Here is a 57252-nt window from a genome sequence, read left to right as displayed (position 1 = left end):
GCCCCGGCCGACCTGCGCCTGCGTGACCCCGCCGGTGCCGACGCCCACCTCGCCACCGCCCGTGGCGGAGACGCCGGACCCGCCGGTGAGCAGCACTCCACCGGCCCCGACGGGCTCCGCATCGCCCGACCCCACACCCGGACCGAGTGACCCGCCGCCCGCAGGTGGATAGGCTCCTGCCACCGGGCCTGAGGAAGACATAGACTGCCTGCCGATGGAGATACAGGTCGCCGACACTTTGCTGGGCACGCTGGTCGACGGGCGCTACCGCATCCGCGGTCGGGTCGCCCGTGGCGGCATGGCGACCGTCTACATGGGTGTCGACGAGCGGCTCGAGCGCACGGTCGCCCTCAAGATAATCAACCCGGCCCAGGTCCGCGAGGCGCGCTTCGTCGAGCGGTTCACCGACGAGGCCAAGACGATCGCGCTGCTCACCCACCCCAACGTGGTGGCCGTCTACGACCAGGGCACCCACGGCGGCCTGCCCTACCTCGTGATGGAGTACGTGCGCGGGCGCACCCTCCGCGACGTGCTGGCCGAGCGCGGCCGGCTCAACCCAGGCGAGGCGCTGGCGATCCTGGAGCAGATGCTCTCGGCGATCGCGGCCGCCCACCGGGCCGGGCTCGTCCACCGCGACGTCAAGCCGGAAAACGTGCTGGTGGCCGAGGCGCCGAGCGGCGGTTCGGGAAACCTCGTCGACAGCGTGGTCAAGGTCGCCGACTTCGGTCTCGCCCGCGCGGTCGAGGCCAGCGCCGAGGACGAGGCCGGCGGCCAGCTGATGGCCACGGTGGCATACGTGGCGCCCGAGCTCGTCACCAACGGTCACGCCGACGCGCGCACCGACGTGTACTCGGCGGGCATCGTGCTCTTCGAGATGCTCACCGGCCGCGTGCCGTACGACGGCGACAAGCCGGTCGAGGTCGCTTGGCAGCACGTCGACCGCGACGTGCCGCCGCCCTCCTCGATCGTGCACAACCTGCCCGAGGCGCTCGACGACCTCGTCGCCCGCGCCACCCGGCGCGACCCGGGCGCCCGGCCGACCGACGCCGGCGCGCTGCTCGCCGAGGTGCAGCAGGTCCGCGACGACCTGGGAAACTCGGCCAACGCGAGCACCGCCGTGCTGCGGCAGGTGGCCCAGCCCACCCAGATCGTCGCTCCGATCTCACCGGTCGACCGGCCCTCGTGGGCCCGGCTGCCGGAGCAGAAGCCGCAGCCGACGCGCCGCGGCCGCCGCGCCGCACCGCCGCCCCCGGAGGGCATCGGCGAGCGGCTGGGCAGCATCCGCCTGCGGCTGCTCGGCGACCCGCGCGCCCGCCTGGCGGTCGTGGCCGCCGCCGCGGTCCTGCTGCTGCTCGCGGTGATCGGCATCTGGTGGGCCGGCTTCGGCCGCTACACGGTCGCCCCGCAGCTGGTCAGCATGAGCAAGGCCGAGGCGGAAGCACGGGCCGCGAGCGGTGGCTTCGAGATCCAGTACGCCGACGGTCGATACGACGAACAGGTCGCCAAAGACGTCGTGCTCGCGCAGGATCCGCCGTCGACGTCGCGGATCGTCAAGGGCGGCACGCTCACGCTCACCCTCTCGCTCGGCCCGGAGCGCTACGACGTCCCCGACGTGGTAGGCAAGGACCTCGCCCAGGCCAAGGCCGACATCGAGGGCGCCAAGCTGGTGCTCAAGGAGGGCCCGGCCAAGTTCGACGACAAGCTCCCCAAGGGCGTCGTCCTGGCCGTCAACCCGGAGGCCGGCACCCAGGTCAAGCCCGGCACGACGGTGACCGTGACGGTCAGCAAGGGCCGCGCGCCGATCACCGTGCCCGAGGTCGTCGGCAAGAACATCAACGACGCCCGCGCGCAGCTGCAAGCGCTCGGCCTGGTGGTCGTCGAGCAGTACAAGGACGACAACAGGGCCAAGGACGAGGTGATCGCGCAGACCCCGACCAGCGGCTCGGGCGTCGAGCAGGGCGCGGAGATCAAGCTCGAGGTCAGCAAGGGCCCGCCGCTGGTCACCGTCTCGCGGGTCATCGACCTGCCCTGCCAGCAGGGCAAGCAGGTGCTGGAGGGCCAGGGCCTGCGGGTGCGGATCGACTTCAACCCCAACGGTGTCGTCCGCATCCAGAACCCGACGGAAAACACCCAGGTCGCGCCCGGCAGCGAGGTCGTCATTGGGTGCTTCTAAGCCCGCCGCCCGCACCCGGCCGAGGAGACGGCCCGCGGCGCGGGCCGGCGAGCCGGCAAAACCGCGGCCCGTCGGCTCCCACACCCCCACGGCGGGCGGGCTGGCCAAGGCCGCCTTGCCCTACGTCGACGGCGCCGGGTCCGAGGTCGCCCAGGTCTACGTCTCCAACTCCCGGGGCTGGGCGCTGCCGCCCGGCGACCCGGCGCAGGACGAGGCGTTTCAGGCCGGGTGCGCCGAGCGCGGGCTGGCCGCGTACATCCACGCCTCCCTGCTGGTCAACCTCGGCTCGCCGACGGCCGCCACGGTCGAGCGGTCGGCGGAGACCCTCGCCCACGCGCTGGCCCGGGGCGCGGCGATCGGCGCCGCCGGGGTGGTCTTCCATGCCGGCAGCGCGGTCGACGAGGGCCACGCGAGCGTGGCGCTGAAGCAGATGGGCGAGGCGCTGCTCCCCCTGCTCGACCGGGCCGCGGCGACCGGTGAGCCCAAGCTGCTCGTCGAGCCGACCGCTGGTGGCGGCCGCTCGCTGGCCTCGAAGATGGAGCACCTGGGGCCGTACCTCGACGCGGTCGACCGCCACCCCTGGCTGGGCGTCTGCTTCGACACCTGCCACGCCTGGGCGGCCGGCCACGACCTTGGCACGCCGGGCGGCATGGCCGCGACTCTCGACGCGCTCGTCGCGGCGGCGGGCCCCGATCGGCTGTGGCTCGTACACGCCAACGACTCCCGCGACCCGTGCGGCTCCACCCGCGATCGGCACGAGACGATCGGCAAGGGCATGATCGGCGAGGCCGCCTTCGGCGAGTTGATGCGCCACCCGGCGACCGCCGGCGTACCCGTGGTGGTGGAAACACCCACCGAGGGATTTGTGGGCCATGCCTCGGACATTGCGCACCTAAAGAGTCTCCGCGCCCTTGCGTGACCTGGCACTTTAGGGCACCCTTACTGAGGCCAGGCTAACCACAGTAAGGGCTGTCTATGTACGTCTGCATCTGCGCCCGTGTCCGCGAGGGCGAGGTCCGCACCGCCATCCGGCTGGGGGCGCGCTCCGAGGAGTCCGTGGGCGACGCGTGCGGCGCCGGCACCGGCTGTGGCACCTGCCTGGACCGCATCTGTGACTTGATCGACGAGGAGAACTCCGCCGACACGCTGCTGCCACTGGCTGCCTGACCTGCGATAGGGCGTAGGCTCACCCCCACACGTTCACCTGTGGGGGTCTTCGGCATGCAAGGCGACGCTCGCGTCATCGAGTTTCTCAACGAACAGTTGACCGCGGAGCTGACCGCGATCAACCAGTACTTCCTGCACGCCAAGATGCAGGAAAACTGGGGCTACACCAAGCTCGCCAAGCACACGAAGCACGAGTCGATCGACGAGATGCGCCACGCCGAGGTGCTGACCGATCGCATCCTCTTCCTCGAGGGCCTGCCCAACTACCAGAAACTCTTCGCGCTCCGGATCGGCGAGACGGTCAAGGAGCAGTTCGAGTGCGACATGAAGATCGAGGTGGAGGCGGTCGACCGGCTGCGCCGCGGCATCGAGTACATGCGCTCGATCGGCGACGTGACCTCGGCCAAGATCTTCGAGGACATCCTCGAAGACGAGGAGCACCACGTCGACTACCTGGAGACCCAGCTCGGCCTCATCGAAAAGCTGGGCGAGGCGCTCTACCTGCAAAACGTGACCGAGCACCCCGACCCGTCGTAGCGGCTCAGCTCAGGTCGAGCCGCTCGGCGTAGCCGTCGCGCAGCTCCTCCCACCCGAAGTCCTTCGCCTCGTCGGCCACGATGGGCCCGATCGGCCGGCCGTCGAGCAGCAGGTCGGCCACGTCGAGGCAGATGTGCCAGCCAGCCGCGACCATCGGCACCCAGGTGCGGTCGCGCACCGTGTGCCGCAGTGTCAGCCGGGTCCCCTCCCCGGTCGGCTCCAGCTCCCAGCGCATCAGGTCGCCGCCCCAGTCGTAGACCAGCAACGCCGGCGGCAAGGCCTCCAGCACCTCACCGGGCGTGGTCTCGGGCTCCCCTTCGCCACCGAGCATCGTGAACGCCGCCGGCCCCACCCCGCCGAGGTCGCGGTCCGGCACGAACGGCGCCCACTCGCGCAGCTGCCCCGGCTCGACAAGCGCACCCCACACCTTCTCCCGGGGGTGGCGGAAGTCGCGGATGAACACCAGCGTCCACTCGTCACCCTTACCTCGCTCGGCGGCGACATCGGCCAAGGCTCCGGGCTTGTAGTCGGATCTCTCCATAAGCCCTATATTCCTCGCGAGGCATATAGCTGTCAAGGTAAGCTGGCGGCCGTGATCGAGGTACACCCGGCCGCCGCCGACCGGTGGGATGACCTGGTCGAGCTCTTCGGGCCGAGCGGGGCCTACTCGGGCTGCTGGTGCATGTGGTTTCGGGTGCCGGGCAGCGAGTTCAGCCGCAACGGCAACGCCGGCAACCGCGCCGCCCTCCAGTCGCTTGTGGACGGTGGCGAGGCGGTCGGCCTGCTCGGATACTCCGCAGGGCAGCCGGTCGGCTGGTGCACGGTCGCGCCCCGCACCGTGTACACCCGGATCCTGCGCTCCCCCGCGCTCAAGCCCGAGGAGCCGGCGGAGGCCGGCGTGTGGTCGGTGCCGTGCTTCTTCACCCGCCGCGACAGCCGCGGCGGCGGCGTGTCGGCGGCCATGCTCGACGCGGCCGTGGCGCACGCCCGAGCCGCGGGCGCGGCGGCACTTGAGGGCTACCCGGTCGACACCAGCAGCGGCCGCACGCCCCCGCCGGCCGAGCTCTACACCGGCACGGTCGCGCTCTTCACCAAGGCCGGCTTCGACATCCGCCGCCGCCCCGCGACCGGCCGCCGGGTCGTGATGCGCCGGACCCTTTAGCGAGCTACCGCGACGTCCGCCGTGGTCCAGACCGTCGCTCCCGCGGCCTCACCCGTCCGCTGTTGGTCACGGCTACCCACAAACACTCCGACCAACAGGACGCGAGAGATCACCGAGGGCTTTTGTTGCGTCACATCTGTGCTCGCGAAGGCGGCGGAGGGCTTGGCCCGCGGACCTGGCAGTGGAGGTCGGGGGTTTCGGCGAGCCTTGGCGAGCCGCCGACCGGAACGGTGCCCGCGGGAGCATACGGTCCGCAGCTGACACGGACGGGGGCAAATATGCCTCTGTAAGGCGCTACGACCACGCCGGACCCGCCAGCGCTAGGCCTTGAGGATGCGGGTCAGTGTCTCGATGGCCCGGTCGGTGCCGGCGTCGTCGATGTCGAGGTGGGTGACCAGACGCACCAGGCGGGCCCCCAGCACGCTGACAAGCACGCCGTCGGCGCGGGCCGCGGCGGCGAGGGCGGGGGCGTCGAGGGCGGCGGCGCTGAGGTCGAGGACGACGATGTTGGTGCGGACGGTGCCGCTCACCACGCCGAACGGTGCCAGCGCGTCCGCGAGCCGCGCCGCCCGCGCGTGGTCGTCGGCGAGGCGCTCGATGTGGTTGGCGAGGGCGTAGCGGCCGGCCGCGGCCAGCACGCCCGCCTGGCGCATGCCGCCGCCCAGGCGCTTGCGGATCAGCCGGCCTTCGGCGATCCGCTCGGCGCCGCCGACCACCAGCGAGCCCACCGGTGCGCCGAGGCCTTTGGAGAGGCAGACCGAGAGCGTGTCGAAGAGCCGGCCGTAGGTGGCGAGCGGCACTCCCTCGGCGACGTGGGCGTTCCAGATGCGGGCGCCGTCGCAGTGCAGCGCCACCGCGGCCTGGTCGGCGACCTGGCGGAGGCGCTCGAGCGTGGCCAGCGGGATGACCTCGCCGCCGGCGCGGTTGTGGGTCTGCTCGACGGCGATCGCCTCGGTGGCGACCACGTAGGGCGCGCGGGTGCGGATCATCGCGGCGACCACGTCCGGGTCGAGGGCGCCGCCCGCCGCCGGCCAGGTGCGGGTGGAGATGCCGCCGAGCGCGGCGGCGGCGCCCACCTCGTACGTCACCACGTGGGCATCGGCGTCGCACAGCAGCTCGCTGGCGCGCGGGGTGACGAGCTGGAGCGCGATCTGGTTGGCCATCGAGCCGGTCGGCGTGAAGAGCGCCGCCTCGTGGCCGAAGAGCGCGGCGACCTCGGCCTCCAGCGCGTTGACCGTCGGGTCTTCGCCGTAGACGTCGTCGCCCAGGTCGGCCTCGCCGATCGCCCGCCACATGCCGGGGGTGGGCTTGGTGACGGTGTCCGAGCGCAGGTCGACGGTCTCAGCCACGAAGCATCTCCGCCACGAGGAAGGCCAGCTCCAGCGACTGCTGGGTGTTGAGGCGGGGGTCGCAGGCCGTCTCGTACCGGTCGGGCAGGTGCACGTCTTCGATCGCCTGCGCGCCGCCGAGGCACTCGGTGACGTCTTCGCCGGTCAGCTCGATGTGCAGGCCGCCCGGGTGGGTGTTGAGGTTGCGGTGCACTTCGAAGTAGCCCAGCACCTCGTCGACGATCCGGTCGAAGTGGCGGGTCTTGTATCCGTTGGACGACTCGATCGTGTTGCCGTGCATCGGGTCGCACTGCCAGACCACCTTGGCGCCGCTCGCGGTGACCTTCTCCACGATCGGCGGGAGGGCGTCGCGCACCTTGTGGTTGCCCATCCGGGAGACGAGCGTGAGGCGGCCCGGCACGTTGTCCGGGTTGAGCTTTTCGCACAGCTCGATCGCCTGCTCCGGCGTGGTGGTCGGGCCGAGCTTGACGCCGATCGGGTTGGCCAGGCGCGACACGAAGTCGATGTGCGCGCCGTCGATCTGCCGCGTGCGCTCGCCCACCCACAGGAAATGGCCGGACAGCCCGTACGCCCGGCCGCCGGCGACCCGGGTGAGCGCCCGGTCGTACTCCAGCGCCAGCGCCTCGTGCGAGCAGTAGAGCGTGACGGTGCGCAGCGCGTCGTCGTCGGTCATGCCGCACGCCTGGATGAACGCGAGGGCCCGGTCGATCTCCCGCGCGATCGCCTCGTAGCGCTCGCCGGCGGGCGAGTCGCGCACGAAGCCTTTGTTCCAGTCGTGGACGGCGTGCAGGTCGGCGAGCCCGCCGCCGAGGTAGGCGCGGAGCATGTTCATCGCGGCGGCCGAGTTGGCGTACGCCCGGATCATCCGCTGCGGATCGGCCACCCGCGCCTCGGGCGTGGCGTCCAGCGAGTTGATCAGGTCGCCCCGGTAGGCCGGCAGGCCCAGTGCGTCGGTCAGCGCCGATCGCGGCTTGGTGTACTGGCCGGCGACCCGGGCCACCTTCACCACGGGGAGCGACGCCCCGTATGTGAGTACGACCGCCATCTGGAGCAGCGTGCGCGCGTTGGCGGAGAGGTGGCTGTCGGTGTTGTCGGCGAACGTCTCGGCACAGTCGCCGCCCTGAAGCAGAAACGCCTCGCCCGCCGCCACGAGCGCGAGCCGATCGCGCAGCTGGTCGACCTCGTATGGCGCGACGATGGGCGGCACGTTGTCGAGCACGGCGCACACCTCGTCGACCACGGCTACGTCCGGCCACGGCGGCGTCTGTGCCCTCGGCAGGGTCCTCCAGCGGTCAAGGCCCAACGCCCTGACCTCGGGAGAGTCGTCGGTCGGGCGTCCGATCTCGAGCCCGGGATTACGAACCTGGTGCCACTCCTGGCGCATGCATGAGAGCCTACGGCGCCCTTCCGCCGGGCCGGCACCCAACCCGTCCGTCGCCCGTCATTGAATGGTTTCACGCTCCAGGGCGCCGTCCGCCACGAGCACGCTGTACCGCCGGCTGAGCGTGCCGCCGGCCGGTATGGTCAGCGGGCGCTCCCAGGCCAGAGCCGCGCACACGCCCGGATAGTCGGCCGCCCGCACGAACCAGCGGTCGTCGCCCTCGATCCCGGTGAAGACGAGCGTGTAGCCGGCGCCCCGTACGGCCAGCCACGGATCGGCGCTGCCGTTGCACTTCTCCTCGCCATCCACAGTGGACGTGAAGACTTCCGGCACGCCCGGCGCCAGGCGCCAGAAGAAGCCGCCGTAGCCGGCGCCGCCGGGGCGGCCGTTGGTCGCCGGGCTGCCCAGTGTCACCGCCGCGCCGGGCGGGGCGGCGAGCGTGAAGGCGAAGTCGAGGGTCCAGCCCAGCGGGGCGGGCGAGGCGGTGACGACCCGTTCTTCGACGAGCAGGGTCTCCCCGGCGCGGTCCAGCCACCGCAGCCGCGCGGCCAGCCGCTCGTCCGACTGATCCAGCCACTCGTCGTGCGCGATGCGGCCGTGGTCGTCGAGCCAGGTGTAGCCGGTGCCCCGGACATACGTGCGGCCGCCCCACAGGTTGGTGCCGTCGACGTCCTGCATGGCGACGCTCACGCCCAGGTGCCAGCGGTGGTCCTCGGGGAGCACGTCGGTCACGGTCACGCCGCCCAGCGTGCGCACCGGGTGCAGGTACGGCCGGGGACCGTGCTCTGGGTCGACCTCGGGCGCCACGACGTAGTCCGCGACCGGCCGTCCGGCTACCTGCAACTCCACCATGTCGTCCTCTCGGAAAGCGCTTGCCTATACTCATGGCACACTACGGTGTGGAAAAGCGGGACGGCAGACGGGAGCCACGGGTGGCGGGACCAGCGGTGAGCATCCGCGACGTGGCCAACCACGCTGGAGTCTCCGTTGGCACTGTCTCCAACGTCCTCAACCGGCCGGACATCGTCGCGCCCACGACGCGTTCGCGCGTGCTGGCCGCGATCACCGAGCTGGGCTTCGTGCCCAACGACGCCGCCCGCCAACTGCGCCGCGGCCGCGGCCGCACCCTCGGCCTGGTCGTCCTCGACGTCGCCAACCCCTTCTTCACCGACGTCGCCAAAGGCGTCGAAGACACCACCGGCGCCGCCGGCATGGCCGTCATCTTCTGCAACAGCGACGGCGACCTCACCAAAGAAAACGCCTACCTCGACCTCCTCGAAGAACAACGCGTCCAAGGCGTCCTCATCACCCCCATCGACGACGCCAGCCAACGCCTCCACCGCCTCCGCGACCGCGGCGTGCTCGTGGTCCTGCTCGACCGGCGGTCACCGCAGGCCGACCTCTGCTCGGTCTCCGTCGACGACCGGCTCGGTGGCGAGCTGGCGATGCGACACCTGGTGGAGAGCGGCCACCGGCGGATCGCCTTCGTCGGCGGACCGCACCGCCTGGAGCAGGTCCGCGACCGCTACGACGGGGCGCTCCAAGCGCTCGAGGACGCGGGGTTGAGCGAAGACGAGCACCTGCGCCGGTACGACACACCCGCCCTCACCGTTGTCGCCGGACGCGACGCCGCGGCCCGCATCCTCGGCCAGCCGAAAAACTCCCGGGCCACCGCCGTCTTCTGCGCCAACGACCTGCTCGCCCTCGGCGTGCTCCAGGGCCTGACCCGCCAGCAGGTGCGGGTGCCCGACGACATCGCCCTGGTCGGCTACGACGACATCGAGTTCGCCGCCGCCGCGGCCGTGCCCCTCTCCTCCGTCCGCCAACCACGCCAACGCCTCGGACAGACCGCCGCCGGACTCCTGCTCGACGAGGCCAACCAGCCCGAAACCCACCAGCACCAACAGGTCGTCTTCGAGCCCGAGCTCGTTGTGCGGGAGTCCAGCCAGTTCATCCGTCCTTGACATGCGCGCGACGGCGCTCGTATGTTTGTGGACAACCACTTGAAACGGTTCATTCAGCGCCTGGGAGCTAGCCGAGTGCGACGTGTCTGCTTCATCCTTCGGGTCAAGCCGGACCGGCTTGCCGAGTACCGGGAGCGCCACGCCGCCGTGTGGCCCGACATGCTCCGTGCCCTCCGCGACGCCGGCTGGCACGACTACTCGCTCTTCCTGCACGACGACGGCCTGCTCGTCGGCCACTTCCGCACCGACGACCTCGCGGCCTCGCTCGCCGCGATGGAGCGCACCGACGTCAACGCGCGCTGGCAGGCCGAGATGGCGCCGTTCTTCGAAGACCTCGGGGGCCGCCGGCCGGACGAGGGCTTCACGGTGCTCCCCGAGATCTTCAACCTAGAAACCCAGCTGGAGGCCCTCGATGACTGAAGCGGTACGCGCGGCGCTCCGAGCCCAGCGGATCGAGTTGCCGTCGTGGGCGTTCGGCAACTCGGGCACACGGTTCAAGGTGTTCGCGCAGCAGGGTGTGCCGCGCACGCCGTACGAGAAGATCGAGGACGCGGCCCAGGTGCACCGGTACACCGGTGTCGCGCCCACCGTGGCGTTGCACATCCCGTGGGACAAGGTCGACGACTACACCCACCTGGCCGCGTTCGCCAAGGAGCATGGTGTCGGGCTGGGCACGATCAACGCGAACGTGTTCCAGGACAACGACTACATGCTCGGCTCGGTGACCAACCCCGACCCGGCGATCCGGCGCAAGGCCACCGACCACCTGCTGGAGTGTGTGGACATCGCCGCCCAGATCGGTGTGCGGGACGTGAAGCTGTGGTTTTCCGACGGCACCAACTACCCCGGCCAGGACAGCATCCGCGCCCGCCAGGACCGCTTGGCCGAGGCGCTCCAGGAGACCTACGACGCGTTGGGCGACGACCAGCGGCTGCTGCTGGAGTACAAGCTGTTCGAACCCGCCTTCTACACCACCGACGTCCCGGACTGGGGCACCGCCTACGCCCACTGCCTACGGCTGGGCCCGAAGGCGGAGGTGGTGATCGACACCGGCCACCACGCCCCGGGCACCAACATCGAGTTCATCGTCGCGTTCCTGCTCCGCGAGGCAAAGCTCGGCGCCTTCGACTTCAACTCGCGCTTCTACGCCGACGACGACCTGATGGTGGGGTCGGCGGACCCGTTCCAGCTGTTCCGGATCATGCACGAGATCGTCCTGGCGGACGCGCTCAAGCCGGAGGCGGGGATCGCGTTCATGCTCGACCAGTGCCACAACATCGAGCCCAAGATCCCGGCGCAAATCCGCTCGGTCATGAACGTCCAGGAAGCCACGGCCAAAGCCCTGCTGGTCGACCACGACGCCCTCGCCGCCGCCCAAAACAGCGGTGACGTGCTCGGCGCGAACGCGGTCTTCATGGACGCCTACAACACCGACGTGCGCCCCCTGCTGGCCGAGGTCCGGCAGGAGATGGGTCTGGAGGCCGACCCGATCGCCGCCTACAAGGGGTCGGGTTACGCAGACAAGATCGTCGCCGAACGGGTCGGCGGCCAGCAAGCCGGATGGGGAGCCTGAACTCGTGTCCACGGTTGACGACCTGATCGCCCGATCCAACCGGCTCGGCGCCGACCGGCGCAACACCAACTACGCCGGCGGCAACACCTCCGCCAAGGGCACCGACACCGACCCGGTCACCGGCCAGCCGGTCGACCTGGTGTGGGTCAAGGGCTCCGGCGGCGACCTCGGCACGCTGACACCGGCCGGCCTGGCGGTGCTGCGGCTCGACCGGCTGCGCGCGCTCGTCGACGTCTACCCCGGCGTCGAACGCGAAGACGAGATGGTGGCCGCGTTCGACTACTGCCTGCACGGGCGGGGTGGCGCCGCGCCCTCGATCGACACCGCGATGCACGGTCTGGTGGAGGCCGCGCACGTCGACCACCTGCACCCGGACGCCGGCATCGCGTTCGCGACCGCGGCCGACGGCGAGGCGCTGACCAAGGAGTGCTTCGGTGACCGGGTGGTGTGGCTGCCCTGGCGGCGGCCCGGCTTCCAGCTCGGCCTCGACATCGCCGCCGTCAAGCAGGCCAACGCCCGCGCGATCGGCGTGATCCTCGGCGGCCACGGCATCACCGCGTGGGGTGCCACCAGCGAGGAGTGCGAGGCCAACTCGCTGGAGATCATCCGCACCGCGCAGGCCTTCGTCGACGAGCGCGGCCGCCCCGAGCCGTTCGGTCCGATCGTCGACGGGTACACCGCGCTGCCCGAAGCCGAGCGGCACGCCCGCGCCGCCGCGCTCGCCCCGATCGTCCGCGGCCTGGCCAGCACCGACCGGCGGCAGGTCGGCCACTACACCGACACCGACCAGGTGCTCGACTTCCTGGCCCGCGCCGAGCACCAGCGCCTCGCCGCGCTCGGCACCTCGTGCCCGGACCACTTCCTGCGTACCAAGGTGCGCCCGCTCGTGCTCGACCTGCCGCCGACCGCGCCCCTCGACGAGGTGACGACCCGGCTCAAGCAGCTGCACGCGCAGTACCGCGCCGAGTACGCCGCCTACTACGCGCAGCACGCCGCGCCCGACAGCCCGCCGATGCGCGGCGCCGACCCGGCGATCGTGCTGGTCCCCGGCGTCGGCATGTTCTCGTACGGCGCCAACAAGCAGACCGCCCGCGTCGCCGGCGAGTTCTACCTCAACGCGATCAACGTGATGCGCGGCGCCGAGGCCATCTCCACGTACCAGCCGATCAGCGAGGCGGAGAAGTTCCGCATCGAGTACTGGGCCCTCGAAGAGGCCAAGCTCCAGCGCATGCCCAAGCCCAAGCCGCTCGCCACGAGGATCGCGCTGGTGACCGGCGGCGGCTCGGGCATCGGCCGGGCGATCGCGCTCCGGCTCGCCGCCGAGGGCGCCTGCGTGGTCGTCGCGGACCGCAACGCGGAGGGCGCGGCCACCGTCGCCGCCGAGATCGGTGGTACCGACGCCGCCGTGCCCGTGACCGTCGACGTCACCGACACCGCCGCGGTACAGGAGGCGATCCGGCAGGCGTTGCTCGCGTTCGGCGGGCTCGACCTGGTGGTCAACAACGCCGGCCTCTCCATCTCCAAGTCGCTGCTGGAGACCACCGACGCCGACTGGGACATCCAGCACGGCGTGATGGCGCGCGGGTCGTTCCTCGTCTCGCGGGAGGCCGCGCGGGCGCTCGTCGACCAGGGCATGGGCGGCGACATCGTCTACATCTCCAGCAAGAACAGCGTCTTCGCCGGCCCCAACAACGTCGCCTACGGCGCCGCCAAAGCAGACCAGGCCCATCAGGTACGCCTGCTCGCCGCCGAGCTCGGCGCGCACGGCATCCGGGTCAACGGCGTCAACCCCGACGGCGTCGTCCGCGGCTCCGGCATCTTCGCGAGCGGGTGGGGCGCCCAGCGGGCGGCCACCTACGGCATCCCGGAGGAGGAGCTCGGCGCTTTCTACGCCCAGCGCACACTCCTCAAGCGGGAGGTCCTGCCCGAGCACGTGGCCAACGCGGTCTTCGCGCTCACGGCCGGCGACCTGACCCACACCACCGGCCTGCACGTGCCGGTCGACGCCGGCGTCGCGGCCGCGTTCCTGCGATGAACACGGCGACCGTCGCGGCCGTCGACCTCGGCGCGGCCAGCGGCCGGGTGATGGTCGCCTCGGTCGCGGCCGACAGGTTGGCGCTGGCCGAGGCGCACCGCTTCGACAACGGCCCCGTGCGGCTGCTCGACACGCTGCACTGGGACGCGCTGCGCCTGTACACGGAGGTGCTCACCGGGCTGCGCATGGCCGCGGCCCGGCACCCCGACCTGGCGAGCGTCGGCATCGACTCGTGGGCGGTCGACTACGGCCTGCTCGACCGCGACGGCGCGCTGCTCGGCAACCCGGTGCACTACCGCGACGCGCGCACCGACGGCGTGATGGACACGGTCGTCGCCAAGCTCGGCGCCGAGTGGCTGTACGGCACGACCGGCCTCCAGCTGCTGCCCTTCAACACCCTCTTCCAGCTCTCGGCCGCCGCGGACACCGCCGGGCTGGCGGCCGCCGAGCGGATGCTGCTCATGCCGGACCTCCTCTCCTACTGGCTCACCGGCGTCGCCGGCACCGAGGTCACGAACGCCTCCACGACCCAGCTGCTCGATGTGCGTACCCGGGAATGGTCGTCGGATCTGATCGCCCGCGCGGGCCTGCCGGCGCGGCTCTTCGGCGAGCTGAGACGGCCGGGCGATCCCGCCGGCGTGGTCCGGGAGATGGACCTGCCCGTGACCGCCGTCGGCTCGCACGACACGGCCTCCGCGGTGGTCGCGGTGCCGGCCGAGGGTGAGCGGTTCGCCTACATCTCCTGCGGCACCTGGTCGCTGGTCGGCGTCGAGCTGCCTGAGCCGGTGCTCAGCGAGGCGAGCCGCGCGGCCAACTTCACCAACGAGGCCGGCGTCGACGGCACGGTCCGCTACCTGCGCAACGTGATGGGGCTGTGGGTGCTCCAGGAGTCGATGCGCGCGTGGGGGGCGGCGGAGGTGGCCGACCTCCTGGCGGCCGCCGCCCGGGAGCCCGCGCTCGGCACGCTCGTCGACGTCGACGACCCCGTCTTCCTGCCGCCGGGCGACATGCCGGCCCGCATCGCCGCCGCGTGCCAGGCCAGCGGGCAGCCGGTACCCTCGTCGCCCGCCGCGTTCACACGGTGCATTGTGGACAGTCTGGCGCTCGCCCACCGCCGTGCCGTGCGGGAGGCGTGCGCGCTCTCCGGCCGCGACGTCGACGCGGTGCACATCGTGGGCGGCGGCGCGCGAAACGAGTTGCTCTGCCAGCTCACCGCCGACGCCTGCGGGCTGCCCGTGGTCGCCGGCCCGGTCGAGGCGACCGCGCTCGGTAACGCGCTGGTGCAGGCGCGCGCACTCGGTGTCGTAGAAGGCGGTCTGGACGACCTGCGTGCCCTGCTGCGGCGCACCCAGGAGCTGCGGTCCTACCAGCCCACACCGGGTGCGGAGGCGGCGTGGCGGGCGGCCGAGGCACGGGTGCACCCCTCCTCCTGAGTCGCCAGACAGTTCGCGTACCCTCACTCCGGCGGCGCCGGGCGCCCTCGATCATTCCATAATGGACAGAGGGGGCGGCGGTGTCCGAAGCGGGCAGCGAGGAGACGGCGGAGTTCCGCACCCTCGACGCCCCGACCCAGCAGCTGCCCGCGGTGATCCCGGCGATGGCGCACGTTTCCCCGGATGTGACCACGCACAGACCGGGCCTGGCTCGGCGGTGGCTGTGGCCGCTGCTGGTGCTGGCCGCCGCGGCGCTGGCGAGCATCCCGATCGCGCTGTTCGGCACATCCGACGGTCCCTCTTCGCCGCGCGGCCAGGCACCGCCCCTCCAGTGGCCGCCCGACGTCTCGGCCGTCTCCGAGTCGCCGGCGCCGTCGCCGTCCACGCCGGAAGCGCCGGTGGCACCACCCCCTGCTCCCCCACCCGCCGAGGAGGAAGCCGCCCCGCCCCGGGGCACGACCTCGCCCAGCCCGCCGCCGACGCCGGCCACGCCGACCTCGTACGAGGCGGAGGCGCGGGGCAACCGCCTGGGTGGCCGCGCCGCGCCACGCGAACTGGACGGCGCGTCCGGCGGCAGCGTGGTGGGCTGGGTCGGCGAAGGCCGCGACAACACGCTCACGTTCACCGGCGTGACGACGGTGGCGGCCGGGCCGCACCGGGTGACGATCTACTACGTCAGCCGGGAGCGCCGGGCCGCCGCCGTCGAGGTGAACGGCGCCTTCGCCACCGTGGTCGACTTCCCGCCCACGGGCGGCTGGGACACGGTGGGTTCGACCACGATCACACTCACCCTGCGCGCGGGTCCGAACGAGATCCAGTTCGGCAACCGATGGTCCTGGGCGCCGGACTTCGACCGCCTCGTCACGGGCGGGTTAGCGCGGTAGCTCGGCCGCTCGCTCGTTCGCCATCGCCAGCGCGGCGGCCCGGGGGGAGCCGCCGGCGCGGGCAGCGCGGTCGAGCATCTCGTTGAGCAGCCCGCGCAGCGTGGTCGAGATCTTCGCGAACGAGGCCTCCGCCGTCGGCGCGATGTCGCCGAACAGCGTCCACCACCACCAGGCGTTCGTCGCCAGGTTGGCGACGAAATCCGGGATCACCGGTACGCCCCGGGCGGTGAGCGCCGCCTCGCCACCGGCCGTGGTCGGCACGTTCGCCGCCTCCACCACCAGCCGCGCGTTGACCGCGCCGACGTTGGCCTCGGTGAGCACGTACGAGAGCGCCGCCGGCACCAGGATCTCCGCCTCGACCGCCAGCCACTCCTCCCGGGGCAGCTCGCGGTCGCCGGGTCGCAGCACGCGCCGGTCCACGCGCCCGTAGCGGTCGCGGGTGCGCAGCAGCGCCTCCACGTCGAGGCCGTCCGGATGCCACACGACCCCGAGCGCGTCGCAGATGCCCACGACGGGAACGCCGGCCCGGGCCAGGTAGCGGGCCGTGGCCCCACCCATCGAGCCGAAGCCCTGTACCACCGCCCTCGCTCTTTCCTCGATCCCGAGTCGCGCCGCCGCGGCGAGCGTCACCTCCGCGACGCCGTAGCCCCCGACCTGGTCGGCCAGGCTCACACCGTCCACGTCGACCGCGAAGCCGGCCCGCACCCGGTCGAGCGCCTCCGCCGGGTCCGGTACCAGCCGCAACGCCGCGTCGATGGTCGAGCGCAGCCCCGCCTCGAGGGCCACCTCCTCCAGCACGTCCTGCCGCACGCCGAGGTCCTCGCCCGCCGACCAGTACGACTGGAGCAGCGGCTTCATCGCGGCCACGTACCGCGCCATGACACCGCGCGCACCCGGGTCGTGGGGTGCGCAGTCGATGCCGCCCTTCCCCCCGCCGAATGGAACGTAGGCGTCGTCCGGGGAGTAGACGACAGCCTCTTTGAGGGTCATCCCGCGGGCGAGATCGCGCACCTCGTCGAGCGTGCACCCCTCGCGCATCCGCAGGCCCCCGCTGGCCGCACCGCGCACCAGCCGGTCGATGACGAGGTAGCCGTGTTTGCCGGTGACCTCGTCGGTCCACGTCACTTCCAGAAAGCTATCCTGACTCGCCACTCAGCCATCATGCTCATATTCATCGATGGATGGAGTCGGACACCGGTCAGCAAAACGGTCAATATTAGGATTCGACGGGTGACCGACTCCCTCGGCTTCGTCCAGGCGCACACCCGCCTCTCCCCGGTCCCGCTGGTGCCCGAAATCCTCCTCCACCAGGCGGAGGAGGCCATCGCCCTGTGGGAGCGGACCGAGACCTCCTCGTCCGGCCAGCAACCCCCGCCGTTCTGGGGTTTCGCCTGGGCGGGCGGCCAGGCCCTGGCCCGCTACGTCCTGGACAACCCGTCGCTGGTCACCGCCCGGCGGGTGCTGGACCTGGCGGCCGGCTCCGGCCTTGTCGCGATCGCCGCGGCGAAGGCCGGCGCCGCCTCGGTGACGGCGGTGGACATCGACCCGCTCTCGACGGCCGCCGTAGCCGCGAACGCCTCCGCCAACACGGTCACGGTGACCGCCGTCGAGCGCGACGTCCTCGACGAACGACCCGACGCCGAGGTGATCCTGGCCGGGGACGTCTTCTACAGCCGCGAGATGGCGACCCGGATGATGGCGTACTTCCAACGCGCGGTGCGGGCCGGCACGGCGGTGCTGGTCGGCGACCCCGGACGTGCATACCTACCTCCAGCCGGGCTACGAAAGCTGGCCTCCTACGAGGTCCCGGTGGTAGCGACGCTGGAGGACGCCGCGATCAAGCACACCACGGTCTGGGAGATCCTTGCCAAATAGGCTGAGCGTGAAGCGATGGACCTCGACGAGGAAACCCTGCTGCGACGCGAAAGGGTCACCGGCTCGGCGCAGGCCCTGACCCTGGGAGTCGGGATTCGGTACGGGCCGCGACCTGCGGGACGTCGGCGATTTGGAACGGTCTCAGGAGCGGCTGGCCAAGACTCTGGCCGTGGCCCGCGAGGCCCTCCCCACCGACCATCCGCTCACGCTCGCCGCCGCTCCGCCCGAGGCGACCACGACGAGGCCTGCCAGCTCGCCGAGGACGTGCTGGCCCGCTATCGCGAGGTCCGCGGCGCCGACCACCCGTTCACCCTGGCCGCGGCCAACGACCTTGCGATCTTCCGAATGCGCGTTGGCGACAGCGCGGTCGCGCGGAAGCTGATCGAGGACACGGCGGCGCGGTTCGTCCACGCCCTGGGCGCCGACCACCCGTACACGCTGATCTGCCAGATGAACCTGGCCAACGCGTGCTTCGCGGCGAACGAGATCACCGAGGCGTACCGCATCGCCGCCCAGGAGGGCAGCCGCATCGACAGCGACATCGAACCCGCCGAGACATAGGCGGAGCACACACGCTCGGGCGTCGCTCGAGGTCGGCCGGGTAGCGTGGCCGGCGTGCTGTTCCGGACCTGGGAGGTGGGGGCGCGGGAGTTTCCCGACGTCGCGACCGTCGCGGACCACGTCGGGGTCGAGCACCTCGTCGTGACGCGCCACGCCCTCGTCCGGGAGGTGCTCGCCGACCAGGAGACGTTCCGCCCCGACAACGCGCTCGACGCGATGACCCCGATCCCCGTCACGGCGCTGCGGATACTCACCCACCACCGGTTCCGGCTGCCGCCGACCCTGGCCAACAACGGGCACCCGAGCCACCCCGCGATCCGGGCGATCGTCGCCGACGCGCTGCATCCGAAGCGGGTGGAGGAGCAGCGGGCCTGGCTGACCGGCGTCGTGCGGGGGCGGGTCACGCGGCTGGCGGCCGATCTCGACGCCGGGCTGCCCGTCGACCTGTACGCGGACCTCGCCGCCGACCTGCCCCTGCTGGTGCTCGCCCGCCTCGTCGCGCTGCCCGACGCCGAGGCGGCGGTGGTCAAGGAGTTCACCCGGGCGGCGTTGGAGCTCTTCTGGGCACCGGTGGCGCTCGACCGCCAGCTCGCCCTGGCCGAGATCGTGGGGCGGTTTCACGCGGTGCTGCGCGAGTTCGCCAAGGAGGGGCCGGGGCTGGCGGCCGACCTGCGGGCGCACACCGACAGCCTCGACGTCGTGGTTGGCGCGCTCTTCTTCCTGCTGGTCGCGGGGCAGGAGACGACCTCGCAGTTTCTCACCCTGCTGCTGCACCGGCTGGCCGGCGAGCCGGCGGTGCTCGACGGGCTGCGGGCCGGCAGCGTCTCGGTGGACGACGTGGTCGAAGAGGGCCTGCGCCTGGTGCCGCCGATCGTCACGTGGCGGCGGGTGGCCTCCCGCGACACGGTCCTTGGCGGCACGCCGCTGGCCCGCGGCACGAGCGTGGTGCTGTGGCTCGCGCGCGCCGGACGAGACGGGGCGGTCGTCCCCAATCCGGACGACTTCCGTCCGGGTCAGCGGGGATCGCGGCGGCATCTTGCCTTCGGCGCGGGCGCCCACCGCTGCGTCGGCGCCCAGCTCACCCGCATGGAGGCGTCCGTCGTGGTGGCCGAGACCGCCGCGCTACTCCACAAGGCCGACGTGGTGAGACCCCCGTGGTGCCCCGACAACCTTTCCTTCCGGATGCCGGACGCCTTCGTGATCCGACGCCGCTAGGAGGCGTCCTCCGCCCACACCCGCCAGTCGTCCAGGACGCCGTACAGGAGTGGGGTCAGCCAGCCCGGCGCGCTGCGCTGGAAGACGCCCGGATCGAGGCCGCCGGCGCCGTCCGGTAGGGCACCGACCAGGTTGGGGAGCAGCTCGGCGAGGTTTTCCCAGTGCACGAGCTCCGGCTCGGCGGGCCACGCACCGAGCACCACGCCGGCCGAGACGCCGCGGCGGTCGAGCGCCTCCAGCGTGAGTGCGGTGTGGTTGAGCGTGCCGAGGCCGGCGCGGTTGACCACCACGGCCCGCGCGTCGAGCGAGACCGCCAGGTCGGCGACGGTCCACGGCTCGCCGGACGGGCGCAGGCCCATCGGCACCAGCAGCCCGCCGGCGCCCTCGACCAGCACCAGGTCGTGCTTTTCGACCTCGGCGCGGACGTCGTCGACCACCGAGTACAGCTCCAGCGGGGGCAGCTCCGCCACCCGCGCGGCGGCGAGCGGGGCCAGCGGGTCCGGGTACGACGCGAGCGTGCGGGCGGTCGCCGGGCTCGCCAGCCGGTTGACCACGTCTACATCGGAGGGTGCACCCGTGGAGGTGCCCGTCTGGCCCGGCTTGACCACCGCGACCCGCAGCCCGGCGGCCTGCGCGGCCGCCGTGACCGCAGCGGTGACGACGGTCTTGCCGACATCCGTATCGGTCCCGGTCACCACGACCGGACCGCGCCATTCGTCCGTCACGGTGCGCACTCCACGATCACGTCGAGGGCCCGGTCGAAGTCGGCCCGCGGCACGCCGACGTTGACCGTCAACCGCAGCCGGGCCCGACTGTCCGGAGTGGAAGGTGGACGGAAGCAGCCTACGGCCACACCGCGGTCGCGGCAGTCTGCGGCCCACGCCACCGCGGTCTCCGGGCCGGGTGCGGTCACCGACACCACCGCCCCGGCCGGCTCGGTGACGTCGAGGCCGGCGGCACGTAGGCGGTGTACAAGTGTGGCGGCACGGTCGGTGAGCTCCGCGCGGCGGCCGTCGGAGGCGCGGGCCACCTCCAGTGCGGCGAGCGCGCCGGCGGCGACGGCCGGCGGTGGCGCGGTGTCGAAGATGAAGGTGCGCCCGGTGTCCACCAGGTGCCGCGTCAGCGGCGCCGGGCCGGCGATGATGCCGCCGGCGGCGCCGAGCGACTTGGAGAGCGTGGCGGTGACCACCACGTCGGGCTCGCCGGCAAGGCCGGCGGCCGCGACGCCGCCCGCGCCGGACGGGCCGATCACGCCGAGCGCGTGCGCGTCGTCGACCAGCAGCAGCGCGCCGTGGCGGCGGGCCACCGCGTGCAGGTCGGCGAGGGGGGCGAGGTCGCCGTCGACCGAGAAGATCGACTCGGTCACCACTACCGCCGGCCGCCCGGGCGCGGCGGCCAGGGCCGCGTCGACCGCCGCCACGTCCGCGTGCGGGGTGACGACCACCTCCGCGCCGGAGATGCGGCACCCGTCGATCAGCGAGGCGTGGTTGTGCGCGTCGGAGACGAGGAGCGTACGCGGCCGGGTCAGCGCCCGCACCGCGCCGAGGTTGGCCAGGTAGCCGGAGGAGTACACGAGCGCGGCCTCGGCGCCCAGCCACCCGGCGAGGCGATCCTCGAGGTCGCGATGAGCGCCGGTCGAGCCGCGGACGAGGCGGGAGCCGGTGGCGCCCAGCCCGTACGCGTCGAGCGCCGCCCGCGCCGCCGCGATCACGTCCGGGTGGGTGGCGAGCCCGAGGTAGTCGTTGCCGGCGAGATCGACCACGCCGTCGCCCGGAGCCCGGTGTCGCAGCTCCCGGGCGAGCCCCGCCTTGGCGCGCAGCCCGGCCTTGCGCTCGAGTCGCTCTAGCCACTCACTCACGATTCACCTCGACATCCCCCTTGTAAGGTACGACCATGCCAGAGATCCTCGACCTCGCCCGTACCCAGGTGCTCGAACGCGGCGTCGGCCTCGACGAGGCCGGCGTGTCGGCCGTTTTGCGGCTGCCCGACGAGCACGTGCCGGACGCGCTACAGATCGCCCACGACGTGCGCATGCGGTGGTGCGGGCCGGAGGTGGAGGTCGAGGGCATCGTCTCGCTGAAGACCGGCGGCTGTCCCGAAGACTGCCACTTCTGCTCCCAGTCCGGCCTCTTCACCTCGCCGGTCCGCTCGGTGTGGCTCGACATCCCCTCGCTGGTGGAGGCGGCCAAGCAGACCGCGGCGACGGGCGCGACCGAGTTCTGCATCGTGGCCGCCGTCCGCGGGCCGGACGAGCGGCTCATGAAGCAGATGCGCGAGGGCGTCGCCGCCATCCGCGCCGAGGTGGACATCCAGGTCGCCGCGTCGCTGGGCATGCTCACCCAGGCGCAGGTCGACGAGCTGGTCGAGATGGGCGTGCACCGCTACAACCACAACCTGGAGACCTCCCGCTCGTACTTCGCGAACGTGGTAACCACCCACTCGTGGGAGGAGCGCTGGGACACCCTCCGCATGGTCCGCGACTCGGGCATGGAGGTGTGCTGCGGCGGCATCCTGGGGCTCGGCGAGACGGTGGAGCAGCGGGCGGAGTTCGCGGCGCAGCTGGCCGAGCTCGACCCGCACGAGGTGCCGCTCAACTTCCTCAACCCCCGCCCGGGCACGCCACTCGGCGACCGCCCGGTGGTGGAGGGCAAGGACGCGCTGCGGGCGATCGCCGCGTTCCGGCTCGCCATGCCGCGCACGATTTTGCGGTACGCGGGTGGCCGCGAGATCACGCTCGGCGACCTCGGCACGCGCGACGGCTTGCTGGGCGGCATCAACGCGGTGATCGTCGGCAACTACCTGACCACGCTCGGCCGCCCGGCCAGCGCCGACCTGGCGCTGCTCGACGACCTGAAGATGCCGGTCAAGGCCCTCTCGGCGACGCTGTGAGCGGAGCGGCGATGACGACGGCGGCGGCGTGGTGCGACAGGTGCGGTGAGCGGGCGGCCGAGGGCGACCACGCCGCCTGCGCCGCCGCCCGGCGCCTGGAGCCGCCCCGCTACTGCTCGGCCTGCCGCCGCCGCATGAAGGTGCAGGTGCTGCCGGCGGGCTGGTCGGCGACCTGCGTCGAGCACGGCACGGTCCGTTCGGGAGACTGATATATATACCCGGGTCCGCGTCAGCTGCGGACCGCCGCTCCCGCCGGAGACCGCTCCGGTCGGCGGCTCGCCAGGGCTCGCCGAGACCCCCGACCTCCGCTGCCAGCTCCGCCGAACAAACCCATCGCCTCGGGCTCCGGCCGGGCCGTCCCCGGCTTGTTCACCGTTCTTGGTGGGTGGTTGCGGTGGGAGCCGGGCTACGCCCGCTGGCTGCGGCAAGAGGCGGGGCCGGCCGCAGCGGGGCCACGGCGGGCAGGGATCCGCTCCGGCCATCGGGCTATCGGTTACATGGCGTCACCGACCCGGGATGGGGGCTTTGAGATCTAGGACGGTTAGGGTTGATATGACGCCCTAACTCTCCAAGATCTCGAATCTTGTGCCGCTCACACCGTCACGGCGGTTACTCGCGGCGACGAAGCCACCTGTTGTTGCGAGATCGCCGATCCGAGACCAGACATTGTGGACAGCGGCGACCGCGGCCCAGCGGCGGTCCGGACCACGATGGAGTCGCGGTAGTAGAGGGATGTCGAGCAAGTAGATCTTGCATCTTGCCTAGTCAAAGGCGTTTCCTGCGAACCTGGCGGCCTCGGCGCGGCGCTTCTGAGCTGGGGAGACACCGGAAGGCATTGTGCCGCACGCGGTCTCAAACCGGGCCGGCTGCCGATCATGGTCTTGCCGGGGGCTTGCACCGCGGACCTTGCAGCGCGGGTCGGGGATCTCGGCGAGCGCCAGCTCGCCGCCGACCCGCGCGTTCTCCGGCGGGAGCGGCGGTCCGCAACTGACACGGACCCGGGCAACTCAAGCTTTGAGGCACAGCACCGACGCCCGGCTCGCGTCTTTGAGTTGGTCTGCCGTCACTACCGCGCCCCGGGCGGTAGTGACGGCCCCCGTCAGAACACCCGACCGTTTGATCAAACTGTGTCCCCGGTCGTCGGAACGATCGACGCCGAGGGAGATTTGATCACGTCTCGGACGGCGCGGGATCCAGGTGTGGATCCGCTTCCGCACGGATCGCGAGGCAGTCCGCGGGCATCGTGTCGACCATGGTGCCGGCGCCGTCGGAGCACCGGTAGCGGACCAGGGCGGCCCACTCGGACGCGCCCTCGACCACGCCCGCGCGACGCATGCCGTCGCGGTGTACCCACACCGGGTCGCCCGCTCGGTACGGCACGGCGGGTGCCGAAGCGGTCAGGCCCATCGGGGCGGCGGTGGTGGCGGCGGGCTCGTACGTCACCGCGCGGCCGCCGCCCTCGGTGGCCACGACCCAGGTGATGCCGGCCTTGCCCGTGGTGCGCGCGTGCCGCTTGGCCCGGAACATCGCCTGGTCGGCGCGGCGCAGCAGGTCTGGGAGATCGGCCGGGTGGCCGGCCGGGACGACGCCGATCGAGGCAGTCACCGTCAGCGTGCGGCCGGCGATGTCCATCGGGGGCGCGATCGCCGCGCTGAGCGAGGCGGCGATCTCGTGCCACCACGCCTCCGGAGCGTCCGGGCGGGGCGCGCTCGGCAGCGCGGCGAACTCGTCGCCGCCGAAGCGGGCCACCAGGTGGTCGCCGAGGCACGCGCCCATGCGCCGGGCGATCACGCAGAGGACCTCGTCGCCGGCGTCGTGGCCGTAGGTGTCGTTGATGGGCTTGAAGCCGTTGAGGTCGAGGATCAGGACGGCCGACGAGCGCCCGTCGGCGCGCAGCAGCGTCGGGGCGAGCGCGTGGAACAGGCGGCGGTTGGCGAGCCCGGTCAGCGCGTCGTGACCGGCCATCCAGCGGAGCGTCACCCGCTCCTGCTCCAGCCGCTGGACGTGTGCTTCGAGCTGGTCGATGCGGGCCTGGAGTCGGGCTGCGTCGGCCTCGGTCCGCTGCTGGCCGCCACCCGGCGGCGCACCGCCCGTGCCGGCGGCGGCGGGATCGAGGATCCGCATCGGCCATCCTCTCAAAGACTGCGGCGGGCCAGTTGCTAGCCGTCGAGTCAACGTATGGCGACGACGGGTCGCCCCGCGCCACAAACGAATCATGACAGTTAGCCGACGCACGTGCAAGATTTCACCTGGATAACTGTCACGACGACATCGTGCATCGGAACGAGTTTCGGCTACTCTAGGTGCGTGCCACTTTCGTGGTGAAAGAATGATCCGTGCGTGCGAAACGACGGTTCTGCCTGTCACACGGGCATCGGGTGGCACACCGGCCACCGGCCCGGGGGTCACGCCGGTTACCCACAGCAAGCACTCCAGCGCGAGGGAGTACTGATGAGTAGCGAAACCGGCTGGATCATGTCCAGCAGGTCGACCGGCAACGGCGGCAGCTGTGTCGAGGCCCGTCGCCACGACGGCCTCATCCAGGTCCGCAACAGCAAGGCACGTGACGCGGGCACCGTGGTGTTCACCACGGAGGAGTGGGACTCGTTCCTGTTCGGCGCCAAGCGCGGCGAGTTCGACCAGCTCCTGACCGACTGACCCGCGGCGGAGCGCCGACTGACCGCAGCGGACCCAAAGAAAAAGATCGCCGGCCCCGCGGGGCCGGCGATCATGCTATGTGGACGGTGGACTCAGGCGAGGCGCCCGACGCCGCCGTACAGCCCCGAGTCCTTCGGGTTTTCCTTGAACTCGTCGACCTCGCCCGGATCCGGCCGCCACTGGGTCTGCCAGACAAGCCCCGGCTCGACGAGGTCGAACCCGTCGAAGAGCCCGAGGACCTCGCTCCGCGTCCGGACCGTCAGCGGCGTCACGGTCTGCCGCCGGTAGACATCGAGCGTCCGCTTCAGCAGCTCCGGGTCGAAGACCTGCTCGTCGACCGTCGAGTGGGCGAGCACCAGGTAGCTGCCCGGCGCGAGCGCGTCACGGAAGGTCGCCACGATCTGACGCGCCTCGTCGGTGTCTTCGACGAAGTGCAGGACGGCGACCAGCAGCACCGCGATCGGCTCGTCGAAGTCGAGCAGCTTACGCACCTGCGGGTGGTCGAGGATGGCCTGCGGCTCACGCGCGTTGGCCCGGATGGCCGTGGCGAACCTATTGCCATCCAGCAGCTCCAGGCTCTCCGACACCGCCTCCGGGTCGATGTCCACATAGACCACTCGGGCGTCCGGGATCGCGGCCTGGGCGATCTCGTGGACGTTGCCCTCGGTGGGGATGCCGGAGCCGATGTCGAGGAACTGGCGGACGCCGATCGAGGTCAGGTAGCGCACGGCGCGGCCGAGGAACGCCCTGTTGGCCCGGACGCTGGCCCGGATCAGTGGCGCCCGCTCGATCACCGCCTTGGCCGCCTCCTGGTCGGCCGGGAAGTTGTGGATCCCGCCCAGGTAGTAGTCGTACATCCGAGCCGCCGTGGCCGGCTTCTGATGTGCGCCCTGTGCGCCGTTGCCCACCCTCGTCACGCCCTTCCCCAGGTCGTCACCGGTACTCCCCCACTGGTACGGAATCCTTGCTGATGAGGTCGAAAATCCGGCGATATTCGTCGACCTCGCCCTGCTCCTCGAGGTAGAGCGCGCCGACGTGCGACTCCAGGTAGACCACGTCGGGGTCGTCCGGGTCGTCGAACTCCAGGATGCGGAAGGCGCCGGCCATCGCGGCGTGCGCGCCGACCGAGAAGGGCAGCACCCGGATGTCGACCGAGTCCTCTTGGGACAGCCGGCGAAGGTGCTCGACCTGCGCCTTGAGCACCTGCTCGCCACCGACCGGCCGGCTCACCGCGCCCTCGCCCAGCACGGTCACCAGCCGCAGCGGCGGGTTGCGGGCGAACAGCGCCTTCTGCCGCTGCATGCGCAGCTTGATGTGGCGCTCGGCAGCCTCCGAATCGGCCGGCTGCTCGGCGCCGAAGACGGCCCGCGCGTACTCCGGGGTTTGCAGCTCGCCGGGGATGACCTCGCCGTCGTACCCGAACATGCGGGACGCCGACGCCTCGAGACCCACGTAGAGCTTGAACCACTCCGGAATCACCGGGCTGGCATCCCACCACTCCTGCTGGGACGTGCCGAGCGCGAGCTCGGCGAGCGCGTCGGTGATGCTCTGATCCGCGCCGTAGAGCCAGCAGAGCGCGCGCACGTTGGCCGCCGTGACGGGCACTTTGCCCGTCTCGATGCGGTGCAGTGTCGGCTCCGAAATGCCGAGCCGCGCCTCCGCCACCTCCCGCCGGCTCATCCCGGACGCGGTCCGTAATCGCGTCAACCGCCGCCCCAACGTCCGTCGCACGACGCGTTGGCCTGTGACCGGCACTCCCCACCTCCGCCCCGCCAACCCCGTGTGGACGATGACGCCGAATACCGTACCTGCAACGCCGAGTTGTCAACAGGCGACCCGGCGTCGTGAATCAAATTCGCCGCTCGACACAGGTCTGACGAATCGTGATCTTCCCCCGGTGGGGAGGAATTCGCACGCAAGGTCCTGCCTACTACGAAGGCACGGACACCGCCGTCAGGAGACGATGCATCCCCGACGACGGATTGTCGTGTGGGAACGCTGTGCCGTTGCGGCCATGCATCTGATCCAGCGCGACCGCCCGCTCCGCCGCCAGGCGCCGGCCCGCCATGTAACCCCGCCCGTCGACACCCTTGTCCACCTGCCCATCGCAGGCACGGCGCAGCCGCCGAGCCGCGTCGTTGTCAAGCCAACTGCGACAGTCTCGGAAGTGCAGGATGAGCCAAAGCTCGAAGCACGGGTTGGAGATGGCCACGCGAATGCCATACCTGTCAGCGAGAGCGACCGCCTCGCTGAGGTTCGGATGGTTGTCCGGCCACTCCACATCGAACACACACCAGATCTCGTCGATCTCGCCCTCTTCGCGGTCCGCTCGTTCGCGAGCATCGACGGCCATACGCACCAGCGCCAACGGCACGGACCCGGAGGTGCTGCGCTCGATCCTCAGGTCAACGGCCGCGATGTCCCTGACCTCAGGCTCGCGTTTCAACGCCTCCAGGTACTCCGGCTCGCTGCGCCGCCCCTCGCAGAAGACTAAAACGGTCTTGCGTGGCCCTCGAACGGCCACCCTACGCCTGAGCGAACGACCACCAGTCCGCCGACTCCGCGGGCTCATTCTTCACCCGCTGCCAACCCGAGCACCGACTGCAACAGACGCTGGTCGAAATCCGGCACCGCACCGAACCGTCCCTGTAGATACGCCTTTTCGAGATTCAAGGAACGGCGGACCTTGTCGCCTCCATACTCGGCGAGCGCCGTGAGGGAGGTGGCCCCGTCGACACCCTTCTCCGTGAGCCAGACCTCGTCTCGGTTCAAATGGTTGAGGAGGCTGGTATCGTGCGTCGTAAAGATCAACTGCGCGCCACGTGGATTCGTTTCAGGATCCTGGAACAATTCAAGGAGGCGCGCCGAGAGCTTCGGATGGAGGCTAGCGTCGATCTCATCAAAGAGGAGCACCTGCCCGCGACGAAGAGCCCACAACATTGGTCCGATCAGACCGAACCAGGTTCGCGTACCCTCAGATTCCTCGCCGAGATCAAAGAGTAGTTCTTGACCAGCCGCCCGATGCACGAACCTCAACCTTGGCCGGACCTCCCCACCTGATCCAACCAACTCATTGACGATCTTCACGTCGTCGATTCCCAGGTCTGCCAGTCGCAGCAAGGCCAGCGCAGACTTGGACCCGAACTGCGCAGAATCCGACTCTCCGAATAGCGTCAACTGCTCACCATGCGTTGCATCGATGAACAACCGCTGAGTGGACGACATCATCGCCAACGGTGATCGCCTTCGTCCGGAGTAACTACGACGAGCACCCAAGACACCTACCTCTGCAAGCAGGCGTCCGAAGCCTTCCACTTCTGGCTCGCCGAATCTCATCGCAGCAGAAAGGGCGAGCGTTGTTGGGGTCAACAATTCGCGTGTCCCGGAAAGGCTACCCAGCCCTCGCCGAAAACCAACCTCAAGAGCCTCCCTTTCGAACAAGGAGCGGCGTCTCCGCTCTGGGTAGCTGTAGAGGCCCTCGAAGATCACGGACTCCGCATCGAGCTCGATACGGTATTCGTAGCGGACGCCGCGTACCATCATCTCGACCTCGAAGATCGTTGGCACCTGCGGTCCAGCGGCGAACTTGAAGGGCGTCCGCGGCACGAGTCGATCCCAGGAGCGCAGGGATTCGCGCACGGCTTCGGACAGCCATGCGAATGCATCGAGCAAGTTTGACTTACCTGATGCATTCGGGCCATATATGCCGGCAACCGTAAGAACCTTCTCGTTGAGCCGCGGAAAGGATCGGGCCGCCGGCCGGTCGCCGTCTACGGCGATCATGGAGAGTTCCACGGGCTGCATGATCGACAAGTGGTTGGAAACCTCGAACCGTAGCAGCATCACTCGCCCGCTTCCATCGCACCAACCCTGCATGCTCAGGCCACCCTACGTCAAGAATCAACGTAGAGTGGCCTGAGACCGCAGGTCCGGCGCAGCCTGCCGCGCCTAGGGCGTGGCGGCGAGTCCTACGCCGCCACGGTGCAGGCGGCGCCGTTGACGGTGAAGGCGGTCGGGCGGGGGTTGGTGCCGGTGTGCGAGGCGTTGAAGCCGACCGACAGTGACCCTCCGGCCGGGACCGCGCCGTTCCAGGCCTCGTTGACGCCGGTGACCGCGGCACCGCTCTGTGTCCAGCGCGCACCCCAGCCCTGGGTGACGCGCTGCCCGCCGGGGAAGGTGAACGCGACCGTCCACGAGGACCACGCGGTCGTGCCGGTGTTGCGGATGGTCAGGCTGCCGGTGAAGCCGGTCGACCAGTCGTTGGTGCTGTACGTGACCGAGCACGGCCCCGTCGGCCCGGGCGTCGTCGGCGACGGCGTCGGCGAGACCGAGGGCGACACGGACGGCGACACCGAGGGAGACACCGAGGGAGACAGCGACGGAGTCGGGCTGGGCGTGACGTTGCCCGGCGGGTCGCCCCAGAGCTTCACGCCGTTCTCGTAGAGCGGCACGGCCTTGTTGGGGCCGGCGGCCGTCTGGTACGAGGGGTCGTTGGCCGGGTTCCACGTGCCGCCCTCGGGCACCCCGATCTTGAACTGCACCTCCATCCGGTGCTGCGACTGCCCCGCGGGCGCGATCGTGTGCCCGGTGCAGTCGATCTCGACGTACCAGATGTCGCCGCTGTGCTGGCGGGCCGTGGTAGGCGACGGGCAGCCCTGTGTGTAGCCCGCCGTCACGATCGGCGCGGCGGTGCCCTCGCGGGTGAAGTAGTAGCGGAACACCGAGCGGGTGAGCGCCCGCGCCGGGTAGGCCGACTTGTTGTACACGATGGCCTTGAGGCCGGTGGCCCGCGGCTCGTTCTGCATGACGGTGGTCTCGACCGTGAACTGGTCGATGTCCGGCGTCTCCGGCTGCGGGAAGTTGGCCAGCGGCGTCCCGCCGTACTCCTGGTAGAGCCGGACCAGCGCGGAGGTGAAGCCAGCGTTGTAGTCGGTGGCCACCTCGTTCATCACGTAGTCGTTGCGCTCGTCCTTGTACGCGTCGTCGGGCGAGGACGGGCCGCCGACCAGCGCGCCGTAGAGGACGTGGCGGGTGGCGGTGGGCACGGTCATGCTGTCCCACCACGAGCCGTGCGCGGTGCGGTGGTGCGGGTTCTTCGGTGAGTTGGCGCCGAACCCGATGACGTAGCTGGAGTTGCGCGGGTTGGCGCCGAGCGCGTAGTCGATCTGCCGGACCGCGAAGTCGTGGTAGCGCGTCTTACGCGTCGCGTCGGTGGTCTTGTCGCTGTAGACGAGGGCGGCGAAGGCGGTGTTGGACGCGTACCGCAGCGCGCCCCAACTGTCCACGACCACCATGCCGCCGGGCGAGGTGCGCACCTTCTCGCCGTTGACCCCGACGGTGAAGTAGTCCAGCCAGCGGTTGGCGTCGTCGACGTACTTCTGCTTGCCGGTGAGGTTGGCCAGCAGCACGTAGTTGCCGAACTGCTTGTTGTCCCATGCGATCGTCCACTTGTACATCTTCGTGGTGGACTGGTTCTCGTTGCCCTGCGCGTCGTAGCCGGCCTCGGCCTTCGCGAGGTAGGCGGCGTCGCCGGTGGCCCGGTAGAGCCAGATGGCGCCCCAGACGAGCTCGTCGGCGTACCCGCTCCAGGACTTGTAGAAGTTGGTGACGTCGGTGATGCACTCGTGGTACATCCGCTTCACGTTCTCGGCGAACGTGTAGAGCTGCCGCGCGTGGGTCAGCAGCGTGTTGGCGTACGCGGCGTCCGTGGGGCGGAAGACCATCGAGGACGCGGCCATCGCGGCCGCCGTCTCACCGGCCAGGTCGGCGCCGCCACAGCTGGCGTCGATCTTGTATGCCGGGCGGGCCATCGGCAGCACCTCGGCCGGTCCCCACCACTTGTGGTCGTCGTCGCCCTTGCCCACCTGTCCATAGAGGACATTGGGCGAGGGGTGCGCCTTGATGAAGTAGTCGTTGGGCACGCGGAGGTTGTTGAGCAGGTGGGTGAGCTGGCCCGACGAGGCGTACGCGTCGCGGTACTCCACCGCGCCCCAGGCGAGCATCGTCGTGGTGAACGCCATCGGGAAGCCGAACTTCACGTGGTCGCCGGCGTCGAACCAGCCGCCCGTGAGGTCGAGCCCGACGTCCGAGCCGTCGGTCAGGGCGGAGTCGCCGCGCCAGGAGACGCGGTTCCACGCCGGCTTGCGGCCGGCGACCTGGGCCTCGTAGAAGAAGAGGGATTTCTGGAGGGCTTCGCCGTAGTTGTAGGCACCGGCCGCCTCCGAGCGTGGCGCCGCCCAGATCGCGGCTGCCACCGCGACCAGGATGGCCGATGCCACGGCGCCCGCACGGCGATACCAGATGAACCTGCCAGACACTAGAATCGCTCCTGTCCGTGTTTCCAGGCTCCGGCCCTCACTTCGCGGCCGCGCGAGGCGAAGACCGGAGTCTGCTGTGGAGCCGCGCGCGACTACGCGTAGTGAGGACATCGAGGGGCGGATGTGGGCGCATCCGCCCCTCGCCTCGTTTCGGGAGAGCCGCGAACGGGGTGGGTTCTTCCTGGGAGATGGGAGCGCTCCCATATATAGCCACCTATGTTCGCACATTGTTTCGCGGTTGTGAAGGGCCCTGCTCAGGCGCGGTGAAGCCACCCGATGCAAAGCGGCTAATTGCAGCTAAATACACATTGGCAGCCGAACGTACAGTTGCCGTCGCGCCTTGTGGCCGACCACCCTCTGGCAAACGGAAAGCCGGACCGAGGAGGCAGCCATGGCCCTGCACGTGGCCCCTGGGACCGCATGGGCGGACGCACTCGCCCGCGCGGTCGCCGCGACACCCGAGGCGTTCGACGGCACGATCACCAGCAGCGACGTGACCCTGCGTAACCTCACCGGGGGCGGGTGGCAACCGATCGGCACGCCCGGCACGGTCCGCACCCCGGTCGACAACACCGCGCTCGCCCGTCTGTCCCGAGTGGACGCCGGGGTCGCCCGCACCGCGGTCACCGCGGCGGCGGCCGCGCACCGGGTCTGGGCCACGACGCCACTGGCCGAGCGAAAGGCACGGGTGACCGCCGCCCTGGACGACCTCACCGCCCACCGCGACACGCTCGCGCTGCTGCTGGTCTGGGAGATCGGCAAACCCTGGCGGCTGGCCCGCGCCGACGTCGACCGCGCGCTCGACGGGGTGCGCTGGTACGCCGAGCAGATCGACCGCCAGGTCGCCGGCCGCGACCCGCTCCCCGGCCCGGTCAGCAACATCGCCAGCTGGAACTACCCGATGAGCGTGCTCGTACACGCCGAGCTGGTGCAGCTGCTCGCCGGCAACGCGGTCATCGCCAAGACCCCGTCCCAAGGCGGCGCGGTCTGCCTCACCGTCGCGCACGCGCTCATGCACCGCGCCGGCCTGCCGGTGACCCTGCTCTCCGGCGGCGGCGAGGAGCTGAGCGAGGTGCTCGTCCGCTCCCCCGAGATCGGCGCGGTCGCGTTCGTGGGCGGCCGCTCCAACGGCGGCAAGGTGGCCGCCGCGCTCCTCGACACCGACAAGCGCCACATGATCGAGCAGGAGGGCCTCAACGCCTGGGGCATCTGGCATTTCTCCCAGTGGGACGTGCTCGCCGCCCACCTCAGGAAGGGCTTCGAGTACGGCAAGCAGCGGTGCACGGCCTACCCGCGCTTCGTGGTGCAGCGCGAGCTCGTCGACGCCTTCCTCGACGTCTACCTGCCGGTGGTACGCGCGATCCGCTTCGGCCACCCGCTGGCGGTGGCGGCCGCCGGTGACCCCCTCCCCGACCTCGACTTCGGCCCGCTGATCAGCGCCGCCAAGGCGGACGAGCTGCACCGCAAGGTCGACGAGGCGATACGCGCCGGCGCGATCCCGCTCTACCGCGGCCGCCTCGACCGCGGCACGTTCCTGCCCGGCCAGGACACCTCGGCCTACGTGGCGCCGGCTGCCCTGCTCGCCCCACCGGGCCGCTCGCGGCTGATGCACGCCGAGCCGTTCGGCCCGGTCGACACCATCGTCGTCGTGGACACCGAGGAGGAGCTGCTCGCCCAGATGAACGCTTCCAACGGCGCCCTCGTCGCCAGCCTCGCCTGCGACGACGAGGAAGAGGCCGCCAAGCTGGCGGTAGACCTGCAAGCGTTCAAGGTGGGCGTCAACAAGCCCCGCTCCCGCGGCGACCGCGAGGAGCCTTTCGGCGGCCGGGGCGCATCGTGGAAGGGCGCCTTCGTCGGCGGCGACCTCCTGGTCCAGGCGGTCACGGTCGGCGAGCCGGGCGAGCGCCTCTTCGGCAACTTCCCCGACCACACCAGCTATCCGCCGACCTAGAGAGCGTTCGGGGTCGGGGGCGACCTCGACCCCCGTTCGAGATAAAGATTTGGGCTACCGCGATGTCCGTCGTGGTCCGTGCCGTTGCTCCCGCGGCCTCACCCGTCCGCCTTTGGTCGCGGTCCTTTGTTGCGAGGCGCACAGGTGACAGGACCGGGCAAGGATCCACGGACTACATGGATTTCCTGCCCGCACAGGTGGGCCGGCCTCGCCGGCCACCGTCAGTGACACAGCGTCAGCAGGCTCAGGTAAGAAGCTTCGAGATCTAGGACAGTCAGGGTTGAAATAGCGCCCTAACTCTCCAAGATCTCGAATCTGGGCCGGGCGCACGGCGGCGGCGGTTACTCAGGGCGACGAAGCCGTGTTTCAAGTCCCTGGTCGGCAATAGGCATTGTGGACAAATGCCGCTGCACTGCGGGCCGCGCATCCGCCCGGAGCAAAGGGATGACCGCGACCAACGTGAGGGTGGGCCGCAAGCAACAGCGGACGGGTAAGGCCGCGGGAGCAGCGGTCTGGACCACATCGGACATCGCGGTAGCTCAAGATCTTTGAAGTCGGGCTCTCGGGGCCTGGTGTCTGCCGCTGGCCTGGATTGGAACGGCCCGGTCCCGCATCGGGGCCGGGCCGTCGTCGAGGGCGCGCGATCAGGTCTACGCGGAGGTCCGCACCGGGGCGGAGGCCAGCGGCACCGTCACCGTCAGCAGCGTGTCGTCGCGCTCCGGGGTAGGGCCGGAGCGGCTCAGGCGACGGAGGGTCGCGAGCATGGGCTTGTTGTCGGCGTGGGTGTGTGCGACCAGCGCCGCGTACCCCGCGCGCTCGCCGTGGGCGACCAGGCGGCGCAGCAGGGCGGTGCCGATGCCGCGGCGCTGCCAGGCGTCTTCGACCAGCAGGCCCACCTCGCCGATCTCGCCCTCGGCGACCAGCGTCGCCGTCGCGACCACGCGGTCGTCGGCGGCGAGTGCCACCAGCGTCACGCCGCGGTGGGGGTCGAGCAGGCGCTCGACGCGGGCCGCCGGCGGGACGGCCGAGCCGGTCAGGTAGCGGCGGTAGCGGGTCGAGGGCGTGCACCTGTCGTGCATGGCCGTGACCGCGGCCAGGTCGTCGCGCACCGCCGGGCGTACCCGGATCTCGGCGCCGTCGGGCAGGACCAGCGTGACCTGGTCGGCGGCCTGGCGTACGACGGTGGCCGCCAGGTCCACCAGGGCCTGCGCCCGGGCGTACTCGGCCGGGGTGAACGTCGGGGCGGGACGGCTGATCTCGTACGTGCCACCGGTCGGGTCGACCAGTCGCATGCCGCCGCGGTTGGCGCCGTAGCGGTCCTGCCCGGGAGCCGGGCGCCAGATCACCGCGTCGGCGCCGAGCAGGGCGGAGAGGGCGTCGCCGAGCGAGTCGGGGTCGCGCACGAGCCGGCTCGCCAGGGTCAGCGTCCGGGTCGGCCAATCGGCCAGCTCGCGGGCCTCGGTGCGGGTGACCCAGGCGTCCCGGCCGCGGCCCTTCTCCACTGCGGCGAGCAGGTCTTCCTCGGTCAGCGTGTCGGGCGCGTCGACCAGGAAGTCGTCGACCGCACCCGCCTCGGTCGTGTGCACCTGCACCGCCAGGATGTTGACCGACTTGAGCGCCAGGCTGGCGGTCAGCACGGCCAGGTAGCCCGGCCGGTCGTCAACGGTTGCTCGGAGCCGCCACAGACCCATCGCGAACCCCCTTCAGTCCCCCGAATCAAGACTGCACGGCCGCTGTTTCTCTGACGTTACTCAACCGTGATCATTCATGATCGGGAAACGGCGGACGGCGCGGTGACAAGGTCCAGGCGGTCGCCGAGGATCACGGCGGCGGCGCGCACGAGCTGCGCGACCCGGTCGACCTCGGTCACGTGGAACCCGGCCGCGGGCAGCCCCTCGGTGTCGCCGCGGGCCACCATCAGCACAAGGCCGGCGCGACCGAACGGGGCCACCGCGTAGCGCGTCTGGTCGGCGCCGGTCAGCGCCCGCGCGCGCAGCGGGGTGACCTCGGGCAGCAGCAGCGGCGCGGGTGCCCGCCAGCTCGAGTACGCCACCGCGGGCTCGCCCCCGGCCAGGCCCGGCTGCGGCGCGGACCCGCTGCGTGCGGCCCAGTCGGCCGGCACCACCGCGGCGGCCGCCCAGTCGGCGGCGAGCAGACCGGGGACCGCGTCGACGAGGGTGCCGAGCCCGTCGGCCGGGTTGGCCGCGACCTGGGCGAGCAGCTCCGCGTCGTGGCCGCCGGAGACCGGCGCGCCGATCGCTCGCCACACGCCGTCGACCTGGACGCCGGGGATGGCGGCGAGACCGGCCCGCAGCCGCTCGACCCGGGAGGCGCCCGGCCACACGACGGTGAAGTCGTCGACGGCCCGACCGCCCAGCCGCTCCAGGACCACGACCTGCACGATGTCAGCGCCGGCGACGCCGAGCGTCCGCGCCACCTGTCCCAACGCACCAGGCCGGTCCGGCAGGGTCACCCGAACCCGCAACAACATGGCAAGCCTCCCGTCGGCAGGCCAGCGCCCGAGCGCTGGCACCCTCCAGGGTGCCTGATGACCATTTCGTCCCTGTTGCTGCGCCATGTCTCCGGAGGGAAAACCGTCCGTTAACCTGAGCGGAAGCTCTCCTTCAGGCAGACGCGCGCTGCACCATGTGGGTGTTTAGCAGCACGTACGGCTCTTCGAGCTCGTCGCGTCGGATCAGCGACATCAACAGGTGCGCCATCTGCTGGCCCATCTCCTCGACAGGCTGGTAGACGGTGGTCAGCGGCGGGTCGGCCTGGCGCGCGATCTCCGCGTCTTCGAAGCCGACCACCGCCACGTCGTCAGGCACCCGCCGGCCAGCCTCGCGCAGTGCTCGCAACGCCCCACACGCCATGAGGTCGGAGGCGCAGAACACCGCGTCCAGATCGGGCGAGACCTCAAGCAGCCGGCGCATGGCCGCCATGCCGCTGGCCTCGCTGAAGTCCCCGTACGCGACGAGGTCTTCGGTAACCGTGCCGCCGTGGTCGAGGATCGCCTGCTTGTACCCCGCCAGCCGGGTGATGCCCACGCCCATGTCCTGGGTGCCGGCGATGGTGGCGACCCGCCGTCGCCCCCGGCCGATCAGGAACTCCACGGCCTGCCGGGCTCCCCCGGCGTTGTCGACGTCGACGAAGTTGGCCGCCTGCGCGCCCGGCTGGAGCATGCGCGCCGGCCGGCCGCCCAGCACCGCCGGCAGCCCGCGCTGCTCGAGCAGCGTCGGGAGCGGGTCGGCGTCGTGCAGCGACAGCAGCAGCACACCGTCGACGTGCTGGTTGGTCAGGTGGTGCTCGACCTTCTCCCGCTCGGCCGGCGACTGGGCCAGCGCGAGCCAGAGCTGCATCGGTGTGTCGAGCAGGCCGGCGTGAATGCCACGGACGATGCCGGCGAAGAACGGCTCACCGAAGAGCCGCTCACCCGACTCCGAGATCACCAAGGCGACCGAGTCGGTGCGCTGGGTGACGAGGGCCCGCGCCGCCCGGTTGGGGACGTACCCGAGCTCCTCGATCGCCTGCTGCACCGCCGCCCGCGCCTCCGGGCTTACCTGCGGAGAGCCGTTGACGACACGGGACACCGTGCCCCGGCCGACCCCGGCGCGGGCCGCGACCGCGTCCAGGGTCGGGCGGCCGAGCGACCGCGTGCGCTGCGTTGTCATCGTCTGCTCCTCGGACGGCGGGCGGGCCCTTGACAGTTAGCTGACCAGCCTATTGTGCGCGTTCCTGCCCTTCCGAGCCGCTGGGGCTCAGACCATTACGGCGTATCACCTCGGAGTACCACTTCGCGCTGGACTTGGGAATGCGCACCTGCGTGTCGTAGTCGACATAGATCATGCCGAAGCGCTTCGAATATCCCCACGCCCATTCGAAGTTGTCCATTAGCGACCACGCGAAGTAACCGCGCAGCGGCACGCCCGCCTCGATCGCGTCGGAACAGGCACGCAGGTGGGCATCGAAGTATGCCAGCCGATCCTGGTCGTCCACCTCCCCGTCGACCACCGTGTCGACGAACGCCGACCCGTTTTCGGTGACGTAGATCGGGATCGCGGGGTACTCGCGGTGCACCCGCTCGAGCACCTCGACCAGGCCGGGCGCGTCGATCTCCCAGTCCATGTCGGTCACCGGCAGGCCGCGGTCGCCGAAGCGCACGTTTTCGCTGCCCGGCCAGTTGGAGGGCGCCCGCCAGTACGGCTCGGCCGACTCCCCGTCGGGGGCGGCCACCACGTACCGGCTGTAGTAGTTGACGCCCAGCACCGACAGCGGCGTGGAGATGATCGCCAGGTCGCCGTCGCGGACGTGCCCGAAGTCGGTGACCGTGCTGACGTCCTCGACCACGTCGGCGGGGTACTGCCCGCGGAGCACCGGGTCGAGGAAGATGCGGTTGGCGAGGCCGTCGATCCGGCGGACCGCGTCCGCGTCGGCGGCCGAGTCGGTCTGCGCCGACATCGCGTACAGGTTGAGCGTGATGCCGAAGCTGTGCTCGGGCCGCGCGGCCCGCATCGCCTGGACCGCGAGCCCGTGACCGAGCATCAGGTGGTGCGCCGCCCGCAGCGCGTCGGCGCCGTCGCTGCGGCCCGGGGCGTGCACACCCGAGCCGTATCCGAGGAACGCCGAGCACCACGGCTCGTTGAACGTGGTCCAGTAGCGGACCCGGTCACCGAGCGCCTGGTGGGCGATCTCGGCGTACTCGGCGAAGCGGCCGGCGGTGTCCCGCGCCGGCCAGCCGCCCGCGTCTTCGAGCGTCTGCGGCAGATCCCAGTGGTAGAGCGTGACCCACGGCTCGATGCCGTTGGCGAGCAGGTCGTCGACGAGCCGGCGGTAGAAGTCGAGGCCCTCCTGGTTGGCCGGTCCGCGCCCGTCCGGCTGGATCCGGGGCCAGGCGAGCGAGAACCGGTACGACTTGAGCCCGAGGCCGGCCATGAGCTTCACGTCGTCGGCCGCGCGGTGGTAGTGGTCGCACGCGACGTCGCCCGTGTCGCCCCCCTTCACCTTTCCGGGGGTACGACTGAACGTGTCCCAGATGGACGGCTTGCGGCCGCCCTCGGTGGCGCCTCCCTCGATCTGGTAGGCGGCGGTGGCCGCGCCCCAGAGGAAGTCCGGCGGGAAGGCCACCCGGTGGCCGTTGGGGCTTGTCACGCTTTGACTGCACCTTCCATGATGCCGCCGATGATCTGGCGGCCGAACAGGATGAACACCACGATCAGCGGCACGGTGCCGACCGCGGTCGCGGCGAACACCATCGAGTAGTCCGTGTAGTACGCGTACGAGAGGGTGGAGAGCGACACCTGGAGCGTCGGGTTTTCCGGCGTCAGGATCGCGAACGGCCAGACGAACTCGTTCCAGGTCTGCATGAACGTGAGCAGGCCGAGCACGGCGGCGGCCGGGCGCAGCGCCGGCAGCACGACGTTCCAGTAGATCCGCCAGGTGGAGCAGCCGTCGATGCGGGCCGCCTCGATCAGCTCGTCGGAGACCGCCGAGCTCGCGTACTGGCGCATCATGAACACACCGAACGCGCTGGCCAGGAACGGCACCGTGACGGCGAAGAGCGAGTCGTACCAGCCGATGTCCTGCATCAGGCCCCAGAGCGGGATGATGCCGAGCTGGGTGGGGACCATCATCGTGGCGACGACGGCCAGCATCAGGCCGTTGCGGCCGCGGAACTTGAGCTTGGCGAAGGCGAAGCCGGCCAGGGAACCGGTCAGCACGACCGACACCGTCACCACGCTCGACACGATGATCGAGTTGACGATGCCGGTGAGCAGGTTGGCCGTCTCGTTGTCGAGCGCCCGGTTGATGTTGTCGCCGAAGAGGCCGGACGGGCTGAACGGCGGCGGGGTGTCGTTGATCGCGTCGTTGCTGCGGGTCGCGATCACGAACATGTAGTAGAGCGGGTAGAGCGAGCTGATCACCGCGAGGATCAGCGCGATGTAGGTGAGCGGGCTGGTGCGCCAGAGCCGCTTCGACCCGGTGGACAGGTTGCTCATCGGGTGTCCCTCACTGCTTCACCGAACGGCGGGTGATCACGAAGTTGAGAATCGATACGACCACGATCATCAGGAAGAGCGCCCAGGCCACGGCCGCGCCGTACCCGGCCTTGCTGAGGTTCTGGATGCTGTTCTCGAACATGTACATCTGGACGGTCTGGAACTCGCGCTGCGTGCCGCCGATGATGTTGCCGTTGTTGAAGATGAGCGGCTCGACGAAGAGCTGAAGGCCACCGATGGTGGAGAGGATCACGACGAAGACGAACGTCGGCCGGAGCATCGGCAGCGTGACGGTCCAGAACTGGCGCCACGGGCTGGCACCGTCCATCGCGGCCGCCTCGTAGAGGTCGCGCGGGATCGCCTGCATGCCGGCGAGCAGGATCAGCGTGTTGTAGCCGGTCCACCGCCAGTCGACCATCGTGGAGATGGCGATCCAGGAGGTCCACCACTCCCGCCGCCAGTCGATCGCGTCGACGCCGAAGAGGCCCAGGAACCAGTTGACGACGCCGAAGTCGCGCTGGAAGAGCATGCCGAAGACGATCGCCACGGCCGCGACCGAGACGACGTTGGGCACGAAGATGGCCATCCGGAAGAACGTCTTCGCCCGCAGCAGCGGCCGGTTGAGCAGGTTGGCCAGGAAGAGCGCGAGCGCCAGCTGCGGCACGGTGGCCAGGATGAACATGCCGAACGTGTTGCGGACCGCGTTCCAGAAGTAGTCGTCCTTCAGCAGGGCGGTGTAGTTGTCGAGCCCGATGAACGTGTGCGCGCCGACGAGGTCCCAGTCGTGCAGCGACATCCACAGCGTCCACAGCATCGGGTAGAGGCCGAAGATGCCGAAGAGCACGAAGAACGGCGCCACGTACAGGTACGGCGAGTACTTCATGTCCAGCCGGGTAAACCGGGAGTACGCGCGGCGGCGACGGGGCGGATGGGCGTGGCTGGTTGGCGCGCCGTGGCGGGGCGGAGCGGAGGTGGCCGAGCTCATGGGGGCGTCCTTCCCGGATACGGCCGGCGGGTGGGGCGTTGGGTTGCGCACGGGGTTCGGTGGCGCCCGGGTGCTCCCCGGACGCCACCGAGACCGTTATCGAGACGAGCTGGAGTCAGTGGCTAGAAGGCGCCCTGCGTCGCGGCGTCCTTGGTGAACTGCTCCCATGCCTCTTGCAGGCTGGCCTGACCCGTTTCGTACGCCCGGAGCGCGGGCTCCATCGCGTTCTCCTTCACCGCCTGGTGCTTCGGACCGAGGTGGGTCGGGACGATCTCCTTCACGCTCTCGCCGAAGATCTTGCCGGTCGGCGCGTCGCTGAAGTACTTGTTCGTGAAGGAGGTGAAGGACGGGTCCTCCAGCGCCTTCAGGTTGGTCGGCAGGGGGCCGCTCTTCTTGAACGCGGCGACCTGGCCGGCCGTGTTGGTCAGGAACGCCGCCAGCTTCGCGGCCTCCGCCTGGTGCTTGCTCTGCGTCGGGACGCCGAGCCACGAGCCGCCCCAGTTACCGGCGCCACCGGGCACCGCGGCGAGGTCCCACTTGCCGGCGTTCTCCGGGCCGGAGTTGGACTCGACGATGCCGAGCATCCACGACGGGCAGGCCGTGGCGGCGAAGGTGCCCTGCTTGAAGCCGGCGTTCCACTCCGGCGCCCAGGTCGTGATCTTCGCGGTGATGCCGGCGTCGGCGAGCGCGATCGCCTGGTCCCACGCGGACTTAACCGCGGGGCTCTTGTCGGCGATGATGTTGTTCTCCTTGTCGTAGAACAGATCAGCGCCCTTCTGCTGGAACATCACGGCGTTGACCGCCATCGTCGCCGAGTCGACGAAGCCCTTGCCGGTCTTCGACTTGTAGGTCTTCCCGGTCTCGATGAACTTGTCCCACGTCGGCCACAGCGCACCGACCTGCTCACGGTCGGTGGGCAGACCGGCGGCCTTGAAGAGGTCGGTGCGGTAGCAGATGCCGAGGCTGCCGACGTCGGTGGGCAGGCCCATGAGGCGGCCGTCCGGCGCCTTGCCGAGCTCGTACTTCCAGGACAGGTAGTCCTTGCTGACGTCGCCCACCAGCGGGGCCAGGTCGACCCAGTTGGCCGGGTTGAGCTTGAACTGGTTGAGGATGCCCTCTTCCAGCATGATCACGTCGGCCGCGCCCTTGCCGGTGGCCAGTGCGCGCACGACCTTCGGCGTGAACTCGTTCAGCTGAGCGACCTTGCGCAGCTCGATCTTGATGCCGGTCTGCTGCTCGTACTGCTTTACCAGGTCCTCATATCCAGCCTCGCCGAAGGTGTCGACCACCAGCTTCTCCGGCTTGGCGCCGCTGTTGCCGCCGCCCTCATTGTCATCTCCGCACGCCGTGGTCGTGGCAAGAGCCGCGACCGTGGCGAGCGCGACCGCCGCATACCGCTGGCGGCGCGTCGAAACGCTCATCCCTGACCCCTCTCAGGTCGTGATGTGTGTGGTGGGGGTGTGCCCGGTGCACGCCACGTCGACGGACGCACAAAAAACGCTGCCCACGACCGCGTCGAAGGCGTGCCTGGCGCCACACGGTGCCCGGTGTGTGGCTTTCACCACACCCCGCCGGGAGCGCTCCCATGAGATTGCCGGCACGTTTCTAGGGTGTCAAGACCCAAGTGGGAGCGTTCCCATTTCGTTACTGACCGCAGTGGGGCGAATTAGCACCAGCCGCACGGAACGGGGTTTAGCCGGGCGAGCCGGCTACGCCAGCCGCCTGAGCAGCGTCGTCGCCCGGTCCATCGCGAAGTCGGTGGGATCGAAGGGCCGGCCGATCCAGCCGGTCATCGCCTCGTGCTCCGGGTGGGCGGGATCACTGACGGCGGAAAGGAAACGGGCGTAGCCGAACGCGCCGCCGACGTCTTCCGGCGGGCAGGCCCGCTCGCCGCCGACGCACGCCGGGTATCGCTCGTCGGGCTCGGCGCCGAACACGTCTTCGACGGTGATCTCGTGCTCCCACCAGTCACCGAAGTCGTAGGTGTACAGGAACCGGGAGCCCTTCGCGCCAACTGCGTCAAGTCGCACGTCGAGCTCGTCGCGCAAGGCCAGCTCGCCGTCGGGGTCGGGCTCGCCGTACTGCACGCCCTCGATGTCGAACGAGTGCAGGTGGCAGTCTTGCCAACCCATCGCGTGCTGGACGACGCGGTGCAGCCGGTCGAGCGTGAAGCCGCCCGGCACGAGCACCCGCCGCCACACCGGCGGAACGACGTCCGCCAGCGACACCTTCAGCTGGAAGATCTGACGCGGCATGGTTGGCGCTGTCCCCCGTTCTGACGTACGTGCTGCCGTAGGGTTTCCACATGGTCTGCCAGGCGTGCCGGTCGAGGCGACACAGCGACTGCCGGGGTGGCAGTTGGTGCGACTGTCAGCACCGTACCCCGGCACCCACTCCCCCGGTCACTGGTCCGGCGGGCGAATGAGCGCGTCTCTGTCCCGGCTCGAGGCGGGTGGTGCGCTCGACGACGGCGCGCTGACCGACCTCTACCGCGCGGACGGCCCGGTCCTCCGGGTCAACTTCGTCACCAGTGTGGACGGTGCGGTCGAGCTCGACGGCTTCTCGGAGGGCCTTTCCGGCGCACCCGACAAGCGGGTCTTCGGCCTGCTCCGCATGCTGTGCGACGGGCTGCTCGTCGGCGCCGGCACACTCCGCCACGAGGGCTACCGGGCGGTGCGGCTGAGCGCGGAGCGCCGGGCCTGGCGGCGGGCGCACGGGCTGGCCGAGTACCCGACGCTCGTGGTCGTCTCCGCGGCGCTCGACCTCAACCCGGGCCAGGCCGCGTTCGCCGACGCACCGGTGCGGCCGATCGTGATCACGCACGGCCGGGCGCCCGCCGACCGGCGGGCGGCGCTCTCCGGCGTGGCCGAGGTGCTGGCCGTCGGTGACGAGGCCGTCGACCTCGCGGAGGCGGTGGCCCGGCTCCGCGAGCGCGGCCTCACCCACCTGCTCTGCGAGGGCGGGCCGCACCTCTTCGGCTCGCTCGCCGCGGCAGACCTCGTCGACGAGGTGTGCCTGACCGTCTCGCCGCTGGTCACCGGACCGGGCGCGGGCCGCATCACCGCCGGCCCGGCCAGCCCGCCGAAGGGCATGGCGCTGCGCCACGTGCTGGAGTCGGAGGGTTCGCTGTTCCTGCGATACGCCCGTAAGTGACCGGACGAGCACACGTTCTTGTGGATGAAACTGTGGATGACCACAACTTCTTGTGGATATCGGTGAGTCGTCTGCGGTGATGTCGGTCCGGTGGTGCACGATGAGTGCCGTGGCAGATGAGACCGGTGAGGCGGTGGGGCGGGTCCTCGGCACGGCCGACGCCACACCACTCCAGTTCTGGACGGCCGTGGCGCCCGGCAGCTACCTCCAACTCGACGACGTGGTGGTGACCACGCGCGAGCTGCCCGACCGCGAGCCGGTCACGATCGCGGGCGTCGTGACCCAGGTGCGGGCGCGGCACGAGGGCGCCCAGTTCGACTCCGACGTGTTCGCCATCGCCGACGGCACGCTCCCCGCGCTGGTGCAGGAGGCCGCCGAGATCACCACCACCCGGGTCGACCCCGAGCTGTACGTGCCGCCGTCCCCCGGCGCGCTCGTCCGCCGAGCCACCGGCGACCTCCGCGCCGCCGCGCTCCACTTCGACCGGATGGAAAAGCGGGTGCCGATGGGCACCGGCCGCGACGGGCTGCCCGCGTTTCTCAACGCCGACTTCCTCGACGGCAGCCGCGGCGCGCACGTCTCCATCTCCGGCATCTCCGGCGTGGCCACCAAGACCAGCTTCGCCACCTTTTTGCTGTACTCGGTGTTCCGCTCCGGCGTGCTCGGCGGCGACGCGATCAACGCGAAGGCGCTGATCTTCAACGTCAAGGGCGAAGATCTACTCTTCCTCGACCACCCCAACTCCCGGCTCGACGACGCCACCACCGCGCGCTACGCGGAGCTCGGCCTGCCCGCCACGCCGTTCCCCGACGTCCGGGTGTACGCGCCGCCGAGGGCCAAGGACTCCTCCGGCACGCCCGACGTGAGCAGCCGCCTCGCCGGCGTCGACAGCTTCTACTGGACGCTCGCCGAGTTCTGCGAGGCCCGCCTCCTGCCGTACGTGTTCGCGGACGCCGACGACGAGCGCCAGCAGTACACGATGGTGGTCCACGCGGTCACCGCCCACCTGGCCCGCTACGCACAGCCGGCCGACGGCGGGGTGAGCATCGACGGCACCCGCCTGGGGTCCTACCCCGACCTCGTCGACTTCGTGGTCGCCCGGCTCACCGACGAGGAGACGCGCGGCACCTGGGCCGGCAGCGCGATCAACACCGGCACGGTCAACGCGTTCGCCCGGCGGCTGATCGCCAGCAAGAAGGACCTGGCCCGGCTCATCCGGGGCGACCTCGCCGCCCGGCGGCCACACGCGATCAACACGGCCGAGAGCGCCCAGGTCACCGTCGTCGACCTGCACAACCTGCCCGACCGCGCGCAGCGGTTCGTGGTCGGCGTGACGCTCAAGACCGAGTTCGAGCGCAAGGAGAAGGCGGGCTCGGCCAAGCCGCTGCTCTTCGTGGTGCTCGACGAGCTCAACAAGTACGCGCCGCGCGAGGGGTCGTCGCCGATCAAGGAGGTGCTGCTCGACATCGCCGAGCGGGGCCGCTCACTCGGCGTGATTCTGATCGGCGCGCAGCAGACCGCCAGCGAGGTCGAGCGGCGCATCGTCACCAACTCGGCGATCCGCGTGGTCGGCCGGCTCGACCCGGCCGAGGCGTCCCGCCCGGAGTACGGTTTCCTGCCGCCCGCCCAGCGCCAGCGCGTGCTGCTGGCCAAGCCGGGCACGATGTTCGTCAGCCAGCCCGACATCCCGGTGCCGCTGTGCGTCGAGTTTCCCTTCCCGGCCTGGGCCACCCGCCCGTCCGAGGCGGGGCAGGCGCCCTCGGCAACGCTCCGCTCGATCGTCCAGTCCGCCGACCCGTTCGCCGTCGTCGGCGGCCGGACCGAAGACGAAATCCCGTTCTGATGAAGATCCTGCACACGTCCGACTGGCACGTCGGTAAGGTCCTCAAGGGACAGTCGCGCACCGAGGAGCACATCGCGGTGCTCGCCCAGGTGGTGGAGGTCGCCCGCGCCGAGCGCCCCGACCTGGTGATCGTCGCCGGCGACATGTACGACACGGCCGCGCCAACGCCCGAGGCCACCCGCCTGGTCACCCGGGCGCTCTCCGCCCTGCGCGGCACCGGCGCGCAGGTGGTGGCCATCGGCGGTAACCACGACAACGGCGCCGCGCTCGACGCGCTCCGCCCGTGGGCCGACGCGGCCGGCGTGCAGCTGCGCGGCACCGTGCGCGAGTCGGCCGCCGAGCACGTGCTGGAGGGCGAGACCGCCGGCGGCGAGCGGTGGCGGCTCGTCGCGCTGCCGTTCCTCTCCCAGCGATACGCCGTGCGCGCCGCGGAGATGTACGAGCTGACCGCCGCCGAGGCCACCCAGACCTACGCCGACCACATCGGACGGTTGCTGGGCGTGCTGTGCAAGGGTTTCGGGCCGGGCGCCGTCAACCTCGTCACCGCCCACCTCACCGTCGTGGGCGCCACGATGGGCGGCGGCGAGCGGGAGGCGCACTCCGTGATGGGATACGCCGTGCCCGCCACCGTCTTCCCGGGCAGCGCGCACTACGTCGCGCTCGGCCACCTGCACCGGGCCCAGCAGGTGCCCGGTCCGGCCCCGGTGCGCTACTGCGGCAGCCCGCTCGCCATCGACTTCGGCGAGGGGGAAAACACGCCGTCGGTCGCGGTCGTCGAGGTCACCGCGGAGAGCACGGCGAAGGTGCGCGACGTGCCGATCACCGCCGCGGTGCCGCTGCGCACCGTCCGCGGCACGCTCGCCGAGCTGTCCATGATGGACGGTGACCAGCCCGGCTGGCTCCGGGTGTACGTGCGGGAGTCGCCCCGGGCCGGCCTGCGCGAGGAGGTGCAGGCGCTCCTGCCCAAGGCGCTCGAGGTGCGGATCGATCCCGAGATGCTGCCCGACACGGGCGCCTCCGCCCGCGCGGCGCAGCGCGCCGGCCGTTCCCCGCGCGACCTGTTCTCCGACTACCTGGAGAGCCGCGGCCACGCCGACGAGGATGTCCAGGAGCTGTTCGACGCGCTGTACGAGGAGGTGTCGGGGCACTCATGAGGCCGTTGCGGCTGGACATGGCCGGGTTCACGGTGTTCCGCGAGGAGACCACCGTCGACTTCACCGACGCCGACTTCTTCGCGCTCGTCGGGCCTACCGGCTCCGGCAAGTCCACTGTGCTCGACGCGATCTGCTTCGCCCTGTACGGGCAGGTGCCGCGCTGGGCGAGCAGCCGGGGCATCGTCAACGCGCTCGCACCCTCGGCCACCGAGGCGCGGGTGCGGCTGGTCTTCGAGTCCGCCGGCGCGCGATACGTCGCGACCCGCGTGGTGCGCCGCGACGGCAAGGGCCGGGTCTCCACCGGCGGTGCCGGGCTCCAGCTGATGCCGCGCGGCTTCGACCCGGCCAAGCTCGACGCCGGGCTCACCCCGGACGACCTGGGCGAGGTGCTGGCCGGCACGCCGGGCGAGATGGACGAGGCGGTGCTGGAGGCGATCGGCCTGCCGTACGAGCAGTTCACCAGCTGCGTGGTGCTGCCGCAGGGCCAGTTCGCCGACTTCCTGCACGCCAAGCCGGCCGCCCGCCAGGAGATCCTGGTCAACCTGCTCGGCCTGCACGTCTACGAGGCGATCCAGAAGAAGGCGTCGGCCCGCGCGATGCAGGCGGACGCCCAGCTCGCCGCCGTCGACCAACTGCTCGACGACCTCTCCGACGCCGACGACGAGTCGCTGGAGGCGGCCGCCGCACGGGTCACCGCGATGCGCGAGCTGGCTACGGCGGTCGAGGCCGACGTGCCCGCCCTGCGGGACGCCGAGCGGGGTGCGGAGGAGGCCGCGGCCGCGTTGAAGGCGCTGGGCGGCGAGATCGACGCGCTCACGGCGATCCGCCCGCCGGACGACCACGCCGCGGTCGCCGAGGCTGTCGCCACCGCCCGCGCGACCGCCGCCGAGGCGTCCGCCGCCGTCGCGGTCGCGGAAGAGCGCGAGGAGAAGGTGCGCGGGCAGCTCGCCGGCGCGCCCGACGTCGCCGCCCTCCGGCTGCTGCTCGAGGCGCATGCCGAGCACGACAAGCTCACCGGCCAGGTGCGGTCGCTCGCCGACGCGGTAAAGGCGGCCAACAAGGAGCACGCCACCGCGGCCAAGGCACTCGACAAGGCCAACGCCGACGCCGCGCTCGCGGCCGGCAGGCTGGAAGACGCGCGCAAGGCCTACCAGGACGCGCAGACCGCCGACCGGGCCGCCGCGCTGCGGGTACACCTTGTGGCGGGTGAGCCCTGCCCGGTGTGCGCGCAGGAGGTAACCGCGGTGCCCGATGTGGCGGAGTCGGCCGTCGCCGCCGCGGAAGCGGCCGGCAAGGCCGCCCGCAAGGAGGCCGACCAGGCCACGAAGCTCGTCGCCGAGCGCGACAAGGCGCTGCGCGAGCTCGACCGCGTGCTGGAGCGGGCTCGGGCGCAGCACGACCAGCTCACCGCCCGCCTGGCCGAGCTCGCCGGGCGGCTCGCCGACTCCCCCGGCCCGGCCGCGCTCGGCCGCGAGCTGGAGGCGCGCGCGGCGCTGCAAGGCCGGCTCGACGACGCCGCCGGCGCCGTCCGGGCCGCGCGCGAGGCCCAGCGGCGGGCGCAGGCCGGCGCCGACTCGGCCGACGACCGGCTGAAGGCGGCGTGGCGACGGTTCGACAAGGCGCGCGACGCGGTCGGGCGGCTGAGCCCGCCGGCCGCCGACCGCGAAGACCTTGTCGCCGCCTGGGCGACACTCGCCGGGTGGGCGCGGGCGCAGGCGTCCGAGCGGGCCGGCCAGCGCACCGAGGCGGTCGCCCGGCTGGAGGCCGCGCGAGCGGCGGTCACCGAGATCCAGCTGCGGCTGGCGGCGCTGTTCGCCTCTGCCGACCTGGCCGTCCCGGAGACCGGGCTCGACGGTGCCGGCGCCAGTCGGGCGGTGGCCGTGGCGGTGGCCCGCGCCGAGGCCGCCCACCAGCGCGTCGTCGAGCGCCGCGAGCAGGCCGACCGGCTCCGCGAGCAGCGGGGCACCCACGAGCGCGAGGGCAACGTCGCCAAGACGCTCGCCGGCCACCTGCGGGCCAACAACTTCGAGCGGTGGCTGCTGGAGGAGGCGCTCGACCTCCTCGTCGACGGCGCCTCGCGGATCCTGCGCGAGCTGTCCGCCGGGCAGTACGAGCTGGTGCACGACAAGGGCGAGTTCTACGTGGTCGACCACCACGACGCGGGGCTGCGGCGGGGCGTGCGCACGCTGTCCGGCGGCGAGACGTTCCAGGCCTCGCTCGCCCTCGCGCTGGCCCTCTCCGAGCAGCTCGCCGGCCTCTCCACCACGTCGGCGAGCCTGGAGTCGATCGTGCTCGACGAAGGCTTCGGCACGCTCGACGCCGCCACGCTCGACACCGTCGCCGCCACGCTCGAAGGCCTGGCCGCCCGCGGCGACCGGATGGTCGGCGTGGTGACGCACGTGCCTTCGCTGGCCGAGCGGGTGCCGGTGCGGTTCGAGGTGCGCAAGGACGCCCGCACGGCACACGTGGAGCGGGTCGGCCTGTGAGGGCGCGTCTCTTCGTCGACTCGTGGGATCCCGCCTACGGTGCCTCCTTCGAGGGCGGCGACGGCCCCGCGACACCGAGCACCGCTCAGGTGGACACAGGAGTCGAGTTGGCCGACGCGGACTGGCGGCCGTTGGAAGCCCCCGACGGCGTTTCCGCCCCGGAGGTCGTGCTGCTCGTCGACGGCGTGCGGCGGATCGACGCCGGGCTCTGGACCGAGGAGGAGGACGGCGGCTCGTTCCCGGGCCTGGCGGCTTCCTACGCCGCCGGGGTGGTCCGCTGCGACCTGCGCGGCGGCGCCGCCGAGCTGGCCAGCTCCCGGGTGGCGCGTGGGCTGTTCACGGCCAGCCCGTCGGCCGACGACGTGGTGGCCGGACAGATCCACTACCGGGTCCACCGGGTGAGCGGCACCGGCGAGATGAGCAAGCTGCCGGTCGCGATCCAACCCCCGCTGACCGCCCTGGAGATGGAGCTCTCCAGTGTCGCCCGCACCGACGGTGATCTGCTCGTCGTGGACGGGCCGCTGCGGCAGCGTCGAGACCTGCCCCGCACGCTCGGCTACGTGAAGAAGCAAGAGGGCAAATACCTCTCGCAGCAGCTCACCCTGATCGTGACAGCGCTCCGCGCGGGGCAGCGGTCGCCGGTGTTCAACATCACCAAGGCGTTCGGCGGCTGCTGGTCGTGGTACCTGCGGCTGCCCGGCTCCAGCGGCGCGCCCTGGTCGGGCATCGTGCGAGTGGAGTGCTCACCCGACCTGACCGTCGAGCAGGCAATCGAGCTGGCCGACCTGTCGCTGGTGACGCTCCCCCGGTTCGCGTCGACGTCGTACAAGGACCCGCGGGCGCCGCAAAACCTCATCCCGATCGCCGGCCTGGAACGCCGCCTGCGCGGCCTCCTCGGCGACGCCCGCCTCCTCCACCGCGCCCTCACCCTCGCGACCGCCCGCCTCAGCTAGCGAGCGATCTGGCCCGCGGGGCCCATGCATACTGCTCTGATGGCGGGCGGTAGGCGGGCGGCGGATCGGGTGTCCGCGCGCGTCGACTCCGGGCAGGCCGAGCTGGTGCCCGACCCGGATCGGGCCCGCGCGTTCACGCTGGTGCTCGAGGGCGCCCCCCAGTCGTACGTCGACCTGGACGACCCCACCTACCTCGACTTCGAGTACATGCGGCGGATGGCGATCGCGGTCGACCTGGCGGCACCGCCCAGGCGGCCGCTGCGCGCGCTGCACCTGGGCGGCGGCGGGCTCAGCCTTCCCCGGTACGTGGCCGCCACCCGCCCGGGGTCGGCGCAGCGGGTGGTGGAGGTGGACGGCGCGCTGGTGGAGTTCGTGCGGCGCGAGCTGCCCTGGCCGCGCGACCCGCAGCTGCGGGTGCGGGTGGCCGACGCGCGCGCCGCGCTGGAGTCGAGCCGCGACGCGTCGTACGACCTTGTGGTCAGCGACGTCTTCGCCGGGGCGCGCACGCCCGCCCACCTGGCGTCGGTGGAGTTCGCCCGGCATGTGGCGCGGGTGCTCGCGCCCGAGGGCACCTACCTCGTCAACGTCGCGGACGGGCCGCCGCTCGCGTACGCGAAAGGCCAGGTGGCGACCGTCCGGGCGGCACTGCCGCACGCGTGCCTGATGGCCGACTCGACCGTGCTGCGCGGCCGGCGGTACGGCAACCTCGTCGTCGTCGCGGGGCACGCCGAGCCGCCGATCCCGGCGCTGTCGCGGCGGGTGGCCGGCGACTGGTTTCCGGGGCGGGTGGTGTTCGACGGCGAGCTCGACCGCTTCACGCACGGTGCCAAGGTCATCGACGACGAGTCAGCGCGGCCCTCGACACCACCGCCGGCAAGTTTTTGGCGACATTGATCCGAACGCGCGCCTGACCCGTACTCCAGCATGGTCCGGGGGTCTCGGGCCCTGCGACGTATGGAGGTCGGGATGCAGACGCCGCTGGACAGCCTATGTACGCGGTAGCCGCGGAGTGGCGCGGCAGCCGCGGGCGAGACCGTGCGGCCGCGGTGCCGCCCCAGCGGTCAGCGAATCGGTGGCAGGCTATCGACGGGGGGTCGGCCGCACGCCATGATGAGCGCGTGACGCCACGACCCGCCCCCGGGCGCCACCAAGCCGGGTCCTCGACCCCCAACCACGACGACGCTCTGGTTCGGGAGCTGTACGAAGAGCACGCCGGCCCACTCCTGATGTTCGTGCTGCGACTCACCGGCGGCGACCGCCAGCGTGCCGAAGACATCGTGCAGGAGACGCTGCTGCGCGCCTGGCGCAACGCACACCGCCTGGGCGCTCAGGGCCAGTCGTCGCTGCGGCCCTGGCTGGTCACGGTGGCCCGCCGGATCGCGATCGACGACCACCGCAGCGAAAACGCGCGGCCGCCGGAGACGTACGGGCGAGACCTGGAAAACTTCTCCGAACCGGACGAGACGGAGCGGGTCCTCCGGCTGATGACGGTGACCGATGCACTGCGTACGCTGAGCCAGCCACACCGGGAGATCATCCTGGAGACGTACTTTCGGGGGAAGACGGTGCCGGAGGCCGCCGAGACACTGGGCCTGCCGTTGGGGACGGCCAAGTCACGGGTCTACTATGCGCTCCGTGCATTGCGGAGCGCGCTACAGCAGCGGGGAGTGACCGGATGAGCCGGGCAGCCCACTGGGATGTCGCCGCGTACGCGCTGGGCGTGCTCGACCCGCAGGAGTCGGAGCGGTTCGAGGAGCACCTCGCCGGCTGCTGGGCCTGCGCGGGCGAGCTCGAGTCCATGCTGCCCGTGGTCAACCTACTGTCCGAGGTAGACGGCGAGAGCCTGATCACCGCGGAGCAGTCGCGGTCCGACGGCCGCCTGCTCGACCGCATGATCGTCGAGGTCGGCGCGCACCGCCGCAAGGTCCGCAGCCGCCAGTTGCTGGCCGCCGCGGCGGCGGTCGTGGTGTTGGCGACCACCACCGGCGTCTCGCTTGTCGCCGGCGGTCGCATCTTCGGTGACGGTGGCACCCCGTCCGACGTCGTCGCGGGGGGCAGCACCAGCGCGCCGCTCACGCCGCCGGCTGGTTCGGGCAATCCGAGCGGTCCCGGCATCGGCGGCCCCGAGCTCGGTGAAGACGGCGAGCGCTTCTCCGGCACCGATGTGCAGACCGGCGTGGAGGCCACGCTCGTGCTGGAGACCAAGCCCTACGGCACCCAGGTCTCGTTTCAGCTGACCAAGCTGACCGGGCCGCGCCAGTGCCGGCTGACGGTGCTGCGCGAAGACGGCTCCAAGGAGGTGCTCAACACCTGGACGGTGCCGCCGCCTGGCTACGGCACCAAGGAGGAGCCTCAGCCGCTACTCCTGCAAACCAGCACCTCCACTCCGCGTAATGAAATCGACCGCATCCAAGTACAGCAGGTTACCAAGGACGGCGTGGTCGAGTCACTCGTCGAAGTACCGGTTTAAGTAAGAGATAAGAACTGCAAGGGGGTGCCCGCCGAAATGGCGGCACCCCCTTTAACTTCTCTTAAAGATCTGTTGGGTACACAACGCTTGCATACGTGCACACGCACGGGGACCAGCCCTGGTTCAAGGTCAGCCTGTGAAATTGTTTACGGTCGATAGTTCATCTTTTCGCCGTCCCCCTCCGTACTAACCGGCGACAAGGCCCAAGTGGACATGTACAGGGAGGGCAAGTGATACCGGGAAAGCGAACCGCTCTCTTGGCAGGCGCTCTGGCAGGGGTCGCACTCGCCCTGCAAGGTTGTGCCCCGGCTGGTTACAACCAGGGTGACGACCAGGTCTCGGTGGCCAACGAAGCGGCTGCGGCGGCGGACGAGACTCCCACGCCCGCGCCCGACGCCAGCGAAGAGGCCGCCGAGGAAAACACGGGCGATGCGCCCAAGAAGGACGTTCCGATCACCACGAAGCTCACCGGGAAGAGTCTCCCCCGGATGGGTCAGGCGGTGGTCGACCAGGATGGCTGGATCCTGTACCGCTTCGACAAGGACACCGCCAACCCGCCGGCCAGCAACTGCCGCGACAAGTGCGAGAAGGTCTGGCCGCCGGTGTACACCGAGGACGGCAAGCCCGAGCTCGCCGGCATCGACGAAGACAAGGTCGGCGTGATCACCCGCGAGGACGGCACCAAGCAGCTGACGCTGGATGGCTGGGCCCTCTACCGGTACATCGGCGACAAGAAGCCGGGCCAGTGGAAGGGCCAGGGCGTCGGCAGCACCTGGTTCGTGGTCGCGCCCGACGGCAAGCGCAACGTGAGCTGCCTGCCGAGCGTTCCCCCGAAGCCGGCCGAGCCGCCGGCGGACGACGCGGCCGACGACAAGGAAGGCGGCGACTCCGGAGGCTACAGCTACTGACGTACCCAACCCGCACGAACCCGGCGGCCGGTCACAGCCCTAGAGGCGTGGCCGGCCGCCGGCGTTCGTGCGGGTGTTGCGGGTATCAGCGCCGGTCGTCGTAGTAGCCGCGATCGTAGGGACCCCGGTAGTCGTCGTAGTCCCGCTCGTACTGCTCGGGAGCGTCGTCGTCGTAGGAGAGCTCGACCGAAGACTCGTAAGCGACGTCGACGGCCGGCGGGCGACGCCGGGCCGGCGCCTCGGTGCCCCAGCGGTCGTAGGAGCTGGGCGCGGCGCGGCTGAGCGCGATGGCCCTGGCCGGGCAGGCTTCCGCCGCGCGGAGCGCCACCTGGACCTGGCCCGGCGGGACCGCCGCGCGAAACGCGAGCCGCCCGTCGTCGCGGAGCCGGAACAGGTCCGGTGCCTCACGCTCGCAAAAGCCGAACCGCACGCAGCGGCCGGCGTCCACGGCTATCGCGGCGCCGGCGCCACCGCCGCCGGCCGGCCGGGGACCACCCCGGCGCTCCGAGCGCACGGGTGGCCGGTAGGCCTCCTCCGGGTCGCCGCGCCGGAACCGCAGCCGGGCGACCATCGGCATCGTGCTCAGCCGGAGCAGCAGCGTGAACAGCCACGTCACGACCACCGCGCCCCACACCGCCGTCGTCGCCGTGTCCGGGCCGGAGATCAGGATGTGGGCCACGACCAGCGTGAACGCCGCATAGGTGACGGTGTGCACCGCCTGCCACCGGCCCGCGCCGAGCCGCCGCTGCGCCAGCACCGCGAGGGTCGCCGCGACGGCGAGCTCCAGCCCGAGCACGCCGGCTCCGAGGCCGAGCCGGTCGGCGGGGTTGAGGAACGGCACGAACAGGTCGACCACCCGCACCGGCCCGCTGGGCGCGGCGAGCTGGGCGGCGCCGTGCACCGCGCCGAGGATGAGCGCGGTGAGGCCGGCGACCATGTGCACGCCGTACACCGCGGGGCGCCGGGCCCGGCCGCCGCGCAGCACGATGCCCCACACGGCCGTGAGCCACAGCAGCCCGTACGACGTGAACCCCACAGCCGCTGTCACGAGATGCACTTGCTGATCCGCGGTCGGCACGTCGGCGAACCTCCCTCGTCAAGGCTTCGCACCCGGTGCAGCCAGCCAGTATGGTACGACCATAGTGAATATCAAAAGGTGCTCACGATCTGGCACCATCTGATTACTTAGGGCCGCGCATTGAACCGCCGCCATCACCCGAAAGTACGATGCCGCCGCGATGAGCGGAGACGGCATAAGTTCGCTTTAAATGTCACGTAAGAAATCCCTATTTCCAGCTATCCCAGATTGACGATTCCTTGTGTTCGCCATAGCGTTTCTCCCAGCTTCTACGTGGGAGGTTCGAACGATGTACTCGGGACGACTTGCGGCACCCGGATCGCGCGGCTCGCGCCGGGCGGCAGCCGTCCTCGCCGGCCTGGTCATCGGCACGCTCGGCACTTTCGCCCTGCCGATGGTGTCTGCCCAGGCCGCCCCGGACACGCCCCTCACCGCCGCCGACAAGAACCTGTTGAATGGCGTGCGGCTCGCCGGTCTCTGGGAGATGCCCGCCGGCAACATGGCCGCCGAAAAGGGTGGCCGGGTTCGCGTTCGCCAGGTGGGTGCTGAGATCGCCAAGCAGCACTCCCAGCTCGACAAGCTGGTGGTGGACGCGGCCAACAAGCTCAACTACCGGCTTCCCGACGAGCCCAACGCGGACCAGCAGAAGTGGCTGGCCGAGATGGAGGAAGCGAAAGCCGGCGCCGACTTCGACCAGGTCTTCGTCGACCGGCTGCGTGCCGCGCATGGCAAGATCTTCCCGGTCATCGGCGGCGTCCGCTCCGGCACCCGTAACGACGTGGTGCGCAAGCTCGCCGCGGACGCCAACGGCTTCGTGCTCACCCACCTGACCCTGCTGGAGAGCACCGGTCTGGTGAAGTACTCGGAGCTGCCCCTGCCGCCCGACCCGCCGGCGGCGAACGGCAAGGCGGCCGCCAACACCGGCATCCTGAGCGGCGCCGACGCGCGTGCCCAGATCGGTGGTGTCTCGCCGACGGTCATCTGGGTGGTCCTGCTCGCGGCGCTCGTAGCCGGTGGTGCGACAACGTTCCGACTGTTCCGCTCAGGCAGGTAATCCGCCTGGGGCAAGTAAGAGAAAAGCTTTCCGGAAGCGCAGCGCAACCCGCCCTCGGCCCGTGGATGTCGTGTCGGAGAGCCCACGACATCCACGCAGGTCGCGCAACCAGCCAGCGGGCGGAGGCGATCAGTTCCCCCAAACTGGCGCCACCAAGGGAAGGGCCCGGAAAACCCAGCGCGAAGGGAGTGGTCAGGGTACGACCACCGGGCCTGCGCAGCGAAGCCGGAAAGGGCAGCGCCGGGACACCCCGTCCGTGTCCCGGCGCTCGCCGTCTTCGCCAGCCTAACCGGCCGGGTGTACCCGGGCCTAGAGTGTGACCGTGCATCGGGTCTTGACTCCGCCGGAGGGGTACCACCTCGCCGGCTCGGTGGGGATGCTGGCGATGGGCCGGCACGACCCGTGCGCCCGCTTCGTCGACGGCGCGTTCTGGTATGCGAGCCGCACGCCCGACGGCCCCGGATCCCTTGCTCTGCACCGCGACGGCGAGAGTGTGGTCGCGACCAGCCACGGCCCGGGCGCGGAGTGGCTGCTCGACCGGGCGCCCGCGATCGCCGGCCTGCATGACGACCTCACCGGGTTCTCCCAGCTCGCGGCCGCCCACCGGGTCGTCGCCGAGCTCGCCCGCGTCCACCGCGGCGTCCGGCTGCCGGCCACCGGGCGACTCTTTCCCCGATTGATGCGGGCGATCCTCGAGCAGAAGGTCACCGGCAAGGAGGCCTACCGGGCGTACGCGGCGACGGTCCGCCATTTCGGCGAGCCGGCGCCCGGTCCGGTCGAGCGGCTGTTTCTGCCGCCGGAGGCCGAGGCCATCGCCGCCGCGCCGTACTGGGTGTTCCACCCGTTCGGTGTCGAGCAGCGGCGCGCCGACACGCTGCGCCGGGCCGCCGCCGAGGCCGCCCGGCTGGAGCGGTGCGCCGACAGCGCCGAGGCGACCAAGCGGATGACCGCGATCGTGGGTATCGGCCCGTGGACGGCGGCCGAGGTCGTCCGCACGGTGTACGGCGACCCGGACGCGGTTAGTGTCGGCGATTACCACATTCCCAACATGGTGGCCTGGGCGCTGGCCGGAGAAGCGCGGGCGGACGACGCCCGAATGTTGGATCTACTCGCGCCGTTCACGGGACATCGGGGCCGAGTGTGCGTACTCTTGGAAAGCGCAGGAATTGCGGCGCCGCGATTTGGTCCGCGCATGCCGATCCGTTCCTTCGCACGTTTTTGACGAGCCGCCCGACCACGCTCCGTCAGCACCTGACGACGGGCGGGGTTTGCCGCAGCTCATGGCCGTGACCTGCGACTTCGAAAAGGTTTCAAGATCGTTGAACCCCCGACATCATCCGAACGGGGGATACGGTCGCGTTCAGGCGCCTTCCATAAATCTCCTTTAAGGAATGGCGGGCAACCTTAATTCCTTCTTCGTCGCTTGACACTAATCGACGGCCACTTTTAGGTTAGTTACGCGGATAGACGTGGTGCGAACTCGTTGCGTATGGAAGTTCGGACGTGTATTCGGCACCCGCAACCGGACGAACGTGCTAGAGGAAACCCCTCACGGGACGACGCCTGCCCACCGCGCCGCCCTCAAGGAGAAGGAGAAGGATCCCCACATGTACAGGTCGGCACAACGGCGCAGATCGACCAGCGGGCGAAACAAGCGCATCATTGCCGTGCTTGCGACGCTTGTGGTGTTCGGCGGCATCATCACCGTGACGCAGATCTCCAACGCGGGCGAACGGCGCAACCGAGGCGGGCGTCCCCCGGCGACCCAGTGTCGCCCCGCTCCGGACGGCACCGCGCCGGCCGGCCAGCAGAACGTCACCGAGACCCGGCAGAACGGCCGCACGGTCCGCAACTACTGGGGTGACGGCCAGGCGTGCACCACGACGCCGGCGAGCCCGCCCGCGAGCCCGAACTCGTCGGGCCAGCCCAACCAGCCCGCGACTGGCGCGCCGTCCACCACCGCTCCCCCGGCGCCGCTGGACTTCGGTCCGGACGAGTGCTCCGAGGGCAACGACCTCCAGCTGCACGACGGCTTCCAGAACGGCAAC

Annotated in this window: 52 protein-coding genes and 1 pseudogene (1 of these 53 only partly in view); 31 read left to right on the top strand and 22 right to left on the bottom strand. The window is 71.0% G+C overall.

Annotated elements, in window-relative coordinates; translation table 11 throughout:
- The 5 genes in view from ACTMTJ_RS43305 to bfr are tightly spaced (at most 56 nt apart) and all read left to right on the top strand, a layout consistent with a single transcriptional unit that may run on beyond the window.
- Positions 1-172: the final stretch of a hypothetical protein gene (locus ACTMTJ_RS43305; RefSeq protein WP_441224673.1), read on the top strand. The gene continues 428 nt to the left of window position 1, outside the view; the window shows 172 of its 600 coding nt (coding positions 429-600); its start codon lies beyond the left edge, outside the window; its stop codon occupies positions 170-172.
- Positions 173-214: 42 nt separating this feature from the next.
- Positions 215-2173 carry a Stk1 family PASTA domain-containing Ser/Thr kinase gene (gene pknB, locus ACTMTJ_RS43300; RefSeq protein WP_441224672.1) on the top strand — a complete coding sequence of 653 codons (1959 nt, stop codon included), beginning with the start codon at positions 215-217 and terminating at the stop codon, positions 2171-2173.
- Positions 2160-3092 (top strand): deoxyribonuclease IV, encoded by a 933-nt coding sequence (locus ACTMTJ_RS43295; protein ID WP_441224670.1) that lies wholly within the window; start codon positions 2160-2162, stop codon positions 3090-3092. The genes pknB and ACTMTJ_RS43295 overlap by 14 nt, the downstream gene beginning before the upstream one ends.
- Before the next feature lie 56 nt (positions 3093-3148).
- Positions 3149-3340, top strand: coding sequence for a (2Fe-2S)-binding protein (locus tag ACTMTJ_RS43290; RefSeq protein WP_441224668.1), 192 nt, complete (start codon positions 3149-3151; stop codon positions 3338-3340).
- A gap of 54 nt (positions 3341-3394) precedes the next feature.
- Positions 3395-3877: a bacterioferritin gene (bfr, locus tag ACTMTJ_RS43285; RefSeq protein ID WP_441224666.1), complete on the top strand. Its 483-nt coding sequence runs from the start codon at positions 3395-3397 to the stop codon at positions 3875-3877.
- A gap of 4 nt (positions 3878-3881) precedes the next feature.
- Here the strand turns inward: bfr and ACTMTJ_RS43280 are convergent, their stop codons facing one another.
- On the bottom strand, positions 3882-4418 hold the full coding sequence (locus tag ACTMTJ_RS43280) for an SRPBCC family protein (RefSeq protein ID WP_441224664.1): 537 nt from the start codon (positions 4416-4418) through the stop codon (positions 3882-3884).
- Between the two features lie 51 nt (positions 4419-4469).
- Here ACTMTJ_RS43280 and ACTMTJ_RS43275 point away from each other — a divergent pair, with 51 nt between their 5' ends.
- Positions 4470-5039: a GNAT family N-acetyltransferase gene (locus tag ACTMTJ_RS43275; RefSeq protein ID WP_441224662.1), complete on the top strand. Its 570-nt coding sequence runs from the start codon at positions 4470-4472 to the stop codon at positions 5037-5039.
- Positions 5040-5359: 320 nt separating this feature from the next.
- On the opposite strand, the gene ACTMTJ_RS43270 is transcribed toward ACTMTJ_RS43275, so the two are convergent.
- Genes ACTMTJ_RS43270 through ACTMTJ_RS43260 form a run of 3 tightly spaced genes read right to left on the bottom strand, consistent with a single transcriptional unit; the run spans position 5360 to position 8621 of the window.
- Entirely contained in the window at positions 5360-6388 is a 1029-nt protein-coding gene (locus ACTMTJ_RS43270) for a threonine aldolase family protein (RefSeq protein ID WP_441224660.1), read from the bottom strand.
- On the bottom strand, positions 6381-7772 hold the full coding sequence (locus ACTMTJ_RS43265) for a class II 3-deoxy-7-phosphoheptulonate synthase (protein ID WP_441224659.1): 1392 nt from the start codon (positions 7770-7772) through the stop codon (positions 6381-6383). The genes ACTMTJ_RS43270 and ACTMTJ_RS43265 overlap by 8 nt, the downstream gene beginning before the upstream one ends.
- A gap of 57 nt (positions 7773-7829) precedes the next feature.
- Positions 7830-8621 (bottom strand): PmoA family protein, encoded by a 792-nt coding sequence (locus ACTMTJ_RS43260; RefSeq protein WP_441224657.1) that lies wholly within the window; start codon positions 8619-8621, stop codon positions 7830-7832.
- An 80-nt stretch (positions 8622-8701) separates the two neighbouring features.
- Here ACTMTJ_RS43260 and ACTMTJ_RS43255 point away from each other — a divergent pair, with 80 nt between their 5' ends.
- The 6 genes from ACTMTJ_RS43255 (at position 8702) to ACTMTJ_RS43230 (ending at position 15658) form a co-directional block, all read left to right on the top strand.
- On the top strand, positions 8702-9733 hold the full coding sequence (locus tag ACTMTJ_RS43255; RefSeq protein WP_441224655.1) for a LacI family DNA-binding transcriptional regulator: 1032 nt from the start codon (positions 8702-8704) through the stop codon (positions 9731-9733).
- Positions 9734-9808: 75 nt separating this feature from the next.
- Positions 9809-10153, top strand: coding sequence for an L-rhamnose mutarotase (locus tag ACTMTJ_RS43250; protein ID WP_441224653.1), 345 nt, complete (start codon positions 9809-9811; stop codon positions 10151-10153).
- Positions 10146-11306 (top strand): L-rhamnose isomerase, encoded by a 1161-nt coding sequence (gene rhaI / locus ACTMTJ_RS43245; protein WP_441224651.1) that lies wholly within the window; start codon positions 10146-10148, stop codon positions 11304-11306. The genes ACTMTJ_RS43250 and rhaI overlap by 8 nt, the downstream gene beginning before the upstream one ends.
- Positions 11307-11310: 4 nt before the next feature.
- Positions 11311-13341, top strand: coding sequence for a bifunctional aldolase/short-chain dehydrogenase (locus ACTMTJ_RS43240; protein WP_441224650.1), 2031 nt, complete (start codon positions 11311-11313; stop codon positions 13339-13341).
- Positions 13338-14774 (top strand): rhamnulokinase, encoded by a 1437-nt coding sequence (locus ACTMTJ_RS43235; protein ID WP_441224649.1) that lies wholly within the window; start codon positions 13338-13340, stop codon positions 14772-14774. Before ACTMTJ_RS43240 ends, ACTMTJ_RS43235 begins: the two co-directional genes overlap by 4 nt.
- 80 nt (positions 14775-14854) lie before the next feature.
- Positions 14855-15658, top strand: a complete 804-nt coding sequence (locus tag ACTMTJ_RS43230) for a hypothetical protein (RefSeq protein WP_441224648.1) — start codon at positions 14855-14857, stop codon at positions 15656-15658.
- On the opposite strand, the gene ACTMTJ_RS43225 is transcribed toward ACTMTJ_RS43230, so the two are convergent.
- Positions 15647-16783: a Glu/Leu/Phe/Val family dehydrogenase gene (locus tag ACTMTJ_RS43225; protein ID WP_441224646.1), complete on the bottom strand. Its 1137-nt coding sequence runs from the start codon at positions 16781-16783 to the stop codon at positions 15647-15649. The two genes, ACTMTJ_RS43230 and ACTMTJ_RS43225, sit on opposite strands and share 12 nt — an antisense overlap.
- A 105-nt stretch (positions 16784-16888) precedes the next feature.
- On the opposite strand from ACTMTJ_RS43225, the gene ACTMTJ_RS43220 reads away from it, so the two are divergent.
- The 3 genes from ACTMTJ_RS43220 to ACTMTJ_RS43210 are packed head-to-tail and all read left to right on the top strand — an operon-like array spanning position 16889 to position 19309.
- On the top strand, positions 16889-17533 hold the full coding sequence (locus tag ACTMTJ_RS43220; RefSeq protein ID WP_441224645.1) for a class I SAM-dependent methyltransferase: 645 nt from the start codon (positions 16889-16891) through the stop codon (positions 17531-17533).
- A 15-nt stretch (positions 17534-17548) separates the two neighbouring features.
- Positions 17549-18094 (top strand): tetratricopeptide repeat protein, encoded by a 546-nt coding sequence (locus tag ACTMTJ_RS43215; protein WP_441224643.1) that lies wholly within the window; start codon positions 17549-17551, stop codon positions 18092-18094.
- A 45-nt stretch (positions 18095-18139) separates the two neighbouring features.
- On the top strand, positions 18140-19309 hold the full coding sequence (locus ACTMTJ_RS43210; RefSeq protein WP_441224642.1) for a cytochrome P450: 1170 nt from the start codon (positions 18140-18142) through the stop codon (positions 19307-19309).
- On the opposite strand, the gene bioD is transcribed toward ACTMTJ_RS43210, so the two are convergent.
- Positions 19306-20043: a dethiobiotin synthase gene (bioD, locus tag ACTMTJ_RS43205; RefSeq protein WP_441224641.1), complete on the bottom strand. Its 738-nt coding sequence runs from the start codon at positions 20041-20043 to the stop codon at positions 19306-19308. The genes ACTMTJ_RS43210 and bioD overlap by 4 nt on opposite strands.
- A complete protein-coding gene (locus ACTMTJ_RS43200) occupies positions 20031-21167 on the bottom strand; it encodes an 8-amino-7-oxononanoate synthase (RefSeq protein WP_441224639.1) in 1137 nt (378 codons plus the stop codon). The genes bioD and ACTMTJ_RS43200 overlap by 13 nt, the downstream gene beginning before the upstream one ends.
- Before the next feature lie 35 nt (positions 21168-21202).
- On the opposite strand from ACTMTJ_RS43200, the gene bioB reads away from it, so the two are divergent.
- Both bioB and bsaP read left to right on the top strand, forming a co-directional pair.
- Complete coding sequence (gene bioB / locus ACTMTJ_RS43195; RefSeq protein ID WP_441224638.1) at positions 21203-22198, top strand: biotin synthase BioB; 996 nt, start codon at positions 21203-21205, stop codon at positions 22196-22198.
- 11 nt (positions 22199-22209) lie between these two features.
- Complete coding sequence (gene bsaP / locus ACTMTJ_RS43190; protein WP_441224637.1) at positions 22210-22407, top strand: biotin synthase auxiliary protein BsaP; 198 nt, start codon at positions 22210-22212, stop codon at positions 22405-22407.
- A 961-nt stretch (positions 22408-23368) separates the two neighbouring features.
- Here the strand turns inward: bsaP and ACTMTJ_RS43185 are convergent.
- On the bottom strand, positions 23369-24322 hold the full coding sequence (locus ACTMTJ_RS43185; protein ID WP_441224636.1) for a diguanylate cyclase domain-containing protein: 954 nt from the start codon (positions 24320-24322) through the stop codon (positions 23369-23371).
- Between the two features lie 327 nt (positions 24323-24649).
- Between ACTMTJ_RS43185 and ACTMTJ_RS43180 the strand changes: the two genes are divergently transcribed.
- A complete protein-coding gene (locus tag ACTMTJ_RS43180) occupies positions 24650-24856 on the top strand; it encodes a DUF397 domain-containing protein (RefSeq protein ID WP_441224635.1) in 207 nt (68 codons plus the stop codon).
- A gap of 92 nt (positions 24857-24948) precedes the next feature.
- Here the strand turns inward: ACTMTJ_RS43180 and ACTMTJ_RS43175 are convergent, their stop codons facing one another.
- The 5 genes from ACTMTJ_RS43175 to ACTMTJ_RS43155 form a co-directional block, all read right to left on the bottom strand.
- Positions 24949-25773 carry an SAM-dependent methyltransferase gene (locus ACTMTJ_RS43175; RefSeq protein ID WP_441224633.1) on the bottom strand — a complete coding sequence of 275 codons (825 nt, stop codon included), beginning with the start codon at positions 25771-25773 and terminating at the stop codon, positions 24949-24951.
- Between the two features lie 16 nt (positions 25774-25789).
- Positions 25790-26587 (bottom strand): helix-turn-helix domain-containing protein, encoded by a 798-nt coding sequence (locus ACTMTJ_RS43170; protein ID WP_441224631.1) that lies wholly within the window; start codon positions 26585-26587, stop codon positions 25790-25792.
- A 199-nt stretch (positions 26588-26786) separates the two neighbouring features.
- Complete coding sequence (locus ACTMTJ_RS43165; protein WP_441224630.1) at positions 26787-27380, bottom strand: RloB family protein; 594 nt, start codon at positions 27378-27380, stop codon at positions 26787-26789.
- Positions 27381-27424: 44 nt separating this feature from the next.
- Positions 27425-28651 (bottom strand): AAA family ATPase, encoded by a 1227-nt coding sequence (locus ACTMTJ_RS43160; protein ID WP_441224628.1) that lies wholly within the window; start codon positions 28649-28651, stop codon positions 27425-27427.
- Positions 28652-28824: 173 nt separating this feature from the next.
- A complete protein-coding gene (locus tag ACTMTJ_RS43155) occupies positions 28825-31134 on the bottom strand; it encodes a glycoside hydrolase family 9 protein (RefSeq protein WP_441224684.1) in 2310 nt (769 codons plus the stop codon).
- Between the two features lie 430 nt (positions 31135-31564).
- Here ACTMTJ_RS43155 and ACTMTJ_RS43150 point away from each other — a divergent pair, with 430 nt between their 5' ends.
- Complete coding sequence (locus ACTMTJ_RS43150) at positions 31565-33124, top strand: aldehyde dehydrogenase family protein (protein WP_441224626.1); 1560 nt, start codon at positions 31565-31567, stop codon at positions 33122-33124.
- Between the two features lie 650 nt (positions 33125-33774).
- Here ACTMTJ_RS43150 and ACTMTJ_RS43145 read toward each other — a convergent pair.
- From ACTMTJ_RS43145 to ACTMTJ_RS43110, 8 genes are all read right to left on the bottom strand, one after another.
- Positions 33775-34815: a GNAT family N-acetyltransferase gene (locus ACTMTJ_RS43145; protein WP_441224625.1), complete on the bottom strand. Its 1041-nt coding sequence runs from the start codon at positions 34813-34815 to the stop codon at positions 33775-33777.
- A 74-nt stretch (positions 34816-34889) separates the two neighbouring features.
- A complete protein-coding gene (locus ACTMTJ_RS43140; protein WP_441224623.1) occupies positions 34890-35615 on the bottom strand; it encodes an amino acid-binding protein in 726 nt (241 codons plus the stop codon).
- Positions 35616-35748: 133 nt separating this feature from the next.
- Complete coding sequence (locus ACTMTJ_RS43135) at positions 35749-36795, bottom strand: LacI family DNA-binding transcriptional regulator (protein ID WP_441224621.1); 1047 nt, start codon at positions 36793-36795, stop codon at positions 35749-35751.
- Between the two features lie 49 nt (positions 36796-36844).
- Positions 36845-38272, bottom strand: a complete 1428-nt coding sequence (locus ACTMTJ_RS43130) for a GH1 family beta-glucosidase (protein WP_441224620.1) — start codon at positions 38270-38272, stop codon at positions 36845-36847.
- A complete protein-coding gene (locus ACTMTJ_RS43125; RefSeq protein ID WP_441224619.1) occupies positions 38269-39120 on the bottom strand; it encodes a carbohydrate ABC transporter permease in 852 nt (283 codons plus the stop codon). The genes ACTMTJ_RS43130 and ACTMTJ_RS43125 overlap by 4 nt, the downstream gene beginning before the upstream one ends.
- A 10-nt stretch (positions 39121-39130) precedes the next feature.
- Complete coding sequence (locus tag ACTMTJ_RS43120) at positions 39131-40105, bottom strand: carbohydrate ABC transporter permease (protein ID WP_441224617.1); 975 nt, start codon at positions 40103-40105, stop codon at positions 39131-39133.
- Between the two features lie 122 nt (positions 40106-40227).
- The gene (locus ACTMTJ_RS43115; RefSeq protein ID WP_441224615.1) at positions 40228-41526 is read right to left on the bottom strand and encodes an ABC transporter substrate-binding protein; all 1299 of its coding nucleotides are present in this window, start codon (positions 41524-41526) and stop codon (positions 40228-40230) included.
- A gap of 288 nt (positions 41527-41814) precedes the next feature.
- Entirely contained in the window at positions 41815-42360 is a 546-nt protein-coding gene (locus tag ACTMTJ_RS43110; RefSeq protein ID WP_441224613.1) for a plasmid pRiA4b ORF-3 family protein, read from the bottom strand.
- Between the two features lie 166 nt (positions 42361-42526).
- Here ACTMTJ_RS43110 and ACTMTJ_RS43105 point away from each other — a divergent pair, with 166 nt between their 5' ends.
- The 9 genes from ACTMTJ_RS43105 (at position 42527) to ACTMTJ_RS43065 (ending at position 53072) form a co-directional block, all read left to right on the top strand.
- Complete coding sequence (locus tag ACTMTJ_RS43105; RefSeq protein ID WP_441224612.1) at positions 42527-43258, top strand: pyrimidine reductase family protein; 732 nt, start codon at positions 42527-42529, stop codon at positions 43256-43258.
- 100 nt (positions 43259-43358) lie between these two features.
- A complete protein-coding gene (locus ACTMTJ_RS43100; RefSeq protein WP_441224610.1) occupies positions 43359-45101 on the top strand; it encodes an ATP-binding protein in 1743 nt (580 codons plus the stop codon).
- On the top strand, positions 45101-46255 hold the full coding sequence (locus ACTMTJ_RS43095) for an exonuclease SbcCD subunit D (RefSeq protein ID WP_441224609.1): 1155 nt from the start codon (positions 45101-45103) through the stop codon (positions 46253-46255). Before ACTMTJ_RS43100 ends, ACTMTJ_RS43095 begins: the two co-directional genes overlap by 1 nt.
- Positions 46252-48741 carry an AAA family ATPase gene (locus ACTMTJ_RS43090; RefSeq protein WP_441224607.1) on the top strand — a complete coding sequence of 830 codons (2490 nt, stop codon included), beginning with the start codon at positions 46252-46254 and terminating at the stop codon, positions 48739-48741. Before ACTMTJ_RS43095 ends, ACTMTJ_RS43090 begins: the two co-directional genes overlap by 4 nt.
- Positions 48738-49694: a hypothetical protein gene (locus ACTMTJ_RS43085; protein WP_441224606.1), complete on the top strand. Its 957-nt coding sequence runs from the start codon at positions 48738-48740 to the stop codon at positions 49692-49694. The genes ACTMTJ_RS43090 and ACTMTJ_RS43085 overlap by 4 nt, the downstream gene beginning before the upstream one ends.
- Positions 49695-49733: 39 nt before the next feature.
- The gene (locus ACTMTJ_RS43080) at positions 49734-50588 is read left to right on the top strand and encodes a spermidine synthase (RefSeq protein ID WP_441224604.1); all 855 of its coding nucleotides are present in this window, start codon (positions 49734-49736) and stop codon (positions 50586-50588) included.
- Between the two features lie 95 nt (positions 50589-50683).
- Positions 50684-51373 carry a sigma-70 family RNA polymerase sigma factor gene (locus ACTMTJ_RS43075; RefSeq protein WP_441224602.1) on the top strand — a complete coding sequence of 230 codons (690 nt, stop codon included), beginning with the start codon at positions 50684-50686 and terminating at the stop codon, positions 51371-51373.
- Positions 51370-52164, top strand: coding sequence for an anti-sigma factor family protein (locus ACTMTJ_RS43070; RefSeq protein WP_441224600.1), 795 nt, complete (start codon positions 51370-51372; stop codon positions 52162-52164). Before ACTMTJ_RS43075 ends, ACTMTJ_RS43070 begins: the two co-directional genes overlap by 4 nt.
- A 257-nt stretch (positions 52165-52421) precedes the next feature.
- Positions 52422-53072 carry a hypothetical protein gene (locus ACTMTJ_RS43065; protein ID WP_441224598.1) on the top strand — a complete coding sequence of 217 codons (651 nt, stop codon included), beginning with the start codon at positions 52422-52424 and terminating at the stop codon, positions 53070-53072.
- 85 nt (positions 53073-53157) lie between these two features.
- Here ACTMTJ_RS43065 and ACTMTJ_RS43060 read toward each other — a convergent pair whose 3' ends face one another.
- On the bottom strand, positions 53158-54120 hold the full coding sequence (locus ACTMTJ_RS43060; protein ID WP_441224597.1) for a ferredoxin: 963 nt from the start codon (positions 54118-54120) through the stop codon (positions 53158-53160).
- Between the two features lie 319 nt (positions 54121-54439).
- Between ACTMTJ_RS43060 and ACTMTJ_RS43055 the strand changes: the two genes are divergently transcribed.
- The 3 genes and pseudogenes from ACTMTJ_RS43055 to ACTMTJ_RS43045 all read left to right on the top strand — a co-directional run.
- Positions 54440-55204 carry a DUF4142 domain-containing protein gene (locus tag ACTMTJ_RS43055; protein ID WP_441224595.1) on the top strand — a complete coding sequence of 255 codons (765 nt, stop codon included), beginning with the start codon at positions 54440-54442 and terminating at the stop codon, positions 55202-55204.
- A gap of 376 nt (positions 55205-55580) precedes the next feature.
- Entirely contained in the window at positions 55581-56426 is an 846-nt protein-coding gene (locus ACTMTJ_RS43050; RefSeq protein WP_441224682.1) for a DNA-3-methyladenine glycosylase family protein, read from the top strand.
- Positions 56427-56871: 445 nt separating this feature from the next.
- A pseudogene (locus tag ACTMTJ_RS43045) lies at positions 56872-57252 on the top strand (hypothetical protein); the annotation flags it as partial.

This window comes from Phytohabitans sp. LJ34 (assembly GCF_052068095.1).
GTDB lineage: Bacteria > Actinomycetota > Actinomycetes > Mycobacteriales > Micromonosporaceae > Phytohabitans.
Note: the sequence above shows the minus strand (reverse complement) of the source record. Positions and strands in the feature narration are given on the sequence as shown.

What these genes read in the sequence shown, in the direction of transcription:
- pknB (WP_441224672.1), top strand. Translation starts at nt 215, where the DNA reads ATGGAGATACAGGTCGCCGACACTTTGCTGGGCACGCTGGTCGACGGG.
- ACTMTJ_RS43290 (WP_441224668.1), top strand. Translation starts at nt 3,149, where the DNA reads ATGTACGTCTGCATCTGCGCCCGTGTCCGCGAGGGCGAGGTCCGCACC.
- bfr (WP_441224666.1), top strand. Translation starts at nt 3,395, where the DNA reads ATGCAAGGCGACGCTCGCGTCATCGAGTTTCTCAACGAACAGTTGACC.
- ACTMTJ_RS43280 (WP_441224664.1), bottom strand. Translation starts at nt 4,418, where the DNA reads ATGGAGAGATCCGACTACAAGCCCGGAGCCTTGGCCGATGTCGCCGCC.
- ACTMTJ_RS43265 (WP_441224659.1), bottom strand. Translation starts at nt 7,772, where the DNA reads ATGCGCCAGGAGTGGCACCAGGTTCGTAATCCCGGGCTCGAGATCGGA.
- ACTMTJ_RS43260 (WP_441224657.1), bottom strand. Translation starts at nt 8,621, where the DNA reads ATGGTGGAGTTGCAGGTAGCCGGACGGCCGGTCGCGGACTACGTCGTG.
- rhaI (WP_441224651.1), top strand. Translation starts at nt 10,146, where the DNA reads ATGACTGAAGCGGTACGCGCGGCGCTCCGAGCCCAGCGGATCGAGTTG.
- ACTMTJ_RS43235 (WP_441224649.1), top strand. Translation starts at nt 13,338, where the DNA reads ATGAACACGGCGACCGTCGCGGCCGTCGACCTCGGCGCGGCCAGCGGC.
- ACTMTJ_RS43215 (WP_441224643.1), top strand. Translation starts at nt 17,549, where the DNA reads ATGGACCTCGACGAGGAAACCCTGCTGCGACGCGAAAGGGTCACCGGC.
- bioB (WP_441224638.1), top strand. Translation starts at nt 21,203, where the DNA reads ATGCCAGAGATCCTCGACCTCGCCCGTACCCAGGTGCTCGAACGCGGC.
- bsaP (WP_441224637.1), top strand. Translation starts at nt 22,210, where the DNA reads ATGACGACGGCGGCGGCGTGGTGCGACAGGTGCGGTGAGCGGGCGGCC.
- ACTMTJ_RS43185 (WP_441224636.1), bottom strand. Translation starts at nt 24,322, where the DNA reads ATGCGGATCCTCGATCCCGCCGCCGCCGGCACGGGCGGTGCGCCGCCG.
- ACTMTJ_RS43180 (WP_441224635.1), top strand. Translation starts at nt 24,650, where the DNA reads ATGAGTAGCGAAACCGGCTGGATCATGTCCAGCAGGTCGACCGGCAAC.
- ACTMTJ_RS43150 (WP_441224626.1), top strand. Translation starts at nt 31,565, where the DNA reads ATGGCCCTGCACGTGGCCCCTGGGACCGCATGGGCGGACGCACTCGCC.
- ACTMTJ_RS43145 (WP_441224625.1), bottom strand. Translation starts at nt 34,815, where the DNA reads ATGGGTCTGTGGCGGCTCCGAGCAACCGTTGACGACCGGCCGGGCTAC.
- ACTMTJ_RS43140 (WP_441224623.1), bottom strand. Translation starts at nt 35,615, where the DNA reads ATGTTGTTGCGGGTTCGGGTGACCCTGCCGGACCGGCCTGGTGCGTTG.
- ACTMTJ_RS43135 (WP_441224621.1), bottom strand. Translation starts at nt 36,795, where the DNA reads ATGACAACGCAGCGCACGCGGTCGCTCGGCCGCCCGACCCTGGACGCG.
- ACTMTJ_RS43125 (WP_441224619.1), bottom strand. Translation starts at nt 39,120, where the DNA reads ATGAGCAACCTGTCCACCGGGTCGAAGCGGCTCTGGCGCACCAGCCCG.
- ACTMTJ_RS43120 (WP_441224617.1), bottom strand. Translation starts at nt 40,105, where the DNA reads ATGAGCTCGGCCACCTCCGCTCCGCCCCGCCACGGCGCGCCAACCAGC.
- ACTMTJ_RS43115 (WP_441224615.1), bottom strand. Translation starts at nt 41,526, where the DNA reads ATGAGCGTTTCGACGCGCCGCCAGCGGTATGCGGCGGTCGCGCTCGCC.
- ACTMTJ_RS43110 (WP_441224613.1), bottom strand. Translation starts at nt 42,360, where the DNA reads ATGCCGCGTCAGATCTTCCAGCTGAAGGTGTCGCTGGCGGACGTCGTT.
- ACTMTJ_RS43105 (WP_441224612.1), top strand. Translation starts at nt 42,527, where the DNA reads ATGAGCGCGTCTCTGTCCCGGCTCGAGGCGGGTGGTGCGCTCGACGAC.
- ACTMTJ_RS43100 (WP_441224610.1), top strand. Translation starts at nt 43,359, where the DNA reads ATGAGTGCCGTGGCAGATGAGACCGGTGAGGCGGTGGGGCGGGTCCTC.
- ACTMTJ_RS43095 (WP_441224609.1), top strand. Translation starts at nt 45,101, where the DNA reads ATGAAGATCCTGCACACGTCCGACTGGCACGTCGGTAAGGTCCTCAAG.
- ACTMTJ_RS43090 (WP_441224607.1), top strand. Translation starts at nt 46,252, where the DNA reads ATGAGGCCGTTGCGGCTGGACATGGCCGGGTTCACGGTGTTCCGCGAG.
- ACTMTJ_RS43080 (WP_441224604.1), top strand. Translation starts at nt 49,734, where the DNA reads ATGGCGGGCGGTAGGCGGGCGGCGGATCGGGTGTCCGCGCGCGTCGAC.
- ACTMTJ_RS43075 (WP_441224602.1), top strand. Translation starts at nt 50,684, where the DNA reads ATGTACGCGGTAGCCGCGGAGTGGCGCGGCAGCCGCGGGCGAGACCGT.
- ACTMTJ_RS43070 (WP_441224600.1), top strand. Translation starts at nt 51,370, where the DNA reads ATGAGCCGGGCAGCCCACTGGGATGTCGCCGCGTACGCGCTGGGCGTG.
- ACTMTJ_RS43055 (WP_441224595.1), top strand. Translation starts at nt 54,440, where the DNA reads ATGTACTCGGGACGACTTGCGGCACCCGGATCGCGCGGCTCGCGCCGG.
- ACTMTJ_RS43050 (WP_441224682.1), top strand. Translation starts at nt 55,581, where the DNA reads ATGCTGGCGATGGGCCGGCACGACCCGTGCGCCCGCTTCGTCGACGGC.